This window comes from Gottfriedia sp. OAE603, from assembly GCF_040543965.1.
GTDB classification, from domain to species: Bacteria; Bacillota; Bacilli; order Bacillales; family Bacillaceae_G; genus Gottfriedia; species Gottfriedia solisilvae.
Genome location: NZ_JBEUNN010000001.1, coordinates 1,449,152 through 1,506,822 on the forward strand (window position 1 = coordinate 1,449,152; position 57,671 = coordinate 1,506,822).

Below are 57,671 nucleotides of genomic sequence, written 5' to 3' on the forward strand. Positions count from 1 at the left end.
GCTGAAGAAACCGTAGAACTGTTAAATTCAATTGTTAGTAAGGGTGATCAATAATGGCTATTCCATTTCGATTTGAAAAAATATTAACAATTAAACAAAAAGAAAAAGAACATGTTCAAATGAGCTATGAAGTTGCTGTTAAATCGTTTGAGAAAGAAGCCACTAAATTATATGAGTTACTAAGAAAAAAAGAAATGTTTGATGAACACACAGAACAAGAATTAAATTCAGGGCTTTCAATCATCGGAATAAAACAACAACAACTTTTTAGAAACGCATTAGAAAGAGACATATCAAAAGCTCAAATTGATGTAATGCAAACTAGAAATATTATGCTTACAAAACAAGAAGAATTACTCGATCAAAATGTAGAAGTGAAGAAATTTGAAAAGATGAAGGAAAAAGCATTTAAACTTCAATATGCAAATTTACTTAATTTAGAGTCTAAACTGATGGATGACCTATCTCTTCAACAATTTGTAAATCGAAACTTATAGGTGATGAATATGCAGATTGAGACGAATGAAAAAGAATACAGCGCTTTTCAATATTTTATTTTTGTCTTTTTGATTCCAATACTTTTTACTGTCACAATTGCAGCGATTATATTACATGTTGCTGGTGTAAATGTATCTAAAGAGGCAAGGAAGATTGCTTCACATATCCCTATTATTGAATCATATGTAAAAAGTGTGTCTCCCTTATCAGAAGATGAGAAAATCAAAAATAATCTTGCAAAGCTTATAGAAACAAATAAAAAAGCTGAAGAAGAGTTAAAAACATTGAAAAGTCAGTCGAAAGAAAAAGATCAACATATTAACAGTTTACGAATTGAAGCTGAAAAGTTAAGACAACAGATCAAAGATTTAGAAGAAAGAAATACAGCATCCATCGATTCAGAGGAAGAGAAAAAGGCATTATCCAAAAAACTATTTACAAGTTATGAGGAAATGTCTGAAAAACAAGCCGCCCAAATTTTACAGTCAGTAACAGATGATGAAGCATTTTATATTCTTTCAAACCTTAAAAACGAAGCTGTAACAGAAATTTTAGCAAACATGGATGTAAAAAAAGCTGCTAAGTTTACGTCCATGATGACAGCTAGTTCCAGATAAAAAACAGAAGGTGGGGGGAGGTGAACAGTATGAATGGGATTGAAAAAAATCAATTATTCAATAGGGTGCAGCCGTTGAAATCAAAATCTTCATATTTTCAGAAGAATAATAAATCTTTTGATAAAGTTATGAAGGATTCACAATCTCTTCAAACGGTTCAACCGAATGAAAATAATCGTAAACTAGTAAAAGATATCGAAGAAAATTCTGATATAAAAAAACTAGAAAAGCTTATTGAAGATACACTTGAAAAAATAGAAGATAGTAGTGATTCTGATAAAGAAACTTTGAATGGTATGGTTGATTTATTAACACTATTACAGTCAATGATTCAAAAACATCTTGAATCATCTATACAAGATCCATCAAATAGTAATAATTCTAATGATACGACTTTTAATTTATCAGACGGGATTTTGTTAACAGACTCAAAAAGTTTTATGAATGCCATTCTATCTACTACGGACAGTAAAAAATCAACAGAATTAAACGATTTAAATGGTATTTCAACGATTTTATCTAGTATTCTTTCAAAGTTAATTGAAACGATTCATTCAGAAGCTAAACTAAGTGATCATCTTCAAAATTCAAACATTGAGGTTTCTCAAAGTGAATTAAAGAAATTGATGGCGGGGTTAGGAGCTTTTTTAGAAGATAATGGCTTGGATACTGATCAAATCAAGATTTTTTCTGATAGCATCGTGAAAATGATATCGAATTCAAAAGTAGTGGATTCAAGAGCTAATTTAGAAAAACAAGCAATTTCTCATACAGCAGAAGTTGAAATAGATTCTGTCTCAGTGACAAAAATAAGTACTTCCGAGACCGATAATCAAAATTTCTCATCTTCAAATCAATCATTTTTTGGTGAAAATGTTAAACAGTTTGCTTTATTCATAGGAAAAACAACAAATAAAGCTGAGGCCAATCAATTTGTAAGAGATTTTCAAAATATCATTCAGAAAAGTAATTTTACAAATGAAAATGGTCAACAAAAAATATTTATAAAACTGTTCCCAGAACAGCTTGGTCGTATTTCGATTGAATTAGTTAAAAACGAACATGGAATGACTGCAACAATTATTGCATCAACTGCGAAAGCGAAAGAATTATTACAGTCAAACATGGATGGTTTAAAGCAAGCGCTTCAGATGAACAATTTGCAAGTAGAAAAGATTGACCTTTATCAATCATTGCAAACTGATAATGCATCTTACTTGAATCGTGAACGCGATCAAAAGCAACAAAATCAACAACAAAAACAATCAAACCAACCTGAGAAAGAAGAAGAAGTTGGTTCTTCATTCTTAGACGAGTTCTTGAAAGTGAGTCTATAGCCCATGAGCACAATTTTAGATGCATTAAATGCTATTAATTCAACGGATTCGAAAACAAGCAAAAAGTCTGGCAGTGAACTAGGAAAAGATGATTTTCTTAAATTATTAATGGCACAGATGAAAAACCAGGATCCATTAAATCCAATGCAAGATAAAGACTACATTGCGCAACTAGCAACTTTTTCTTCACTAGAACAAATGACGAACATGAATACATCCTTGAATAACTTTTTATCAAATATGTCAACAAACTTACTTCAGTTCAGTGAATTAATCGGTAAGAAAGTATCCTATATTGTAATTTCGGAGGATGGAAAAACAACGAAAGTAGAAGAAGGTATCGTTAAATCCGTAGAACGAAATAAAGATGGTTTCTTAGTCCAATTAACAAATGGCAAATCAACTTATACAGAATATATTTCGAAAATTAGTTAAAATACTGTAAGTGAACCAACGAAATAAATGAAACATTTCATAGTATGAAAGTTACTTAGTTTAGGGGGAAAAATTAATGCTTCGTTCAATGTACTCAGGAATTGGTGGAATGAAAAACTTCCAAACAAAATTAGATGTAATTGGTAATAACATCGCGAACGTAAATACTTATGGATTTAAAAAAGGACGAGTAACATTTAAGGATATTGCGAGTCAAACAATGTCTGGTGCAAGTAGCGCACAAAATAATCGCGGTGGTACAAATGCGAAACAAATCGGACTAGGTGCTGCTGTAGCATCTATTGATACGATTATGACAAATTCAAGTCTTCAAACGACTGGTAGATTACTAGACTTAGGTGTAGATGGTGACGGTTTCTTCGTTGTTAAGAATGGAAACCAACAATATTATTCACGTGCTGGTAACTTTGATATAGATAGTGTTGGGAATCTAGTAAATTCAGATGGTTTGAAAGTACAGGGATATGCAATGAATCCAACGACAGGATTACCTAATACAAGTAAATTAGTTGATTTATCTATTGATAAAAATGCAACTATTTTACCACAAGCTACTACATTTGCAAAATATGCTGGTAATCTTGATAGTAATGCCGCAAACGGAACATCGTATTCAATGGATATGACAGTTAGAAATTCACTAGGTAATGAAATTCCAGTTACAGTAGTATTTACGAAACAAAATGCTACAGATTGGAATGTAGATTTAAATACCACTGCAGCAGGATATGCAGTTACTGACGCAGCACCTTTATTTACTGTAAGATTTGATGCGACAGGTAAAGCTGTTCCAGTTGGAAATGCAGGTAACTATACAATTACATCTCCTGCACCTGCAAGTCCTATTACATTAAATAATGCAGCACTTGATTTTTCTGGATTAACTCAAACTGCAGCAGCATCTTCTGTATCAGTAAAAGAAAAAGATGGATCAGCTGGTGGGTCATTAACAAGTTTTACATTTGGTCAGTCAGGTGAAATTACGGGTGTTTTCTCTAATGGACAAGTAAAAACGCTTGGTCAAATTGCTTTGGCAACTTTCTCGAATCCAGGTGGATTACTTAAAGCAGGTGGAAATACATTCCAAGAAAGTAATAACTCCGGTATTCCAAATGTTTCAACTCCAGGTAATTCACGTGGGGTAGTACAAGCAGGTACATTAGAAATGTCTAATGTTGATTTATCAGAAGAATTCACTGATATGATTGTTGCACAACGTGGATTCCAAGCGAACTCTAGAATTATTACGACTTCAGACCAAATCTTAGAAGAGCTTGTAAACTTAAAACGTTAAGGTAGGTGAAAGAGGATTATGCTAAAACCTAATCCTCTACTAAAAATGATTAGCTTAACAAAATTAAACGGAAATAAATTTACATTAAATGCAATTTATATCGAGGAAATACAATCCTTCCCTGATACGACAATTACTTTAACGAATGGTCATAAATTCTTTGTAAAAGAACCAGAAGCTGAAGTAATCAAATTAGTAACTGCATTTTACCAAACAATTAATTTATTAGGTACTGATAAAAAAATGGAGGCGTAGTCCATTGTTTAAAAATAAGTTAGTAAATATTATGATCGTGCTTCTGTTAGCGATTACGCTTATTGGAACAGTTACTGTCATTATTATTAATAAAGTAAATGTAAAACCTGCTAGTGGAGAACCAACAATTGATGAAATTATTAAAACTTCAGTTGATGTTCCAGAAATCACAACGAACTTAAAAAATGGTGATTATATAAAAATCTCTTATAAAATTCAAACTTCAAGTGATGATGCAAAAGCTGAACTTGAAAAAAGAGATTTTCAAGTAAAAAACTTAATTATTCAACAACTGGCACAAATGCAAAGTGACCAATTGAAGGAAAAAGATAGTATTTCAAAGTTAGAAAATACGTTAAAAGAAAAATTAAACGGTATAATGCAGGATGGAAAAGTTGAAAAAGTATACACCACCTCATTCATCCTACAATAGTCGATCTTACATGTAAGAGGAGGTGAATTGCTTGTCAGGAGAGGTTTTATCACAAAATGAAATAGATGCGCTTCTTTCAGCTATTTCAACAGGTGAAATGGACGCCGAAGAACTGAAAAAGGAAGAAAGTGAACGAAAAGTTAAAGTGTATGATTTTAAACGTGCACTTCGATTTTCGAAAGATCATATCCGTAGTTTAACAAGAATTCACGAAAATTTTGCCAGGTTGTTAACAACTTATTTCTCAGCCCAATTAAGGACTTATGTACAAATAAGTGTTGCATCAACTGATCAAATTCCATACGAGGAATTTATTCGCTCGATTCCTAAAATGACGATTTTAAATGTGTTTGAAGTACCTCCTTTAGATGGAAGAATTATTTTTGAAATCAATCCTCATATTGCGTATGCAATGCTTGATCGAGTTCTAGGTGGTCAGGGCAATAGTATTAATAAAGTTGAGAACTTAACTGAAATTGAAACAAAAATCATGACTCAATTATTTGAAAGAGCTGTTGAAAATCTGCGTGATGCTTGGAGTACGATTGCAGATATTGACACAGTATTAACAGATTTTGAAGTAAATCCTCAGTTTTTACAAACTGTTTCACCAAATGAAACAGTAGTTGTAATCTCATTTAATACTGTAATTGGTGATACGACCGGGATGATTAATATTTGTATTCCTCATGTAGTGCTTGAACCAATGATTCCAAAGTTATCTGTAAGATATTGGATGCAACCAAATACAAAGCCTAAAAATGTTGAGGAATCAGAGTTTATTAACAAACGAATTAATAAAACGAAATTGGAAATTACGGCAGAACTAGGCAAAACAACAATTTCCATTAATGACTTATTGAATATGGATATAGGTGATGTAATCGTATTAGATAAAGATACGAATAAAGCCTTAAATATAAAAATAGGTGAAAGTTATAAATTTACTGCCCAACCTGGTGTCGTAGGTAAAAAAGTTGCAGTTCAAATATTAGATGAGTTGAAAGGGGGAGGAAATGATGAGTGATAAAATCCTATCTCAAGAAGAAATCGAACTACTATTAAATGGTGGTTCTTTAGGAGAAGAGCCAACCGAAACAAATAATCAAGATGAAGTACCCCCTTTAGAGGATTTACTGTCCTCAATTGAAATGGATACATTGGGAGAAATAGGAAATATTTCATTCGGTAGTTCTGCTACGGCTCTATCAACATTATTAAATCAAAAAGTAGAAATTACGACTCCTAGTTTATCTGTTTTACATCGTCAGCATTTAGAAAAAGAGTTTCAATCTCCGTACGTTGCAGTTCAAGTAGGTTACACAATTGGGTTTGTTGGGGCAAACTTATTTGTAATTGATACGAGAGATGCTGCAATTATAGCTAACCTAATGCTTGGTGGAGATGGAATCGTAGAAGAAGTTGAATTAGATGATATTCATTTAAGTGCAGTACAAGAAGCTATGAATCAAATGATGGGATCAGCAGCTACATCAATGAGTACGATTTTCAAGAAAAAGGTAGATATCTCACCACCAACAATTGGATTAATCGATTTCCAAGTTGGAGAAGGAACAAATAGAGTTCCTCAAGATGAGTACTTAATTAAAGTTTCATTTAGATTAAAGGTAGGAGAATTAATTGATTCAACGATTATGCAGCTTTTACCATATGATTTCGGAAAAGAGCTAGTTGATGAACTGTTTAAGCTGAATTCACCTGCTGAAACTCCTGCGGAAGTGCCAACACAGCTGCAAGCTCAACAGCAACAACAAGCATCACAACAGCAACAACAAGTGCAACAAACGTCGCATGCATATCAAGAGCCAATAAACAATGGAATGGCTCAACAAGTGTCATATAATAACCCTATAAATTCAAATTCTTTTGGAAATCAGATGATTGGAGCATCACACCCTGTAAGTAACCAATCTGTTCAACCAGCTGCTTTTTCACAATTACAACCAGTTTCAATTACTGAAAATGAAGCTAGAAATTTAAATATGTTATTCGATATTCCATTGAATGTAACTGTTGAATTAGGAAGAACAAAGCGTTCAGTTAAAGAAATTCTAGAATTAACAACTGGTTCAATTTTAGAGTTGGACAAGCTTGCAGGCGAACCTGTTGAAATTCTAATTAACAGTAAGTTAATTGCAAAAGGTGAAGTAGTTGTTATTGATGAGAATTTTGGGGTTCGTGTTACCGATATTGTAAGTAAGAGTGATCGATTAAATAATTTAAAATAATTTAAATATATTTTGGAGGAATTTGAAATGGCAAATAATATTCTTATAGTTGATGACGCAGCATTTATGCGAATGATGATTAAAGACATCTTAGTAAAAAATGGTTTTAATGTAGTAGCTGAAGCTGCTGACGGAGCTCAAGCTGTTGAAAAATATAAAGAGCATCAACCTGACCTTGTAACAATGGATATTACTATGCCAGAAATGGATGGAATTGCAGCTTTAAAAGAAATTAAGAAAATTAATCCTAATGCAAAAGTAATTATGTGTTCTGCAATGGGACAACAAGCTATGGTAATTGACGCAATTCAAGCTGGAGCAAGAGACTTTATTGTTAAGCCATTCCAAGCTGATCGTGTAATTGAAGCTATTTCTAAAACTTTAGCTTAAAATCTAGCAATGAATTTGAAAAGAAGGTGACAACGAATGAAGAAGCTACTTTTTTTAACGTTGTTGTCATTGATGGTGATTGTTGCGCCGTTTAAGTCCACAGTTGGCTTTGCGGCGCAATCTAACCCTTCTATACAAGATTGTATAGATAACCCAAAGTTATGTGATGACAATACAAAAAAGCAGACTAGTCAAGACATCTCAGAAGTAAAGTCTACCAAACTAACATTTTTTGACTATGTGAAAATGATCATTTCTTTTGGAATTGTCATTGGACTATTATATTTAGTACTTTACTGGATAAAACGAAATGGAAATTCTTTCTCAAAAAATAATGTAATCAATTCTCTTGGTGGAACATCGGTTGGATCTAATAAATCCGTTCAAATATTAAAAATTGGAAACTCATTATATGTAGTTGGTGTAGGTGAGGATATTACTTTACTAAAAGAGATCAGTGATGAAGAAGAAATACAATCGATTGAAGAATTAAGAGAGCAAAAAACGCAAGCTGAGGTAAAGGTAACAAAGTGGTTTGAAAATGTAATCAAACAAGATTATCGAAAAATAGATTCAACAAAGATAGATTCAACAAAAGAATCGTTTAAAAATTTATTCAATCAACAAATGCAGTCTTTAAAAGGTAAGAAAAATTCAATCCTTACTAGAATTGATGAGAAAGGGATCGACAACAATGAATGATGTAGTTCAATACTTTAATTCTAGTAATCCAGAAACGGTTACAACATCTGTGAAACTATTATTATTATTAACGGTATTATCTATTGCACCGGGAATAATCATTCTTACTACATGCTTTACAAGAATCATCATTGTTCTATCATTTGTTAGAACATCAATTGGTACGCAAGGTGTACCACCAAACCAAGTTTTACTAGGATTAGCAATGTTTTTAACATTTTTTATTATGGCTCCAACATTTCAAGAAGTAAATAAACAAGCTTTAACACCACTTTTTGATAATAAAATAACGTTGGAACAAGCATATGATCGCGCTTCAGTTCCGGTAAAAGAATACATGAGTAAGCATACGCGACAAAAGGATCTAGAGTTATTTATGGGTTATACAGGCATGAAAAAGCCTAAAAGTATTAAAGACATTCCGTTAACTACATTAGTACCAGCATATGCAATTAGTGAATTAAAATCTGCTTTTCAAATGGGATTTATGATTTTTATTCCGTTTTTAGTGATAGATATGGTTGTAGCAAGTGTATTAATGTCAATGGGGATGATGATGTTACCACCTATTATGATTTCACTACCGTTCAAAATCTTATTATTTATTATGGTAGATGGATGGTATTTAATTGTTAAATCATTGCTCGAAAGCTTCTAGAGGTGAACTGAAAAATGAGTCAAGAATTCGTTATAACAATTGCTCAAAAGGCAATTTATACATTATTTATTGTAAGTGGTCCATTACTAATTATTGCTTTAGTAATTGGTTTGATTGTCAGTATTTTTCAAGCAACAACCCAAATTCAAGAGCAAACACTAGCATTTATTCCAAAAATAGTTGCTATATTAGTCGCGCTGATTTTCTTTGGACCTTGGATGTTGACTAAATTAGTAGAATTTACATTTCAAATTTTTAGTAATTTGAATAACTTCGTAGGTTAATAAAAATGGAGACTTTATATCAAAGCATACCTGCATTTCTATTAATTTTTGTTAGGATCTCAAGTTTTTTTGTCTCAGTTCCGATTTTTTCGAACAGATCTATACCGACAAGTCATAAAGTAGGGTTTTCCTTTTTTACAAGCTATATTGCATTTTTTCTTGTCGACCAACAACCACTACTTAATATTGATAATTATCTATTTTTATTGATGAAAGAAGCAGTAATCGGTTTAGCGCTCGGATTGATTGCATTTATTGTTATGTCAGCAATACAAATCGCTGGAGGATTAATCGATTTTCAAGTCGGATTTTCGATGGCTAGTGTATTTGATCCTCAAACGGGTATGCAAAATCCAATTACAGCTCAATTTTTAAATGCAATTACGATCCTATTTTTATTATCGGTAAACGCACACCATCTTTTACTACAAGGGATCATAAACAGCTTCAAAATTATTCCTGTAAATTCGACAGGATTACCCATTGGTCATGAGGAATTTGTGCTTGAAGTTGTAAAAATCTTTATTTCAATGTTTGTGATTGCATTTCAAATGGCACTACCAATTGTCACATCATTATTTTTAGTAGATATTGCATTAGGTATATTAACGAGAATTGTTCCACAATTGAATATTTTTGTTGTTGGCCTTCCACTTAAAGTGATTATTGCTTTTATCTTATTAATCATCGGATTACCAACAATGATGATATTAGTTCAGCATTTATTTGAATTAGTTGTACAATCAACAAATTCCCTCATCCAGCTAATTGGAGGAATTTAAAATGGCGCAAATTAAACTTAATTTACAACTTTTTTCTGGGGAAAAAACTGAGAAAGCAACCCCCAAAAAGAGGGAAGAAACGAAGAAAAAAGGGCAGGTAGCTAAAAGCGTAGAGATTAATACAGCTGTGATTTTACTTTCCATGTTTCTCTTTTTACTATTTGGTCGACAGTTTCTTTTTGACCAATTTGAGCATGTGATGAAGGACTATCTGGAACATAATTTATTAAAAGATATTTCTAATCAAAATGCTAGTTCAGTGCTATCTAAAATTTACATGCAAATTTTAATTTTAATTGGTCCTTTTTTAGGAGTTGCTTTTATTGCTGCTATCGTAGCTAATATATCTCAAGTTGGTTTTATGTTTTCGACTGAGTCAATTGCTGTAAAGTTTGATCGCTTGAATCCAATACAAGGATTTAAAAAAATATATTCATTAAGAGCAATCGTCGAATTAGTAAAATCATTATTAAAAATTTCAATTGTTGGCGCAGCAACATTTTATATCATCTGGCAAAGTAAACAGGAGTTATTAAATTTACCCTTTATTAGTATTAGGGAAGTTGCAGAAACGATTTACAATTTAGTCGTCAAAAGTGGAATATTTGCTTCTGCTTCCTTATTTATTTTGGGTGTACTTGATTTATTTTATCAACGTTTTGATTTCGAGAAAAATATTAGAATGTCAAAGCAAGATATTAAAGATGAGTATAAAAAATCCGAAGGGGATCCACTGATTAAATCAAAAATTAAACAAAAGCAAAGGGAAATAGCGATGCGTCGAATGATGCAGGAAATTCCAAATGCAGATGTAATCATTACAAATCCTACGCATTATGCAGTTGCGCTTAAATACGATGAGGAAAAAAGAGATGCTCCATTTGTCATAGCAAAAGGAGTCGATTTCCTAGCATTAAAAATTAGAGAGATTGCAAAAGCACATGATATTGTAACGATTGAAAATCGTCCCCTTGCTCGAGCGTTATATGCACAAACGGACATTGGAGATGAAGTACCAGAAGAGTTTTTTAAAGCAGTTGCCGAAATATTGGCATATGTTTATAAGTTGAAAAGAAAGATTTAAGGGGAGAAACTAATGTCAGCAAAGAACTTAACAGTGCTTATCAGTGTAATATTTATCGTTGTCATGTTAGTTATTCCTTTACCAACATGGTTAATTAGTTTGCTAATCATGCTAAATATGTCAATAGCACTTGTTGTTTTATTACTTTCAATGAATGTAAAAGAATCACTTGAATTTTCTGTGTTTCCATCACTGTTATTAATCTTAACTTTGTTTAGAATTGGCTTGAACGTATCTACAACAAGGGCAATCCTGACAACAGGACATGGTGGTAATGTTGTAGAAACGTTCGGGAATTTCGTTACAAGTGGAAATGCGATTGTCGGTTTTGTCGTGTTCTTAATCTTAATTATTATTCAGTTTATCGTTATCACGAAAGGTTCTGAACGTGTATCTGAGGTAGCAGCAAGATTTACACTTGATGCGATGCCAGGTAAACAGATGAGTATTGATGCTGATTTAAATGCAGGCATGATAACTGAAGTACAAGCAAGAGAGAGAAGAACAAAAGTATCTAGAGAAGCAGACTTTTATGGATCGATGGATGGAGCAAGTAAATTCGTAAAAGGTGATGCGATTGCAACAATTATCATTGTTATCATAAATATTGCCGTAGGGATGATTATAGGTGTCATTCAATTGGACTTAAGCTTTGCTGAAGCAGCAAAACAATTCACGACATTAACTGTTGGTGATGGGATTGTAAGTCAGATTCCTGCGCTATTAATTTCAACTGCAACAGGTATTATGGTTACACGTTCTGGGTCTGAAGACAATTTATCTACTGACCTTACAAGTCAATTATTAGCATATCCAACATTATTATATATTTCAGCAGGTTCTATTACATTATTAGGTTTAGTAACACCGTTAAATGATATCGTTACACTTCCAATTGGTGCACTACTAGCGTTTGGTGCTTATATATTATCTAGAAAACCAGTTGTCGATGAAACTGTAATAGAAGAACAACAAGAAGAAATTGTCACGAATGATCTAAAAGCACCTGAAAGTGTTGTTAAATTACTACAGGTTGATCCAATAGAGTTTGAATTCGGTTATGGATTAATTCCATTAGCTGATACGAATCAAGGAGGAGACCTTTTAGATCGAATTGTAATGATTAGAAGACAATTAGCAATCGAACTAGGATTAGTCATCCCAGTCGTTCGTATAAGGGATAATATACAACTTCAACCAAATGAATACGTCTTAAAGATTAAAGGGAATGAAGTTGCACATGGTGAGTTATTACTAGATCATTATCTAGCACTAAACCCTGGATATGACGAACCTTCAATTGTAGGTATTGATACATTTGAACCATCGTTTGGATTACCAGCAAAATGGATTTCAGAAGAAATGAGAGAAAGAGCGGAAATGTTTAACTATACAGTTGTAGATCCGCCTTCAGTTGTATCAACTCATATTACAGAAATCATTAAGAGTTACGCGCATGAATTATTAGGTAGACAAGAAACGAAAAATTTAATAGATCATTTAAAAGAAAACTATTCTATTTTAGTAGATGAAGTAACACCAAATCCACTAGCAATTGGAGATATTCAAAAAGTTTTAGGCAAACTATTAAAAGAAAAAGTTTCCATTAGAAATCTACCAGTAATTTTTGAGGCTTTAGCTGATTATGGTAGATACACAACTGATCCCGAAGTGTTAACAGAGTATGTGAGACAAGCACTAGCTAGACAAATTACAAGTCAATTCAGTCAATCTAATGAGTCTTTAAAAGTAATTACTTTATCGGGTAAGGTTGAAAAAATTATTGCCGATTCTATTACTCAATCAGAGCATGGCTCATATTTATCAATTGATCCAGATACTTCAGGGGAATTCATCAAGGCCGTAAATAAAGAAGTTGAAGAAATGTCAATTGCACAGCAACAACCAATTTTATTATGTTCTCCTGCAATAAGAATGTATGTAAAACAGTTGGTGGAAAGATATATGCCGACACTTCCAGTCCTTTCATATAATGAATTGGATGCAGATCTTGAAGTTCAAAGCGTAGGAGTTGTGAGAGTAGGATGAGAGTAAAAAAAATTATTGCACCCACTATGGCAGAAGCAATGAAAAAGGTAACTGAAGAACTTGGTCATGATGCTGTTATTCTAAATTCAAGAGTCATTCAAGAAGGTGGCGTATTTGGTTTCTTTGCTAAAAAGAAAATAGAGTTAATAGCTGCTTTGGATCAAAATCAAGCAGTTCGGGAAACGACAACTCAAAAAGAGCAAGCAAAAACAGTTTCATTTCAAAGTCAAATAGATGATCTTGTTCCATTAATAAAAGAAGACGAAATCGTTATACCAAAAAAGCAAAAAACAAAAGAAGATTTGGAGCATGAAAATCTTCTGAATGAAATGAAACAACTGAAATCAATGATCACAAAAATGAGCAATGAACAATCTGGGGAAGAGTCGCTCCATCCATTAGTAGAGGAACTAAAAAACAAATTATTGGATCAAGACATTCTAGAAGAACTGACTGAAGAATTCATTTTAGAAATCAAACCTAGAATGGCGCTTTTATCAAATCAAGTTTCAAAAGAGCAAATTAATGAATGGTTAAAGTCATCGATCATGACGAAAATGCAGCATATAGAATTTGGTCATAAACATGATGATATTAGATATGTGAATGTAGTAGGACCCACTGGAGTTGGTAAAACAACGACACTTGCTAAAATCGCAGCTGAAGCAGTATTAAAATATCGAAAAAAAAGTTGCTTTTATTACGACTGACACATATAGAATTGCTGCCATAGATCAATTAAAAACATATGCAACAATCCTTGGTGTGCCAATTGAGGTTTGTTATAACTTAGAAGATTTTAAGAATGCAAAAGACAAATTTGAACAATATGATCTGGTGTTAATCGATACTTCAGGACGAAATTTCCGTGATGAGAAATACGTTACGGAATTGAAGGAAATAATCGATTTTAATGAATTAGAAACGTATCTAGTACTTGCATTAACATCAAAGTACAAAGATATGAAAAAGATTTATGAACAATTTCACTCGGTTCCGATTAATAAAGTAATTTTTTCCAAAGTTGACGAAACAGAATCATACGGTTCGATGTTAAACTTTATGGTCGAAAAACAAGTTGGGGTGGCTTACTTAACAAATGGTCAAAATGTTCCAGACGATATTATGGAAGGAAGCCCTAATAAAATTTATTCGATTCTTGCAAAGGAAATTCAGTTATGAGTGACCAAGCGACTATTTTAAGGGAAAAATTACAATTTGCAAATCAACCAAAAAGTAAAGTAATTGGTATTGTTAGTGGAAAAGGCGGGGTTGGAAAATCAAATTTCAGCTTAAATTTTGCCATTTCATTATGTCAAAAAAGTAAAAAGGTATTATTACTAGATTTTGATGTTGGAATGGGTAATATTGATGTCCTATTAGGAACCGTGACTAATTTATCAATTATTGACATTTTTAATAAAAATTTGACGATTCGTGATATTATGAATATAGGGCCAGATGGGTTGAAATATATATCTGGAGGTTCGGGATTATCAAACATTTTTTCATTAAGTGAAAGTAAACTTACACATCTATTTAATGAGTTAGATACTGCAATTGAAGAGTTTGATTATATCATTTTTGATATGGGTGCAGGAGTGAGTGAACAAACAATAAAGTTACTTTCTGCAATGCATGAAATCTTTGTCATTACAACACCTGAACCTACTGCGATTATGGACGCTTACGCAATGATTAAACATCTAGTATTAAATCAAGTGCGAGCTAAATTATCCATTGTGGTTAATAGAATAAGTTCTCAGAAAGAAGGAGAATCTGTTCATTTTAGATTAGAACAAGCAATCAAACATTTTATGAATGTTGAGGTAAATCTATTAGGGATGATTTTTGATGATCCAAGTGTAAGAAAAGCGGTTATTTCACAAAAACCATTTATTCTACATTCACCATCAAGTCAACCATCAAAAAATATAGAATTTATTAGCAAAAAATACGTAAACGAGGATTTTAATGAACAACCGTCACATTCCTTTATACATCGTATGAAGTCTCTATTTTTAAAAAGGTAGTGGTTTAATTGAAGAAAATCAATGTTCTTGTCGTCGATGATTCGGCTTTCATGAGAAAGATGATCGGAAATATATTATCATCTGATGAAGGCATTCATGTAATTGGTACAGCAAAAACTGGGAAAGAAGCAATCGAAAAAGTCATTCAATTAAAGCCTGATGTAGTAACACTTGATATTGAGATGCCTGTCATGAATGGTTTAGATGCATTAAAAGTCATCATGAAAGAATGTCCAGTGCCAGTCATTATGTTATCAAGCTTAACGCAAGAAGGTGCAACAAGTTCATTTATCGCTTTAGATAACGGAGCAATTGACTTTGTTCCAAAGCCATCTGGTGCCATATCATTAGATATTGAGACGGTTTCGGAACAAATTATTAAAAAGGTGAAAATGGCTGTAACGGTTAACTTGAAAAAATTACAGTTACCGAAACAAACACCAAAACTACCTATTCGAAAAAATAGTAAAATTCCAGCTGTAGTTAAAGAGACAAAAATACCAGTCAACAATGAAAATAAGGTAGAAATTGCCAAACCAACAAATGCAAATGTGATCACCAATCTAAGTAATAGAGTTGTATGCATTGGTACGTCTACAGGGGGGCCACGAGCACTCCAGGAAGTTTTAACAAAGATACCTAACGAATTCCAACCACCGATTTTTATCGTGCAGCATATGCCAGGGGGTTTTACAAACTCCTTGGCAATTCGATTGGACAAGCTCTCTGCTATTCATGTGAAAGAAGCTGAAAATGGTGAAAGAGTAGCAAATGGAACAGCTTATATTGCCCCTGGTGGGTTTCATATGAAAGTGCTCCAAAAAAATAATGAATTATTAATAGAACTATCTGAGGAACCACCTAAAAATGGTCATCGGCCTTCAGTTGACGTATTGTTTGAATCAATTAGTAGTTTAAAAAACTATGAAATTACTTCAGCAATCTTAACCGGTATGGGAGCAGATGGTGCTAAAGGTATGAAGTTAATAAAACAGCAATGTAAAGGCACAACAATCGCAGAATCAGAAGAAACATCGGTTGTTTTTGGGATGCCAAAAGCAGCAGCAATATTAAATGTAGTAGATGAAGTAGTACCTATTCAACTAGTAGCTGACACCATAATTAAACATTCCAAATAATAAGGGAGTAAGACTATGGAACTGAATCAATATTTAGATTTATTTATAGATGAAAGCAGAGAACATTTACAGAATATTAATGAGAATTTATTAGAACTTGAAAAAGAACCTACTAATTTAGCAATTGTAAATGAAATCTTTAGAAGTGCACATACTTTAAAGGGTATGTCCGCAACGATGGGATATGAAGATTTAGCAAATTTAACTCATCAAATGGAAAATGTTTTAGATGCCATTCGAAATAATAAAATCTCTGTAAGTTCATCTATATTAGATGTGGTATTTCAATCAATTGATGATTTAGAAGCAATGGTTGAATCGATTAGTACAGGTGGAGACGGTAAAAGAGATGTAAAAGAAATCGTGCTTAAGTTAGCAGCAATCGAAAAAGGCACAGAATTTGTAGAAGAAACAAATGAAGTGAAAAATGAATCTGATGAATTGACTCTTAGGTACGATGAATATGACTATACAGTTATAGAGCAATCAATGGATCAAGGATTTAATGTATTTGAAATAAAAATAGAATTAACAGCATCATGTATTTTAAAAGCAGCTCGATCATTTATGGTTTTCGAATCATTAGAACAAAATGGAGAAATTCTAAAAAGTAATCCCTCAGTTGATAAATTAGAAACTGAGCAATTTGATGCCGTTTTTTATGTTACATTTATTACAAAAATCGATAAATCAGAAGTAAAAAACGTAATAATGAAAATTTCTGAGATTCATAATGTTGAGATTACTAGCTTTGATCTTAGCCGTATTAAACAAGAAAATGAACAAAAAGAAGTAATGAACGAAATTGCTGCGGCTGAAAAAGAAGTTGCTGTAACTGTTGCTCCAGAAAATGAGCAAAAAAATAAAGCAATGGCTCAAAGTAATAGTAAAACAATTCGTGTAAATATCGAACGCTTAGATATTCTAATGAATTTATTTGAAGAACTTGTCATTGACCGTGGAAGACTCGAGCAAATCTCTAGAGATTTAAGTCATGGTGAGCTACAAGAAACAGTAGAAAGAATGACACGTGTATCTAGTGATTTACAGAGCATTATCTTAAATATGCGAATGGTACCAATCGATACAGTATTTAACCGATTCCCACGAATGGTTAGACAATTATCAAAAGATTTAAATAAGAAAATCGATTTACAAATTATCGGTGCTGAAACAGAGCTTGATCGCACGGTAATTGATGAAATTGGCGACCCATTAGTTCATTTAATTAGAAATGCGCTTGATCATGGAATTGAAAAACCTGAGGTTCGTGTTTCAAAAGGTAAACCTGAAACTGGTACTGTTGTGCTGAAGGCTTTCCATAGTGGAAACCATGTCTTTATCGAAGTTAAAGAAGATGGAGCTGGAATTAGCCGCGAGAAAGTACTAGAGAAGGCAATTAAAAATAAAATTGTTACTGAACAACAAGCTTCTACATTAACAGATAAACAAGTTTTCGAATTGATCTTTGCATCAGGTTTCTCTACTGCTGAAGTATTATCTGATATTTCAGGTCGCGGAGTAGGCTTAGATGTAGTAAAAAGTAAAATTGAATCATTAGGTGGCACAGTATCAGTTGATTCTATTTTAGGACACGGCACTACATTCTCAGTTCAATTACCTTTAACACTTTCAATTATTTCAGTTATGTTAGTTGAGCTTCAAAAAGAGAAGTACGCAATCCCATTATCTTCAATCATTGAAACAGCGTTTATTAAAAAGACAGATATCATGAGTGCACACAATCAAAAAGTAATCGATTTCCGTGGGAAAGTCGTACCACTGTTGTTTTTAAATGATTTATTTAATGTACCATTTGAATCTGAAAATAACACAGATGGAATTTCAGTTGTCATTGTAAGAAAAGGTGACAAACTTGCTGGTTTAGTAGTTGATTCATTTATCGGACAACAAGAAATTGTTCTAAAATCTTTAGGAAATTATTTAACAAATGTTTTCGCAATTTCAGGAGCAACTATATTAGGTGACGGTCAAGTAGCATTAATTTTAGATTGTAATGCATTAATTAAATAACTGTTAGGAGATAAACGTATGATGTCTCAAGTAGAAAAAGTAATCGTGTTTGATTTAAATAATGAGGAATACGGTATACCGGTTAAAAACGTAAAATCGATTGAAAAAATTCAATTCATTACGCGTGTTCCAAAAGTTAACAATTTTGTTAAAGGTGTTATCAACTTACGAGGAGTAGTTACACCGATCATTGATTTACGTCTTCGATTTAATTTAGAAGAAAAAGAATATAATGAGCGCACGCGTATCATTATTGTAACCTTTGAAGATAAAGAAGTAGGATTTATCGTAGATTCTGCTAATGATGTAATTGATATTCCAAATGATTGTGTTGAAAGTGCACCTGAAGTAGTTGGTGAGCAAGAACATGATTATATTGAAGGAATTGCAAAATTAGATAAAAGACTTCTTATTATTCTAGATTTAGAAAAGGTTTTAGATGTAAATGATGATGCAGAAATGAACGTTGTTGAGGTTAAATAATGTCCTTTCAAGAACAGATTAAATCCCTGCAACTAGACATTTTAAAAGAAATAGGAAATATCGGAGCAGGGCACGCTGCTACTGCTCTGTCAAGCCTATTAAATACGAAGATTGATATGAGTGTACCAAATGTTAAGATTATGCCGTTTAACGATATGATGGAACTTGTTGGTGGAGCTGAAAATGTAGTTGCTTCTGTCTACTTCCGCATAGAAGGTGAAGCACCTGGAAGTATGTACTTTGTAACAAGCCTTGAACAAGCTTCAAATATCATTAAACAATTAACGCACGACCCTGAATTTCAAATAGAAGATCTTGAACAAAACCCAATAGCGGCATCTGTATTACAAGAAGTTGGAAATATATTAATAGGTTCATATTTATCCTCTTTTTCAGATTTTACTAAATTAAATATTTATCCTACTGTACCTGCACTTGCAATCGATATGTTTGGAGCAATTATTTCATACGGTTTAATTGAAATAGGACAGGTTAGTGACGATGCAATCGTCATCGATACGATTTTCTTTTCCGATGAAGATAAGGAAAATGAGGAATTAAATGGACATTTCTTCTTACTTCCTGATCCTGATAGTTTTGAAATAATTTTCAATTCGCTAGGTTTAGGTTCCAATGAGTAATCTTGTTCAAATTACCAAAATTGGTATCGCAGAAATGGGAATTGTTAAGGGATCTCAAGTGATCAGAACATCTGGGTTAGGTTCGTGTGTAGGTGTAGTCATATATGATGAGGAAAGACAGATAGGTGGTATGGTGCATGTCATGCTACCTGATTCAAGCCTAGCAAAGGAAGGTCAACTGAATAAGGCCAAGTTTGCTGATACGGCAATTAAAGAATTAGTAGATCACATAGTTTTTAATGGTGGTAGAAGAGCTAATTTAAAAGCTAAACTAGCTGGTGGATCACAAATGTTTCAATTCAGTTCATCCAATGAAATGATGAGGATAGGTCCCAGAAACGTAGAAGCAGTATTACAACAATTAGAAAAACTTCAAATTCGAGTGCTGGGTTCAGATGTAGGAGGCAATAAAGGCCGAACGATTGAATTTTCACCAGAAAACTCACTATTGAACATAAGAATTGTAAATCAAGGTGTTATCATAATTTAGTAAGTAGCTGAGGTGAAAGACTGTGTCGCAAATCCTGAAAAATGATTCACATAGTTATTGGAAAAAGTGGATAGAAGATCGCGATATTCATGCTGGTGATGCTCTAATTCGGATCTATATGCCATTAGTTCATTTTCAAGTAAATAGAATATCTCAAAGTTTGCCTTCGAATGTTAATAGAGATGACTTACGAAGCTTTGCAATGATGGGATTATATGACGCTTTAGAAAAGTTTGACCCAAATAGGGATTTAAAGTTTGAAACATATGCTTCTATTAGAATTAGAGGTAATATTATGGACGGTCTTCGAAAAGAAGATTGGCTACCTCGTACTACTAGAGATAAAGCAAAGAAAATTGATTATGCAATTGAAACATTGGAGCAGTCTCTACAACGTAAGGCAACTCCTGAAGAAATTGCTGAATACACAGGTTACTCTTCGAACGAAGTTGTAAATGTCGTTAACGATGTGTTTTTCTCGAATATGTTATCTGTTGATGAGCAGATTAAAGATGATGGAGATGGACAAGTTAATTTCATCCAAACTTTAAGAGATAATGGCACCTTAAATCCAGAAGAAGAATTACTAAAAGCTGAGCAAATTAAACAGTTGGCTGCTACGATTGTAACTGAATTAAATGAAAAAGAACAATTAGTGATCAGTTTATTTTATCATGATGAATTAACATTTACTGAAATCGGTACAGTGTTAAAATTGTCTACATCTAGAGTCTCACAAATACATGCAAAAGCAATTTTTAAACTTAGAGATTTTTTAAGTAAAAACTAGTTCAAACATTTGTCTTATATTTAGGCTGTTTTCCGATCAATTGTTGATATGTAAGAATACGTTAGTTGATTACAACACAAGGATGCCCCATTTTTTCGTGGGGAGTGAGCTGAGCCTTCTTGCGGGCGTGCGGGGTTCTTTAACCTTCTTCGCATTTCCTGCAGGAGATTAGCACCTTCCGTTGTAATCAACTTTTGTCTTTGCCGTATCAGATTCTAATCGCAACAAGCTGTTAGAAAAAAGCTAAAATTTAACGATCTTGGGAAGTGAATTGATTGACTGTACTAATTATCTTTTGTTTTATATTATTTTTATTATTATGTGTTTGGAATGTGTATTTAACAATGCAATTATCTAAATACAAAGAAATTGAAACTTCTTTATTTCATATTAAACAGGAAACAGAAGATGTACTCTATTCATTTATTGAAGAATGGAAAGAGGAAAATGAACAATTTTTGAATAAATTAAGCGATAATTCCAATAATAATAAGCAGGTCGAAAAAGCTCCACCAATTAATAGAAACGAATCTTTCGTTTCTAAAAAACCAAATCTAGTTAAGAGATTTGATTTTGTAGAAAAACAAACAGAAATAGATTATAAAGATCTACTATTAAATGATAGTGATCAAAACAATATTTCTGAGCGAATACAAAATCGTGAAAAACCAGTAGCAGAAAGCGTTAAACCTACTGAAAAACTAGCAATAGAAAGGCCTTCAAATAGCTTGTTAGATGAAATCATTTCTATGAAAAATGATGGACTAACTACGGATGAAATTGCGAAAAAGCTGGATAAAGGTAAAACAGAAATAGAATTAATGTTGAAACTTCGACAATAATTTTTCTATATCACTTGATAAAACAATCTAGCTATGCTATAGTAGTCCATGGTGTTATTACACACGCTTGCCGATTTTCTTATTGGTGCTACCCAGTTTGGGAGTGATAGGAGAAGACGACGTGAGCGGAGGAAAAAGAACCATTAGGAGGAAATAAAATGTCAGTAATTTCTATGAAGCAATTATTAGAAGCTGGTGTTCACTTCGGTCACCAAACTCGCCGTTGGAACCCAAAAATGAAACGTTACATCTTCACTGAGCGTAACGGTATCTACATCATCGACCTACAAAAAACAGTTAAAAAGGTTGAAGAGTGTTACAACGTAATGAAAGGTATCGCTGCTGAAGGTGGAAACATCCTTTTCGTTGGTACTAAAAAACAAGCTCAAGAAGCTATCAAAGATGAGGCAATCCGTTCTGGAATGTACTTCATTAACCAACGTTGGTTAGGTGGAACTTTAACAAACTTCCAAACAATCCAAAAACGTGTTAAGCGTTTAAAAGATATCGAAAGAATGCAAGAAGATGGTACTTTCGAAGTATTACCTAAAAAAGAAGTTATCCAACTTAAAAAAGAATTAGAACGTCTTGAAAAGTTCTTAGGCGGAATCAAAGACATGAAGCAACTTCCAGATGCATTATTCGTTGTTGATCCTCGTAAAGAGCGTATCGCAGTTGCTGAAGCACGTAAGTTAAACATTCCAATCATCGGTATTGTTGATACTAACTGTGATCCAGATGAAATCGATCACGTTATCCCAGCAAACGACGATGCTATTAGAGCTGTAAAACTTCTTACATCAAAAATGGCAGATGCGATTCTTGAAGCGAAACAAGGCGAAGAAACAACTGCTTAATGAAGTTAAAGGTGATAAGAGGGTTTAGCCTTTTATCACCTTTTTTTAAGGTTTAATTCTAAAAAAGAATGTTTACCTTTTTAAACTATTGAATAAAATAAGCTTACATATAGGAGATGAATAATATGGCAATCACTGCACAAATGGTAAAAGAATTACGTGAAAAAACTGGCGCTGGTATGATGGATTGTAAAAAAGCGTTAACTGAAACAGACGGAAATATGGATCAAGCGATTGACTACCTTCGCGAAAAAGGTATCGCAAAAGCTGCTAAGAAAAACGATCGTATCGCTGCTGAAGGTTTAACTTTCGTTGAAGTTTCTGGAAATGATGCTGTTCTTTTAGAAGTAAACTCTGAAACAGATTTCGTTGCTAAAAACGAAGGTTTCAAAGAATTAGGTGCTGCTTTAGCAAAACACATCGTTACAAATAAACCTGCAACTGTTGAAGAAGCTTTAGCTCAAACAATGGCTGATGGTGAAACAGTAGAAACTTTCATCAACCACTCAATCGCTAAAATCGGAGAAAAAATCTCTTTACGTCGTTTTGCATTAGTTTCAAAAACAGATGCAGATGCATTCGGTGCTTACTTACACAGTGGCGGACGTATTGGTGTTCTTACATTAGTTGAAGGAACTACTAAAGAAGAAGTAGCAAAAGACGTTTCAATGCACGTTGCTGCAATCAACCCAAAATACATCTCTCGTGATGCTGTATCTCAAGAAGAAGTTGAGCATGAGCGCAACATCTTAACTCAACAAGCATTAAACGAAGGAAAACCTGAAAATATTGTTGCTAAAATGGTTGAAGGCCGTATTGGTAAATATTTTGAAGAGATCTGCTTATTAGATCAATCATTCGTTAAAAACCCAGACGTAAAAGTAGGCCAATTCGTTAAAGCTGCTGGCGGAACTGTTAAATCATTCGTTCGCTTTGAAGTTGGAGAAGGCTTAGAAAAACGTGAAGATAACTTTGCTGAAGAAGTAATGAATCAAGTAAAAGGTAACTAATAAGTTACTTTGAATGAAAATAGGGGACACTTAGTGTTCCCTATTTTTTAAAGCAAGAGAATACATAGGTATGTACGTAAATGGAGGGAATTATGAGTAGAGCAAAGTATAATCGCGTTGTATTAAAACTTAGTGGTGAAGCATTAGCTGGTGGACAAGGATTTGGTATAAATCCTGCAGTAATTAAATCGATTGCAGAACAAGTAAAAGAAATAGCTGAACTTGATGTAGAAGTAGCAGTTGTAGTTGGTGCAGGAAATATTTGGCGTGGTAAAACAGGTAGTGAGATGGGAATGGACAGAGCGACAGCAGATTATATGGGTATGTTAGGTACTGTAATGAACTCATTAGCACTTCAAGATAGCCTTGAAACATTAGGTGTACAGTCTCGTGTACAATCATCAATTGAAATGCGTCAAGTTGCAGAACCATACATCCGTCGTAAAGCAATTCGTCATTTAGAAAAGAAACGTGTAGTGATTTTCGCTGCTGGTACAGGAAATCCTTACTTCTCTACTGATACAACAGCTGCATTACGTGCTGCTGAAATCGAAGCGGACGTTATTTTAATGGCTAAAAATAATGTAGATGGTGTATACACTGCTGATCCTTCAATTGATAAAACTGCAGTTAAATATGAAACACTTACATACTTAGATGTATTAAAAGAAGGTTTAGGCGTAATGGACTCAACAGCTTCTTCATTATGCATGGACAATGATATTCCACTAATTGTCTTCTCAATTATGGAAGAAGGTAATATTAAACGTGCCGTACTAGGCGAAAATATTGGAACAATTGTAAAGGGGAAATAACTATGTCAAATCAAATCATTTCTTTAGCAAAAGAAAAAATGACAAAAGCAGTTTCTGCGTTTTCAAGAGAATTAGCTACAGTTCGCGCAGGACGTGCAAATCCAGCTATATTAGATCGTGTAACAGTTGAATATTACGGTGCACCGACACCACTTAACCAAATGGCTAACATTTCAGTACCAGAGGCAAGATTACTATTAATTACGCCTTACGATAAAACAGTAATCAACGATATGGATAAAGCAATCCAAAAAGCTGATTTAGGTTTAAATCCATCAAATGATGGTACAGTTATTCGTATTACTTTCCCACCATTAACTGAAGAACGTCGTCGTGATTTAGTTAAGGTAGTAAAAAAATCAGCAGAAGATGCAAAAGTTGCAGTTCGTAACGTTCGTCGTGATGCAAATGATGATCTGAAAAAAGCTGAAAAGAATGGCGATATTACTGAGGATGAATTACGTGGCCTTGTAGAAGATATTCAAAAGCAAACTGATTCTCATATCGAAAAAATTGATGCAATTACGAAAGATAAAGAAAAAGAGATTATGGAAGTTTAATACTTCTGTATTGAAGGTATATCAAACTTTAGCGCTTAGAATTGTTACAAAAATTTTCGAATATTAGTATTTAAAATTTTCGTTTATATCATATAATTAATTAACTAAGCGCTTTTGAGTAAAAAGACCCTCTGTTTAAGGGGGTTTTTTTACTCAATAATGTAATTTGATGTACTTAAACGGAGGATTAAAAATGTTTAAATTATTTTCTTTCTTGAAAAGAAATAAGCAAGAGATAAATGTCCCTCCAAATTCGCAATTAATTGGGGAAGATGGAGTCATACCGGAGCATGTTGCCATCATTATGGATGGTAATGGAAGATGGGCACAAAAAAGGAATTTACCTAGAATTAAAGGCCATTATGAAGGCATGAAAGTCGTTCGAACAATTGCAAGAACTGCTAGCAAACTAGGCGTGAAAACACTAACGCTTTACGCATTTTCAACAGAAAATTGGAAAAGACCAAAAACAGAAGTTGAATTTCTAATGAAATTACCACAAGAGTTTTTAGGTACATTTTTACCTGAACTAATTGAAGAGAATGTTCAAGTTAGATTAACAGGGAATAGAGAACAACTTCCGAGTTACACTTTAGATGCAGTATTAAAAGCTGTAGATGATACGAAGAATAATACTGGAATGATTTTAAATTTTGCATTGAACTATGGATCAAGAGATGAAATTATTACAGCGGTTAAAAAGATTTCTTCAGATGTTTTGGATAATAAAATAAATAAAGAAGAAATTAATGATGAGTTATTCGGTAAGTATTTAATGACGAATGATTTAAAAGATCCAGATTTATTAATTCGTACAAGTGGTGAATTAAGAATAAGTAACTTTATGTTATGGCAAATTGCTTATTCGGAATTATACTTTACGAATGTATTATGGCCAGATTTTACAGAAGAAAGCTTTATTGATGCGATAAAGGAATATCAAAATAGAGCACGAAGATATGGTGGTATTTAAGAAAGCGGTGAACGAAATTGAAGCAGCGTATACTTACAGGAGTTATAGCTGGAGCACTTTTTTTAGGATTAGTAATACTTGGTGATTGGCCTTTTGGACTATTAGTATTTGCGCTAGGTACGATTGGATACTATGAACTAATTAGAATGAAAAAGTTAAATCTATTTAGTGCACAATCTGTACTTGGGTTACTTTTAACATGGGTAGCAATTACACCGAAACAAGTGTCAGATTCGATTTTACCAGTTCAAATAGGGAAAACCGAAGTGGCAATTGTACTAATCCTATTACTTTTATCATATACGGTGATTACAAAGAATACATTTACTTTTGAAGATGCTTCTTTCATCGTACTAAGTAGTTTTTACGTAGGGTTTGGATTTCACTTTATGTATGAATTAAGAAACATGGGTATTGAAGACTTCTTTTTCCCATTATTTGTAATCTGGGCAACAGACTCAGGTGCATATTTTATTGGGAAATCAATGGGGAAATCTAAGTTATGGCCAGATATTAGTCCAAACAAAACAATTGAAGGATCTATAGGCGGGATATTATGTGCCGTTGTAGTTGCGATAATTTTGTCGAATGTGTTAACTTTAGATTATTCAATGCTATATTTAATTTTAGTTTCAATTTTAGTATCAATTTTTGGACAATTAGGTGACCTTGTACAATCTGCATATAAAAGATATTACGGGGTAAAAGATTCAGGGAAACTACTTCCTGGCCACGGTGGAATTTTAGATAGATTCGACAGCATTATCTTTACATTACCTATTGTCTATTTACTATTTGTAATTTAGCATTAGTTTTTTGTGTATAAGGAGACGTACCATATGAAGAAAATCAGCTTACTTGGAGCCACTGGTTCGATCGGCATACAAACTCTTGATATTATTCGAAACCAATCAGAAGATTTTGAGTTAGTAGCATGTTCTGCTGGCAAAAATATCGAAGAATTATACAAAATTATTTTAGAATTCGAACCAAAACTAGTTTCAGTTGCAGGTAAAGAAGAAGCTGACAAGTTGATGAATTTAAAAATTCCTGCGCATACAAAAGTTCTTTATGGTGAAGAAGGATTGATTGAGGTTGCTGTTCACCACGAAAGTACGATATTAGTCAACGCTGTAGTTGGAAGTGTAGGATTAGTTCCTACAATGAAGGCAATCCAAAACAGAAAAACAATTGCTTTAGCAAATAAAGAAACATTAGTGACTGCAGGACATATAGTTATGGCAGAAGCAGAAAAGTACGGTGTCTCTATATTACCAGTTGATAGTGAACACTCAGCGATTTTTCAATGTTTAAATGGAGAAAATCAAAAAGAAATACATAAGTTAATCATCACAGCTTCAGGCGGTAGTTTTCGAGATCAAACAAGAGACAAATTAAAAAATGTAACTGTTGAAGATGCCCTAAACCATCCAAATTGGTCAATGGGTGCAAAAATTACGATTGATTCTGCAACCATGATGAACAAAGGATTAGAAGTAATTGAAGCACATTGGTTATTTGATATGCCGTATGAAAAAATTGAAGTGATTCAACATCGAGAGAGTGTTATTCACTCAATGGTAGAGTTTGATGATGGTAGTGTTATGGCACAGTTAGGAACTCCTGATATGAGAGTACCAATTGCATATGCACTGAATTATCCATCTAGAAAACCGATTCACCAACACAAACCACTTAATTTGATTCAGTTTGGAAAGCTTCATTTTCAAGAAATGGATTTTAACAGATTTAAATGCTTAGCATACTCATATCATGCGGGAAAAGTAGGTGGAAGTCTTCCAACAGTACTAAATGCTGCGAATGAAGAAGCAGTCAGTGCTTTCCTACAGAAAAAAATATCATTCTTACAGATTGAAAATTTAATTGAAAATGCTCTTGAAAAACACGAGTGTATTAGCAAACCTTCGTTAGAAGATATTCGTATAATTGATGAGCAAACTAGACAATTCGTTTCATCACAAATAAAGTAAGGGTGGTCATATCATGAATACAGTAATTGCGTTTATTGTGATCTTTGGGGTACTAGTATTCTTTCACGAATTAGGTCATTTATATTTTGCAAAACGAGCAGGGATATTATGTAGAGAATTTGCAATTGGATTTGGTCCAAAGGTATTTTCATTTTATCGCAATGAAACAACTTATACGATCAGACTACTTCCACTAGGCGGTTATGTAAGATATGCAGGAGAAGACCCTGAAATGGTACAAGTAAAACCTGGGTCTCATATCGGTTTACAATATAATGACCATGGTGAAGTTTCTAAAATTGTCGTGGATCAATTTGATCGTTTTGCTGATCTTCGATTTATTGAAGTAGATACAATTGATTTAGAGCACAAATTAGAAATTATCGGTATTGAAGAAGGAAACGAAGAGCTATCAACAATACGCGTAAATGAAAAAGCTTTTATTTATAGCGAGGGACAAGGTCATCAAATTGCACCTTATAATCGACAATTTAATAGTAAATCAGTCGGGAAAAGAGCAATTGCAATTTTTGCTGGACCGATGATGAACTTTATTTTAGCTCTATTTATTTTTATCCTATTAGGATTGCTTCAAGGTACACCAATTGATGATGCAAAAATTGGTGAATTACTACCAAAAGGTGCAGCTTCAACAGCTGGCTTAAAATCAGGAGATAAAGTGTTATCAATTGATAATAAAGAAGTAAGTAAATGGGCTGAAGTGGTTAAGATTGTAAGAGAAAGTCCTGAAAAAGAATTATTATTTGAAGTGAAACGAAACGATGAAGTTATTTCAATCCCAGTTACACCTAAAGCAGAAAAAATAGATAACAAAGTAAATGGTTTAATCGGCGTATATGCACCAGTTGAAAAGAATGTTTTATCATCTATTAAATATGGTGTAACAGAAACAATTGGATGGACGAAGGAAATCGTATTTGCAGTGGGTCAATTAGTGACTGGTAAATTCTCGATTGATAGTCTATCGGGTCCAGTTGGTATTTATCAAGTGACAGATCAAGCAGCACAATCTGGTATTTTCTATTTGATGAAATGGGCGGCATTCTTAAGTATTAACTTAGGGATTATGAATCTACTACCTTTACCAGCTCTTGATGGAGGAAGATTAACATTTTTCGCAATTGAAGCATTACGCGGTAGACCAATTGATCGTCAAAAAGAAGGCGTTGTTCATTTTATTGGATTTGCATTATTAATGTTATTAATGATTATTGTTACATGGAATGATATAAAAAGATTATTTATGTAGAAAGAAATTTGAGGTGAATTTTTTTGAAACAAAGTATAGTGTTTAGCCCAACTCTTAGAGAAGTACCATCAGATGCAGATATTAAAAGTCATCAACTTTTACTAAGAGCGGGATTTATTAGACAAAACGCTTCTGGTATTTATAGCTTTCTTCCTTTAGGGAATAAAGTTCTTCAAAAAGTAGCAAATATTGTGCGTGAAGAAATGAATAATGCAGGTGCGATGGAAATGTTAATGCCTGCTTTACAAGCGCAAGAATTATGGGAAGAATCGGGAAGATGGGATAATTTCGGACCTGAATTGATGCGTCTACGTGATCGTCACGGACGTGGATTTGCCTTAGGGGCAACACATGAAGAAGTTGTTACTTCAGTCGTACGTGATGAATTAAAATCATATAAGAAATTACCGATTACACTATACCAAATTCAATCTAAATTCCGTGATGAAAAGCGCCCTCGTTTTGGTTTATTACGTGGCCGTGAATTTCTGATGAAAGATGCATATTCATTCCATTCATCACAAGAAAGTTTGGATGAAGTTTATGATCGTTTATTTACTGCATATAGCAATGTATTTAGACGTTGCGGCTTAAATTTCAGAGCAGTTGTTGCCGATTCTGGTGCAATGGGTGGAAAAGATACACATGAGTTTATGGTGTTATCTGAAATCGGTGAGGATACAATTGCATTTTCAACAGAATCAGATTACGCTGCGAATATTGAAATGGCACCAGTTGTTACAGTTTATGAACAAACTGAAGAAAAAATGGACGAGGTACAAAAAGTATCTACACCAAATCAAAAAACAATTGATGAAGTGATTGATTATTTAAACTTACCAATTGAAAAAAGCATTAAATCAATCATCTTTAAAGCAGACGAAGAATTTGTTCTTGTACTTGCTAGAGGTGATCATGAAATAAATGATATTAAATTAAAAAATTACTTAGGTGCACATTCTGTTGAATTAGCAACTAAGGAAGAAGTAAAAGAATTAATGAATTGTGAAGTTGGTTCATTAGGTCCAATTGGTGTAAAACCAGATTTAATGATTTTAGCTGATAATGCAGTTCAAGGGATTGTAAATGGTTGCTGTGGCGCAAATGAAGAAGGGTACCACTATATCAATGTCACTGTAAATCGCGATTATACTGTAAAAGAGTTTGTTGATTTACGATTTATCCAAGAAGGTGACCCATCACCAGACGGAAATGGTGTCATCCAATTTGCTAAAGGTATTGAAGTTGGACATGTTTTCAAGCTTGGTACAAAATATTCAGAATCGATGAATGCAACATTCTTAGATGAGAATGGTAAATCAAATCCAATTATTATGGGATGCTATGGTATCGGCGTATCACGTACATTAGCTGCAATCGTGGAACAATATAATGATGAAAAAGGAATTGTTTGGCCAAAAAATCTAGCTCCATTTGATGTACATGTTATCACAGTTAATACAAAAAATGATGAGCAAGTACAATTGTCTGAAGACATTTATAAAATGCTAAAAGAAAATGGTCAAGATGTTCTAGTTGATGATCGAAATGAACGTGTAGGTGTTAAATTCGCTGACGCTGATTTATTTGGTATTCCTGTACGTATTGTAGTAGGAAAACGTGCGCCTGAAGGAATTGTAGAATTAAAAACAAGAGATGGACAATATAGTAAAGAAGTAGAAATTTCTAACCTTATGAATGAATTAAATATGTTAAAATAGAATAGCTAAGTTTATACGCTTAAAAAGGCGTTCAAACAAAACAAATAAAGTACCTCTTTTTAGAGGTACTTTCTGTTATGTATCCACATTTGTAATTTTCGAAGGTTGGTGAAAAAATGGGACAAACTCGACAGGAACGTTTTCAGCTCTTATTAGATCAGCTTCAATTTCCCCAAGAATTTCGTGAAACGTATTTTAACAACGGGGAAATCGTAAATCTTGAGGTTAATAAAAGCGAAAGAAAATGGCAATTTACATTTAAAATTGAAAATGTTTTACCTTTTGCTACGTTCCAAATATTCGTTACGAATTTATTAAGAACTTTTAAACATATAGCAGATATCTCTGTCGTTATTAAAACTGATAATACAATTGTTGAGGAACAGAAAGTAATCGATTATTGGTCTTATATGATTCAATCGGTTGATTCAAAATCACCGATCCTCCATCATATTGAAAGTGCAATCCCTTCGGTTGAAAAAAATAAAGTTTGCATTAATTTAAATAGCGTCATTGAAGAAAATGCATTTACAAATAGATACGCACCACAGCTTCAAGAACTTTATCAAAATGTCGGCTTTCCAAAGTTGTTTTTCGAAAATAAGATAAACGATAATATTGAAGAAAAAAATGTATTCCTTGAGAAAAAAGCAGAGGAAGATCGAAAGCGAGCAATGGAAGTACTTGTTGAATTAGATAAACGTGAAGCTGAGGAAGCTAACGGGGAAGAGCCACAAGGTCCATTAGTTGTCGGTTATTATATTAAAGAAAATGAGATTAATACAATTTCTTCTATAATTGAAGAAGAAAAACGAGTGATCATACAGGGCTATGTTTTTGATTCTGATGTACGTGAATTAAAAAGCGGCCGTGTATTAATTACATTCAAAATAACTGATTATACGAGCTCAATACTTGTTAAGATGTTCTCACGAGATAAAGAAGACATACCGATGCTTAATAAAATTAAAAAGGGTATGTGGCTAAAAGTTAGAGGGTCTGTCCAAAATGATACATTCGTACGTGATTTAGTCATGATTGCGAATGATATTAATGAAATAACTCCAGATGAACGTAAAGACGAAGCACCAGAGGGAGAACGTCGAATCGAATTACATGCTCACACTCATATGAGTCAAATGGATTCAGTCGTATCTGCGGGTGATTTAGTGAAACAAGCAAGTAAATTTGGCCACGAAGCGATTGCGATTACTGATCACGCTGTAGTCCAATCTTTTCCAGAAGCATTTGGAGCAGGGAAAAAGCACGGGATCAAAATTTTATATGGTGTAGAAATCAATTTAGTGAATGATGGTGTCCCAACAGCATATAATCCTTCTCATGTTTCTTTAGATGATGCAACTTATGTTGTATTTGACGTTGAAACAACAGGACTTTCTGCTGTATATGACACGATTATCGAATTAGCAGCTGTAAAAATCCATAATGGTGAAATAATAGACCGCTTTGAACGATTTGCAAATCCGCATCATCCTCTTTCTGCTACAACGATTGAATTAACTGGTATAACGGATGAAATGGTGAAAAATGCACCTAATGTTGATGTAGTTTTACGTGAATTCAAAGAATGGATGGAAGATTGTATATTGGTTGCACATAATGCATCCTTTGATATGGGCTTTATCCAAATGGGATTCAAAAAATATGAGATTGGCATTACTGAAAATGGCGTAATCGATACACTAGAACTTGCGCGAAATTTATATCCTGATTTCAAAAATTTCCGTTTGAATACACTTTGTAAAAAATTCGATATTAATTTAACACAACATCACCGTGCAATTTATGATGCCGAAGCAACGGGCTTCTTAATGATTAAAATGTTAAAAGATGCAGCGGAACAAGGTATGAATTACCATGATGAATTAAATAACAATATGGGTAAAGGTGATGCATATAAACGTGCTCGTCCATCACATGCAACGTTATTAGCTACAAACGAAGTTGGTCTTAAAAACTTATTTAAGCTTGTTTCTTATTCTCATATTCATTATCATCATCGCGTAGCGAGAGTTCCAAAATCTTTATTAGTTAAACATCGAGAAGGTTTATTAGTAGGGTCGGCTTGTGATAAAGGTGAAGTATTTGAAGCAAGTGTACAAAAGTCACCTGAAGAAGCAGAAAAGTTAATGGAATTCTATGATTATATAGAAGTCATGCCACCTGAGGTCTTATTACACTTAGTTGAGTTAGAAATTGTTCGAAATGAACAGCACTTAAGAGAAGTCATTACGAAATTAGTGAAAATGGCCGAAAAAACGGAAAAGATTGTCGTTGGTACTGGGAATGTTCATTACCTACAAAAAGAAGATCAAATTTACCGTAAAATTCTAATTGGTTCGCAAGGTGGAGCGAATCCTTTAAACAGACATCGTTTACCAGATGTTCATTTTAGAACGACGGATGAAATGTTAAAGGCTTTTGCATTTCTAGGGGAAGAAAAAGCAAAAGAAATAGTAGTAACAAATACTCAGGAGATATCTAGTTTAATAGAAGATATCAAACCAATTAAGGACGATCTTTATACTCCTAAAATTGAAGGAGCGGAAGATGAAGTCCGTAATATGAGTTACAGTATGGCTCGTTCAATCTATGGCGAAGTTTTACCTGAAATTGTGGAAGCTAGGCTTGAAAAGGAATTAAAAAGTATTATAGGACATGGTTTTGCGGTTATTTATTTAATTTCACATAAGCTTGTTAAAAAATCATTAGATGATGGTTATCTAGTAGGGTCACGTGGTTCTGTAGGCTCGTCACTGGTCGCAACAATGACAGAAATTACTGAAGTAAATCCATTACCACCACATTATGTATGTCCGAATTGTAAACACTCTGAGTTTTTCAATGATGGTTCTGTAGGTTCAGGTTTTGATTTACCAAATCAAGATTGCCCTGAATGTGGTACTGCTTATAAGAAGGATGGTCATGATATTCCGTTCGAAACATTCCTTGGATTTAAAGGGGATAAAGTACCCGATATTGATTTGAACTTTAGTGGTGAATATCAACCAACCGCTCATAACTATACAAAAGTACTTTTCGGTGAGGACTATGTATATAGAGCTGGTACAATCGGAACTGTTGCAGATAAAACTGCCTATGGATATGTAAGGGGCTATGCGAATGATCACAACTTAATGTTAAGAGGTGCTGAGTTTGATCGATTAGCAATGGGATGTACTGGCGTAAAAAGAACATCGGGACAGCATCCAGGAGGTATTATCGTAGTTCCAGATTATATGGATATTTATGATTTTTCTCCAATCCAATTTCCAGCAGATGATGTAAAATCTGAATGGAAAACAACACATTTTGATTTCCATTCTATACATGATAACTTATTAAAACTTGATATACTTGGACACGATGATCCAACTGTTATCCGTATGCTTCAAGACTTAAGTGGAATTGATCCGAAAACTATCCCAACAGATGACCCAGAAGTGATGAAAATCTTTGCTGGCCCAGAACCACTAGGTGTAACTGAGGCTCAAATTGGTTGTAAAACAGGTACGTATGGAATACCTGAATTTGGTACGAAATTCGTTCGACAAATGTTAGAAGAAACAAAACCATCTACGTTTTCTGAGCTAGTTCAAATTTCAGGTCTATCACATGGTACTGACGTTTGGCTAGGAAATGCATCTGAATTAATAAATAGTGGCACTTGTACACTATCAGAAGTAATTGGTTGTCGTGATGATATTATGGTTTATTTAATTTATCAAGGACTGGAACCATCACTAGCATTTAAAATAATGGAATCTGTTCGTAAAGGTAAAGGTGTACCACCAGAGTGGGAAGAAGAAATGAGAAATAATAAAGTGCCAGCATGGTATATTGATTCATGTAAAAAAATCAAGTACATGTTCCCTAAAGCCCACGCAGCTGCCTATGTATTAATGGCTGTTCGAATTGCTTATTTCAAAGTACATCACCCAATTCTGTATTATGCTGCTTATTTTACAGTTCGAGCTGAAGATTTTGACATCGAAGCAATGGTAGCCGGACCAAGTACGATTAAAGCGAAAATAGAAGAAATCGCCATTAAAGGTTTAGATGCTTCTGTTAAAGAAAGAAGTTTAATGACAGTTCTTGAATTAGCATTAGAAATGTGTGAACGAGGGTATTCATTTGAACGAATGGATTTATATAAATCAAGTGCAGATGAATTTTTAGTGAATGGAAATAAATTAATCCCTCCATTTAATGCAATTCCTGGTTTAGGAACAAATGCGGCAAAAAATATTGTTTTAGCTAGAGAAAATGGCGAATTTTTATCGAAGGAAGACTTGCAACAAAGAAGTAAGATTTCAAAAACAGTTCTTGAATATTTAGATAAACAAGGCTGTTTACAAGATTTACCTGATCAAAATCAACTATCCTTATTTGACGGGTTTTAACAGTTTGCAAAACTTGGGAATTATGGTATAGTTAGTACAGATGTAATTTTAGCGCGGGAATTTCTTTAAGAGCAGGGGCAACCTGCTCTTTCTTATTACCCTAAAGACCCGATTCATCTTTTTCGTATTAATTGTCAAAGTTTTTACTAACGATTTTTACGTAAATTGGAAATACTAAAGATAATTTCCCTGCTAAATAGCAGGGAATTTTCATCTTGTAATGTTTGGAAGGAGGATTCTTCTTGAGTAAGAAGGTCACAGAGGTTGTTACTGAATTAGCACAACCAATTATAGAACAACTAGGATTAGAATTAGTTGATGTCGAATACGTAAAAGAAGGAAAAGACTGGTTCCTTCGAGTATTTATAGATAATGAGTCTGGAATTGATTTGGAGCAATGTGCTGCGGTGAGTGAAAGACTTAGTGAAATTTTAGATGAAAAAGATCCAATTGAAAATCTATACTTTTTAGATGTATCTTCGCCAGGTGCCGAACGTCCATTAAAGAAAGAACAAGATTTTTTAAAGGCAATTGGAAAGCAAGTTAATATCAAGACTTATGAACCTATTCAAGATGAGAAGAAATTTGAAGGCAAATTAATTTCTTATTCTTCTGAGGAAGTTCAACTTGAATTAACGATTAAAACAAGAAAAAAAATGATTACAATACCAACGCAAAAAATCGCAAGTGCAAGGCTTGCTGTGACGTTTTTCTAAGTAGGGGGTACTTTTAATGAGTTCGGAGTTAATAACAGCACTGGAAATAATTGAAAAAGAAAAAGGAATAAGTAAGGACGTAGTAATTGAAGCGATAGAAGCTGCTTTAATTTCTGCTTACAAACGTAATTTTAATCAAGCACAAAACGTTCGAGTTGACTTTAACTTACATAATGGCTCAATTCGTGTTTTTGCTAGAAAAGAAATAGTTAGCAATGTGTTTGATACACGTTTAGAAATTACTGTTGAAGAAGCACGTCAACACAATCCAAACTTTATCGTTGGAGACATTATTGAATTAGAAGTAACGCCTAAAGATTTTGGTCGAGTTGCTGCTACAACTGCGAAACAAGTCGTAACTCAAAGAGTACGTGAAGCAGAACGTGGTGTCATTTACTCAGAATATATTGATCGTCAAGAAGATATGATGACAGGTACAGTTCAACGTATCGATTCTCGTGCAATATATGTAAACTTAGGTAAAATTGAAGCAGTACTTCCTGTGACAGAGCAAATACCTACAGAAAAATATAAAATCCATGATAGAATTAAAGTATTTGTAACAAAAGTTGAGAAAACTTCAAAGGGTCCTCAAATTTTTGTTTCACGTACTCATCCTGGTCTTCTAAAACGCTTATTTGAAACAGAGGTACCAGAAATTTATGATGGTATTGTAGAAATTCGATCTGTTGCTCGTGAAGCAGGAGACCGTTCTAAAATCTCTGTATATACAAGCAATTCAGATTTAGATCCTGTAGGTGCTTGTGTTGGACAAAAAGGTCAACGTGTACAGTCGATCGTAAACGAATTAAAAGGCGAGAAAATCGACATTGTTCGTTGGTCAAGTGATCCAGTTGAATTCGTTGCAAATGCATTAAGCCCTTCTCAAGTTATTCAAGTACTTGTTAATGAAGAGGAAAAAGCAACAACTGTAGTAGTACCTGATCATCAACTTTCACTTGCAATTGGAAAAAGAGGTCAAAATGCACGTTTAGCTGCACGTTTAACTGGTTGGAAAATTGATATAAAATCACAATCTGATGCAGATAAACTGGGTATTGATTATCAAACATCGACTCCAGTACATGCTTCAAAAGATGAGTATGATGCTTACGCTGAAGACTTTAATGAGGAGTGAGTCAACTCATGAATCGAAAAATTCCATTACGTAAGTGTGTAGTTACACAAGAAATGAAACCTAAAAAAGAATTAATTCGTGTTGTTCGTTCTAAAGAAGGGGAAGTTTCAATTGACCCATCAGGTAAAAAATCTGGGCGTGGTGCTTATCTTACTAGGTCAGCTGAAGTTGTAAAACTTGCCCAGCAAAAAAATACATTGGAACAACAATTAAATGCAAAGATTGATTCAAATTTATATGAAGAACTTTTGGCTTTTGTTGAACAGGACAAAGTATGAGTAATAAAGGATTGTCCTTATTAGGACTTGCAGCTAGAGCTCGAAAAGTGGTTTCAGGTGAAGAATTAGTTGTTAAAGAAGTTCAACAAAAAAGAGCCAAACTTGTTATCTTATCAAAAGATGCTTCTGAGTTAACAGCAAAAAAAATCAGAGATAAGACAACTTTTTATAAGACACCACTTGTGTTTGTTGAAAATCGTTATGATTTAGGGCACGCTATTGGGAAAGACGCTCGCGTGGTCGTTGCAATTACTGATCCAGGATTTGCGACAAAACTTCAGACATTATTAAATTAATGGACTAATCTGGGGGTGAACGTATGACGAAAATTAGAATTTATGAGTATGCTAAAAAGCAAAATGTTTCAAGTAAAGAAATTATTGAAAGACTCAAGGATTTAAAAATAGAAGTAAAAAATCATATGGCCACAATTGCTGAGGATATTGTTGAAAAATTAAATAGTAGTTTTCAACCAAAGTCTGTAGAGGTAAAACAACCCCAAAAAACAGCATCAAAACCTTCTATTAAGGGTATACCTGCGTTAAATTTTGAAACAAGTAATGAACTTGATCTTGAAGTAGACTACCAACTAGAAGACACAAAAGTGAAATCAAAAAAGAACAGTAATAAAAAGAAAAAGACTGATAGCCAAAAGCAAAGCAGTCAAAATGAAGATCGACAAACGAATGGGAATAAGAAAGGCAACCAAAATATGAATCATAAAAACAACTCAACTGAGAACAATTCAAATAAAATCGTTTTCTCAGGTTCTTTAAAAGTATCTGAGCTTGCAAAAAAATTAGGTAAAGAACCATCTGAATTAATTAAAAAATTATTTTTACTTGGAATTATGGCAACAATTAACCAAGACCTTGATAAAGACACGATTGAGTTACTAGCTAGCGATTATGGTGTTGAAGTAGAGGAAGAAGTTATTGTTGACGATTCTGATTTCGAAAACTTTATTGATGAGGAAGATGATGAGTCTCAATTATCAGAACGTCCTCCTGTCGTTACAATTATGGGTCACGTTGACCATGGTAAAACGACATTACTTGACTATATCCGTAAATCAAAAGTAACTGCTGGTGAAGCAGGTGGTATCACTCAACATATTGGTGCATACCAAGTTGACATTGAAGGTAAGAAAATTACTTTCTTAGATACACCAGGTCACGCTGCATTTACAACGATGCGTGCTCGTGGAGCTCAAGTAACTGATATCACTATTATTGTTGTAGCTGCTGATGACGGTGTTATGCCTCAAACAGTGGAAGCAATTAACCACGCAAAAGCTGCAGAAGTACCAATTATTATTGCAGTTAATAAAATGGATAAAGAAGCAGCAAATCCTGATCGCGTAATGCAAGAACTTACTGAATATGGTTTAGTTTCTGAAGCATGGGGTGGAGACACTATCTTTGTTCCAATCTCTGCATTAAACGGTGAAGGTGTAGATCAATTATTAGAAATGATTCTTCTAGTAAGTGAAGTAGAAGAATATAAAGCAAATGATACTCGTAAAGCAGTTGGTACTGTAATCGAGGCTGAGTTAGATAAAGGTAAAGGTTCTGTAGCTACACTTTTAGTTCAAAACGGAACATTAAAAGTTGGTGACCCAATCGTAGTAGGTACATCATTTGGACGTGTACGTGCGATGGTAAATGATTTAGGTCGCCGTATTAAAGAAGCTGGTCCTTCTACTCCTGTTGAAATTACAGGATTAAATGAAGTACCTCAAGCAGGTGACCGCTTTATGGTATTTGCTGATGAAAAACGCGCTCGTCAAGTTGGTGAAGCTCGTGCATCTAAAGCAGTTCTTGAACAAAGAAGTGAAAGCTCAAAATTATCACTTGAAGATTTATTTGCACAAATTCAAGAAGGTAATGTAAAAGAGATTAATTTAATTGTTAAAGCTGACGTTCAAGGTTCTGTCGAAGCAATGGCTGCATCTCTACAAAAAATTGAAGTTGAAGGCGTTAAAGTTAAAATCATTCACACTGGCGCTGGTGCAATCACTGAATCTGATGTTATTTTAGCATCTGCATCAAATGCTATTATCATTGGATTTAACGTACGTCCAGATGTAAATGCAAAACGTACTGCGGACTTAGAAAATGTAGATATTCGTCTACACCGCATCATTTACAAAGCAATTGAAGAAATCGAAGCCGCTATGAAAGGTATGTTGGACCCTGAGTTTGAAGAGAAAGTTATTGGTCAAGCTGAAGTTCGACAAGTATTCAAAGTATCTAAAGTTGGAACAATTGCTGGTTGTTATGTAATCGATGGTAAAATTACTCGCGATAGTGGAGTACGTCTAATCCGTAACGGTATTGTTGTATTTGAAGGTCAATTAGACACGCTTAAACGTTTCAAAGATGACGTGAAAGAAGTTGCAACAAACTACGAATGTGGTATTACAATCGAAAAATACAATGACATTAAAGAAGGCGACATCATCGAAGCCTACGTAATGGAAGAAATTAAACGATAAAAACGAAAAGCGGAGGCGACTGTTCAGCTCCGACAAGCATAAGGCGAAGAACAATGAAAGTTGCTTTTTCAATGGGCTTTGACTTATGACCTCGAGGAGCTAGGAGCCGGAACTAGACAATACGAAAAGCGGAGCAAGCTCGTTCAGCTCCGACAAGTATATTACAAAAACCAACCATTCTGTAAAAAGATGGATTGGTTGAGTTCAATAAATAATATCGAATACATTTAGTTAAACTAATGTATGTAAGCCAGAAATGTTTTGCTTTGTAAGATAGAGGTGAAAGTATGAAAGTTAGAGCACATCGTGTTGGGGAACAAATGAAGAAAGAACTTGGTGAAATTATCGGTAGAAAGATAAAAGATCCAAGAATTGGTTTCGTAACAGTTACTGATGTTCAAGTAACAGGAGATCTTCAACAAGCTAAAGTCTATATTTCAGTATTAGGTGACGATGAACAACGTCAAAATACATTAATTGGATTAGCAAAAGCAAAAGGATTTATTCGTTCTGAAATTGGTCAGCGTATTCGTTTACGTAAGACGCCTGAATTAATTTTTGAATTTGATGAATCAGTGGATTATGGTAACCGAATTGAATCATTGTTAACTCAAATTAACAAAGAAAATCAATAATAGTACTAGATGAAATGGATAGGCGATACTTCGTCTATCCATTTTTCTGCAATACATAAAATGATTAATAAGGTGATAAACATGAATGGTGTCATTGCACTTAACAAACCTACTGGACTAACGTCTCATGATTGTGTGTTTAAAATAAGAAAAATATTAAAGACAAAAAAAGTTGGACATACTGGTACACTTGATCCAGAAGTTACTGGCGTTTTACCAATTTGTGTCGGTGAAGCCACAAAATTAATACCGTATTTAACGGATGATCGCAAAAAATATATCGGTGAAATTACTTTAGGATTTTCTACGGCTACAGAAGATGCACATGGTGAAGTAATTGAAGAGAAGAAAGTGGATCGAACCATCACTCGTAAAGAAATATTAGATGTTTTTAACAAGCTAACTGGCGAAATTCAGCAAACACCACCAATGTACTCGGCGGTTAAAGTAAATGGTAAAAAACTTTATGAATACGCCAGGGCGGGTATTGAAGTAGAGCGTCCAACTAGAACGATTACAATTTATGAATTATCTTTACTTGATGATCGAGAGTTATTTGAGGGCGAAACAATTTCTTTTAAATTTGAAGTGTTTTGTAGTAAAGGCACATATATTCGAACATTAGCAGTGCAAATGGGAGAAATGTTAGGGTATCCAGCACATATGTCATATCTAACTAGAACAAAAGCTGGCGCATTTACTATTAATGATTGTGTTACGTTTGAAGAGCTTGAAGAAAAAGCGGTAGAAGGTACATTAGAGCAGGTTATGCTTTCAATGGAACAAGCTTTAAGTGATTACCCACGACTAAACGTAAATAAAGAAGATGAAGCAAAAGTATTTAATGGAAGTCAATTTAAAAATGAAATGAATGTAAAGGAAGAAGAATTTATCGCTGTATACAATGAAAATGAACGTGTGATTGCGATGTATAGTCCGAATCCGAAAAATCCAAAAATGATCAAACCTACAAGAGTATTTCATAATCAATAGAAAAAACTATATAATTTTTAGCCATTGTTCTATAATGGGGAAAGAGACTTGAATATAGAAGGTGATAAAAATGACGAAATTAATAAAAATCACCCATCCTCATTCGATAAAAAAAGTAGATTGCAAAGAAACGGTCTTAGCACTTGGCTTTTTTGATGGTGTACATAAAGGGCATCAACAAGTCATTAAAACTGCCAAAGAAATTGCGGATGATAAAGGATTATTATTATCAGTTATGACATTTGATCCACATCCTTCAGCGATTCTTGGAAATCGAGATGAGTCGATTTCTTATTTGACGCCTTTGGAACTAAAAGTGAAGTGGATGGAAAAACTTGGTGTTGACCAATTATTTATTGTTCAATTTACAGAGGAATTTGCAAATCTCTTACCCCAGGAATTTGTTGATCAATATATTATTGCATTAAATGCGAAACATGTTGTCGCTGGATTCGATTTTTCATTCGGAAAATATGGAAAAGGTACGATGGAATCACTACCATTTCATTCTCGCAATGAGTTCTTACAAACAACAGTTTCAAAATTTGATATAGATGATGAGAAAGTAAGTTCATCAAGAATTCGTCAAGCGATAAAAGATGGAGAGATGGATGAAGCTGCTCGATTACTTGGAAGACAGTATCAAATCATTGGAACTGTCGTTGATGGTGATAAGAGGGGAAGAACAATTGGATTCCCAACAGCAAATATTTCCGTTTCAGTACCATATGCATTGCCATCAGTTGGCGTTTACGCAGTAAAATGTATCGTAAACGGCGAATTATATGAAGGCATGTGTAATATTGGTTACAAACCGACATTTTATCATGAATTCCAAAAACAAACGATTGAAGTCAATATTTTTAATTTTAATGAAGATATTTATGGAAAAGAAGTTGAGATTTTTTGGTTTACAAGAATTCGTGATGAGAAGAAGTTTAATGGAATAAATGAACTTATTGAACAACTTCATAAAGATCGAGAAACAGTTATTAGTTATTTTAATGAGATTAACTAGAATACTTGCTTTTAGGATGAAAACATAGTACACTTAACAACGTATTTGAAAAACCGTTGCTTGGCTAATCGATATTCACCGACGACTGCTAGGTGATAGGTGTTCAACAATAATTTTATGAGGTGAAAAAACATGGCATTAACTCAAGAACGTAAAAACGAAATTATCAGCACTTACAAAACTCATGCAAACGATACTGGTTCTCCAGAAGTTCAAATTGCAGTTTTAACAGAAAACATCAACTCTTTAAATGGGCACTTACGTACTCACAAAAAAGATCACCACTCTCGTCGTGGTTTATTAAAAATGGTTGGTAAGCGTCGTAACTTACTTAACTACTTACGTAATAAAGATATTACTCGTTACCGTGAATTAATTACTAAATTAGGTTTACGTCGTTAATTTCGAGTACTAAACAGATACTTCTAGGAAAAGCGGGATTTCTTCCCGCTTTTTCTTATACATATCGTTAATTTTATTAAGAAATATTTTAATCTCTTTATCGTTAGTTGATTTCTTTGCTAAACATAGGAGATAATAGGTAATATGAAGATTTTTACATAATTCAAGGTAAGTACAATGAATTGTCATTTAGAGAGGGGTATTTATACCATATGGAACAACAAAAGCACGTTTTTTCCACAGAGCTTGCTGGTAAACCACTTACAGTAGAAGTAGGCCAACTAGCAAAACAAGCGAATGGAGCAGTATTAGTTAGATACGGTGATACAGTCGTTCTTTCAACTGTAACTGCCTCAAAAGAACCAAAAAATCTTAGCTTTTTCCCATTAACTGTAAACTATGAAGAGCGTTTATATGCAGTAGGTAAAATTCCTGGTGGATTTATCAAACGTGAAGGTAGACCAAGTGAAAAAGCAATCTTAGCAAGTCGATTAATTGACCGTCCAATTCGACCACTATTTGCAGATGGTTTCCGTAACGAGGTTCAAGTAATCAGCATGGTAATGAGTGTTGATCAAAACTGTTCTTCAGAAATGGCTGCAATGTTCGGTAGTTCATTAGCTTTATCAGTTTCAGATATTCCATTTAATGGCCCAATTGCAGGTGCTGTCGTTGGTCGTATTAATGGAGAATTTGTGATTAACCCATCTGTTGAACAAGCTGAAGAAAGTGATATTAACTTGACAGTAGCTGGAACAAAAGATGCAATTAACATGGTTGAAGCTAGTGCTAATGAAGTGCCAGAAGATGTAATGTTAGAAGCTATTATGTTTGGACATGAAGAAATTAAGAAATTAATTGCTTTCCAAGAAGATATTGCAGCTCAAGTAGGTAAAGAAAAATCTGAAGTAAAACTTCATCAATTAGATGCTGAAATAGAAAAGCAAGTTCGTGACCTTTGTGAAGCAGAATTAAATTCTGCAATTCAAGTACATGAAAAACATGCACGTGAAGAAGCAATTACAGAAGTGAAAAATCGAGTAATTGCAGAGTTTGAAGAAAAAGAGGCAGATGAAGAAACGATCGGACAAGTTAAAGAAATTCTTTCTAAACTTGTTAAAGAAGAAGTTCGTCGCTTAATAACTGTTGAAAAAGTACGTCCGGATGGAAGAAAGTTAGACGAAATTCGTCCATTATCTTCACAAGTAGGACTTCTACCTCGTACACATGGTTCTGGTCTATTTACACGTGGACAAACTCAAGCCCTAAGTATTTGTACTTTAGGAGCGCTTGGTGATGTTCAAATTCTTGATGGATTAGGAATTGAAGAATCTAAACGTTTTATGCATCATTATAACTTCCCATTATTTAGTGTTGGTGAAACTGGTCCAATCCGTGGTCCTGGTCGTCGTGAAATTGGGCATGGTGCATTAGGCGAAAAAGCTCTTGAGCCAAGTCTACCTGATCAGAAAGATTTCCCTTATACAATTCGACTTGTTTCTGAAGTACTTGAATCAAATGGTTCTACTTCACAAGCAAGTATTTGTGCAAGTACTTTAGCAATGATGGACGCTGGTGTACCAATTAAAGCACCTGTAGCTGGTATTGCGATGGGATTAATTAAATCTGGTGAATATTATTCAGTTTTAACTGATATTCAAGGAATGGAAGATCATTTAGGAGATATGGACTTTAAAGTAGCCGGTACTTCTAATGGTGTAACTGCTCTTCAAATGGATATTAAAATTGAAGGTTTATCTAGACAAATTCTAAAAGAAGCATTAGATCAAGCAAAAATTGGTCGTATGCAAATTCTAGATTCAATGATTGCTACAATCAGTGAACCAAGAAAAGATTTATCAGAATTCGCACCTAAAATTTTAATGATGTCAATTAAACCAGATAAAATTAAAGATGTCATTGGACCTGGTGGTAAGCAAATCAATAAAATTATTGAAGAAACTGGTGTAAAAATTGACATCGAACAAGATGGAACAGTCTTTATCTCATCTGTTGATCAACCAATGAACGAACGTGCTAAACAAATTATTGAAGACCTTGTTCGTGAAGTTGAAGTTGGACAACTTTACATGGGTAAAGTAAAACGAATTGAAAAGTTCGGAGCTTTCGTTGAAATCTTTGCTGGTAAAGATGGTCTTGTTCACATTTCTGAACTTGCTGAAGAGCGTGTAGGTAAAGTTGAAGATGTTATTGCACTTGGCGATGAATTCCTTGTTAAGGTTACTGAAATCGATAAGCAAGGACGAGTAAACTTATCTCGCAAGGCAGTATTAAAAGAACAAAAAGAAAAAGCTGAACAACAATAAGTTTGTTTCTCCTTGATCATAGGTTCAATTTACCTTTTGAGGTTATTGACTGATGACTTTGAGAAGTTTAGCACTGAACGAAATGAAAAATATAAAAAAAGTCAGGTATAAATAGGAAAATTCCTATGAGTGCCTGACTTTTTTTTGGTTACACTAAAGTATAAAGTGAAACATCTTCATCCAATTAACGCTATCATGTTTAAGTTGAATGATCTTGTTACATAATTTAGTAGAAAGCTTGTTCTATTTTCTTTAAAAAAATCATATTCCTTCTAGTAGGAGGGTGTCCGGAAATGAGTAGAGGTAAGTTGAAAGTATTTGCATTGTCAATCGCTATGATTATTGCTTTTTTTGCTGTCAATAATCAATATACTAATCGTTATGTTTCAGTATTAACAAAGAATTCTTCTTATGTAGCAGGCCATTCTGATGCTTTATATGAAGAAATCAAAACAAAGGCACCTACATATGAAATCGCACCTAAAGACGCATATATCGATCGAGTATGGAAGGCTATTCCAGGTTATAATGGCTTATCAGTGGATATTGAAAGCTCTTATCAGAAAATGAAGAAAAAAGGTGAGTTTAACGAGAAGCAATTAGTATTTAAAGAGACTTCTCCGAAAGTTCATTTGCGAGATTTACCTCCATCACCTGTTTATAGAGGAAATCCTGAAAAACCTTTGGTTGCCTTTGCAATAAACGTAGCATGGGGGAATGAATATATTCCACGTATGCTTGAAGTTCTAAAAAAACATAACGCAGAAGCAACATTTTTCTTAGAAGGACGATGGGTAAAAGAAAATCCAACCGTAGCACAATTAATAACTGCTGCAAAACAAGAAATAGGAAATCATTCTTACACCCACCCTGATATGGCAAGATTAGGTACTAATGAGATATCAAATGAAATACAAAAAACCAATTCAGTCATTTTAGCAATTACAGATCAAAAAGTTGAATGGTTTGCTCCACCTAGTGGTAGCTATCGAGACGAGGTAGTAAATATAGCTTCAAAACTAGGTCTAGGTACAATCATGTGGACAGCTGATACAATCGATTGGCAGAAACCTCCTAAAGAAGTATTAATTAATCGAGTTATGAAAAAAGTAGACAATGGGACAATTGTCCTAATGCATCCAACTGCTCCAACTGCCGAATCACTTGATGAGTTATTAACAAAAATAGAGGCATCAGGTAGGAAAGTTGTCAATATTTCAACATTATTAGACGAAAAAAGATACGACACCATTAAAAATGTTGAAAAAAAATGACTTTTTATGTCAGCTTTGTTAAGATGATTGTAAAATATAGTAAATTTTTTCAATTTATTACAATTGTAAATGACGGTGCATACATAGGAGGCAATACATGATAGTACGACATACTTGTAAAAATGGTGTTAGAGTTGTTTTAGAAAATATTCCAACTGTTCGTTCAGTTGCAATTGGTATATGGATTAAAACTGGTTCTACAAATGAAGTCCCAGAATTAAATGGTGTATCACATTTTCTTGAGCATATGTTTTTTAAAGGTACAAAGACAAAAAGTGCAAAAGAAATTGCAGAAAGCTTTGATTCAATTGGTGGACAAGTAAATGCCTTTACATCTAAGGAATATACTTGTTATTACGCTAAGGTTTTAGATACTCACGCTGATTATGCTTTAGATGTATTAGGAGATATGTTTTTCAATTCAACTTTTGATGAAGGTGAATTAGAAAAGGAAAAAAATGTAGTATTAGAAGAAATAAAAATGTATGATGATACGCCAGATGATTTAGTACATGATCTATTAAGTAAAGTTATGTACGAGAAACATCCACTAGGATCTCCAATTCTTGGAACTGAAGAAACGTTAAAATCATTTAATGGTGATACGTTACGCCAATATATGAAGGATTTTTATACGCCAGATCAAGTTGTAGTTTCTATAGCTGGTAATATTGATGATTCTTTTGTTAGCCGAGTAGAAAATTTATTTGGAAATTACGAAGGTAAGAAGAAAGAAATCACTTTTGGTGTACCAACTTTACACTATGGTAAAATTGCACGTAAGAAGGAAACAGAGCAAGCACATCTATGTGTTGGTTACAGAGGGTTAGAAATTGGTCATGACGAATTATATCCATTAATTACATTAAATAATATTCTTGGTGGCAGTATGAGTAGTCGCCTATTCCAGGATGTACGTGAACAAAGAGGACTTGCGTATTCTGTATTCTCTTACCATTCTGCATATCAAGATAGTGGTATGGTTGCTATTTATGCCGGTACTGGCAAAAGTCAACTAAACCAGCTATTTGAAACAATTCAAGAAACATTAAAGATCTTAACAGTTGATGGCATTTCAGAAAAAGAGCTATTGAATTGTAAGGAACAATTAAAAGGGAATTTAATGTTAGGCTTAGAAAGTACAAATAGTAGAATGAGCCGAAATGGTAAAAATGAATTAATGCTGGGCGAACATCGCTCTTTAGATGAAATTATTCAATTAATAGACGGAGTAACAATTTCGAATGTTAATGATATCGCGCGATTTGTCTTTACAGATGACTATGCAGTTTCACTAGTAAGTCCTGATGGGATCATGCCAACTAGCATTAAATAACAAATTGATTAACAGAGGACCTTCAATTAATGAGGGTCCTCTTTTTTTTTTACAAAATATAAAAAATTGGGATTGAGACTAAATTGAAAACGCTTGTCTTTCGAGGAGTGAAGTTACCAAAAAATGGTAATGGGCTCCGCGAGCAAGGGAAGCAGTGAGGTAAGCGAGAGGGACCTTCAAAGAATGAAGGTCTTCTTTATATATTTCTTTTCACCAATGAGAAAGGAAATTCATAAGATATTTAGGAGAAAGATGTTAGGCGGTAGTCCTGCCTTAATTATATTCATTTCCATTTACCATAGTGAAGTAAAGAAGGTGAATGCTGCATGTTAACTGGCTTGCATATTGCTGTTTTAGGCGGAGATGCCAGACAGCTGGAAGTTATTCGGAAGTTAACAGAGTTAGACGCAAAAGTAACATTAATTGGTTTTGAACAATTAGATAGTGGTTTTACAAGCGCATCAAAAGAGTTAATTGCTGATGCAAGTTTTGAAGATTTAGATGCAATCTTATTACCTGTACCTGGTACAAATATTGAAGGAGTCGTCGATACAATTTTTTCAAGTGAAAAAGTTGTTTTGACCAAAGAGATTCTTGATAGTACACCAGAACATTGTACGATTTACTCTGGAATTAGTAATAGTTATTTAGACGGTATCATAGCAGCCTCTAATCGTAAATTAGTGAAATTATTCGAAAGAGATGATGTAGCTATTTATAACAGTATTCCGACTGTTGAAGGAACAATTATGATGGTTATTCAACATACCGAATATACGATTCATAATTCCAAAGTCGCTGTCTTAGGTTTAGGTCGTACTGGAATGAGTGTTGCTCGAACGTTTCATAGTTTAGGTGCAAAAGTAAAAGTTGGAGCTCGTAGATCTGAACATATTGCAAGAATTGTAGAGATGGGATTAGAGGCATTTGAATTTAAAAATATCGAAGAATCCCTGAAAGATGTTGATGTTGTTATTAATACAGTGCCAACTTTAATCGTAACAGCTAGTGTGATTTCAAAACTACAACCACATGCACTCATTATTGATCTAGCATCAAAGCCTGGAGGCACGGATTTTCGTTATGCAGAAAAAAGAGGAATTAAAGCATTATTAGCACCAGGCTTACCAGGAATCGTTGCTCCTAAAACAGCTGGTCAAATTATTGGAAATGTATTAACACAGCTTTTAAGAGATGATCTTGAAAAAAGAAAGGAGCAACCGTAATGTCACTTAAAGGTAAAAAGGTTGGTTTCGGAATTACTGGTTCACATTGTACGTATGAAGAGGTCGTTCCACAAATTCAAAAACTTGTTGATGATGGAGCTGACGTATATCCAGTCGTTACATTTACTGTAAAAAGTACAACAACAAGATTTGGTGTAGGAGAAGACTGGATTAAGAAAATTGAAGAAATCACTGGTCGTAAAACAGTGGATTCAATTGTTGGCGCAGAACCATTTGGACCTAAAGTTCAATTAGACTGTATGGTAATTGCGCCTTTAACTGGAAATTCTATGAGTAAATTCGCAAACGCTCAAACTGATTCTCCAGTGCTTATGGCAGCTAAAGCAACATTAAGAAATGGTAAGCCTGTTGTATTAGGTATTTCTACAAATGATGCTTTAGGTTTAAATGGAACGAATTTAATGCGTTTAATGAGTACGAAAAATATTTATTTTATCCCATTTGGGCAAGATGATCCGGTTAAAAAACCGAACTCATTAGTGGCAAGAATGGAATCTTTACTTGAAACAGTTAAAGCCTCGATTGAAGGAAAGCAGCTTCAACCTGTTTTAGTAGAAAAATATCGCGATTTGCAATAATAAATTTGGAAAAAATAACTCCGATTTATTTTTTCTATGTTAGAATGAAGAAAATTGAGTATGTGTCTTGGGATACATACTCGTTCCTATGAATAGAAATGTCCAAACTAAAAGCTTTGAAATATCACTAAAAATCGCGTAAACTATTTAATAAAAGTTAGAAATAGGGAAGGTGCAAATTGTGGGAAATAAAGAAAATTATGTTGTAGCTGTAGTCGGAGCTACTGGTGCAGTAGGTCAACAAATGATTGCTACTTTAGAAAAAAGAGACTTTCCGGTAAAAGAAATTAAATATTTATCTTCAAAACGTTCTGCTGGGACGACTTTATATTATAAAGGTCAAGAAGTTATTGTACAAGAAGCGACTCCAGACGCGTTTGAAGGTGTTGATATTGCATTATTTAGTGCGGGTGGTTCTGTGTCAAAAGAACTTGCTCATGAAGCTGTTAAAAGAGGCGCAGTAGTTGTAGATAACACGAGTGCATTTAGAATGGCCGAAGATGTTCCTTTAGTAGTACCTGAAGTGAATGATAAAGATTTATTTAACCATAAAGGAATTATTGCAAATCCAAATTGTTCTACAATTCAAATGGTAGTTGCTCTTGAACCTATTCGTCAAACAATCGGTTTAAATAAAGTTGTTGTTTCAACATACCAAGCAGTATCAGGTGCAGGTGTAACAGCTATTGAAGCATTAAAAGAGCAAGCACAAGCGTTTTTAAATGGCGAAGAAGCAACTCCTTCTGTATTACCAGTGAAAAGCGGAGAAAAGCATTATCAAATCGCATTTAATGCAATTCCTCAAATCGATGTTTTTACAGAGAATGGTTATACTTATGAAGAGATGAAAATGATAAATGAAACAAAAAAAATCATGCACTTACCTGAATTAAAAATAAGCGCAACTTGTGTAAGATTACCAGTTATTTCTGGGCATTCAGAGTCAGTATATATCGAAGTAGATAAAGAGGTTACAGTTGAAGAACTTAAAACAATTTTAAGCGATGCACCTGGAATCGTACTTCAAGATGATCCAGATCAACAACTTTATCCAATGCCATTTTATAGTATTGGAAGTAACGATGTATTTGTTGGACGTATTCGTAAAGATTTAGACAATCCATTAGGATTCCATTTATGGATCGTATCAGATAATTTATTAAAAGGTGCTGCTTGGAATTCAGTTCAAATTGCTGAAAAATTGATTGAATTAAGCATCATTTAGTGAGAAACAGCTAGAGAGGTGCAAGGATGAAAATTTTAGTCCAAAAATTTGGTGGGACTTCAGTACGTGATGAGAATGGTAGATCACACGCACTTAAACATATAAAAGAAGCTTTAGAAAAAGGTTATAAGTTAGTAGTAGTTGTGTCAGCCATGGGTCGAAAAGGTGAACCATACGCTACTGATACATTGTTAAACTTAGTAGGGGCAAAAAGAAGTAAGGTTTCTCAAAGAGAACTTGACTTATTAATGTCATGTGGAGAAACAATATCTTCTATTGTATTTTCTAATTTATTAAATGAAAATGGAATTCATGCTACTGCAATGACAGGTGCATCAGCGGGATTTCGTACAAATGATGAATTTGGAAATGCTAAAATATTAGATATGAAATGCGGCCGCCTACTCAAAGAGCTTGAAAACTACGATGTTGTAGTTGTGGCAGGTTTCCAAGGTGCTACAACTAAAGGTGATATCACAACATTGGGTAGAGGTGGAAGTGATACTTCAGCTTCAGCTCTTGGTGTTGCTGTTGGGGCAGAAACAATTGAAATTTTCACTGACGTTGAAGGTGTAATGACTGCTGACCCAAGAATTGTAAAAGAAGCACGTCCTTTATCTGTCGTAACATATGCAGAAATATGCAATATGGCATATCAAGGGGCAAAGGTAATTCATCCACGAGCGGTTGAAATAGCAATGCAAGGTAAAGTACCAATTCGAATTCGTTCAACATACTCAAATAGTCTAGGTACGCTTGTAACGTCAAATCCTTCTCAAAAATTAATTGGTGGAGATATTCAAGATCGATTAATTACAGGAATTGCACATGTGCCTAATGTTACTCAAATTCGTGTAACATCAAAAGAACATACTTTTGATTTGCATTCTCAAGTATTTAAAGCAATGGCAAATAAAGGTATTAGCGTTGATTTTATAAATATTTCACCAAATGGTGTTGTGTACACTGTTAGCGATGAGGTTGCTACAAAGGCAATCGATGTATTAAAAGGAATAGGCTATGAGCCTTCTTATACGACTGGATGTGCAAAAGTATCAATCGTTGGTGCAGCAATTGCAGGAGTGCCAGGTGTAACATCAAAAATTGTTACAGCTCTTGCCGAAAAAGGCATTCAAATACTTCAATCTGCTGATAGCCATACAACTATTTGGGTACTTGTAAAAAATGAAGATATGATTGAAGCGGTTACTGCCTTACATGAGGCGTTTGAACTTAGCTCGGTAAAAATGGATTAATTATTTGATCGGAGTGGGAAAATGAGTAGATTTGGTAAAATTTCAACTGCGATGGTAACACCTTTTGATTCAAAGGGTAATATTGATTTCGCAAAAACAACAAAACTTGTGAATTACTTAATTGAAAATGGCACGGATTCAATCGTGGTTTGTGGTACAACGGGAGAATCTCCAACATTAACATCAGAAGAAAAATTAGCATTAATTCGCCACGTTGTTACGGTTGTTGATGGCCGAATTCCAGTAATTGCTGGAACAGGAAGTAATGACACAAGAGCAACTGTTTCTTTAACCAAAAAAGTTACTGAGCTTGGTGTAGATGCAATTATGGTAGTCGTACCATATTACAATAAGCCAAATCAAGAAGGGTTATACCAACACTTTAAAGCAGCAGCAGAAAGTACTGAACTTCCTGTGATGTTATACAATGTGCCTGGTAGAACTGTTGCAAACCTAGCAATTGATACAGTTGTAAGACTTGCAGAAGTTCCAAATATTGTTGCAATTAAAGATGCTACAGGTAATTTAGGTGTTATGACTGAAATCATTGACCGCACACCTGAGGACTTTGAACTTTATTGTGGAGATGACGGATTAACACTACCAGCATTTGCAATCGGTTCAAAAGGAACTGTATCAGTGGCATCACATGTATTAGGAAATGAAATGCAACTATTAGCTGAAAGCTTCTTCACGGGAAATATGGAGCAAGCACAATTTTTACACCGTAAACTTTTACCGTTATTTGATGGTTTCTTTATGGCACCAAGCCCAAGTCCAATTAAAACAGCTTTACAAATGAAAGGCTTAGATGTTGGTGGCGTACGTTTACCACTAGTTCCATTAACAGAAGCTGAGCGCACAACATTAAGCTCACTTATGAACCAATTGGAAGAAGCATTACAAAATTAATAAAATGTCAAACCATTTTTGAGCATGCAACGCTGTTCAAAAATGGTTTTTTTTGTTGTCAAAAAATGAAAAAATTTTAATAAACCTATCTATTCTCTAGTCATCTATGCAATTCATTTTACACGACTATTTTCCTTTTTAAGGAAGAATGTATCTTGTTTTCATTGTTCCTACTAGGATATAATGTTTGTAAGATTTTGAACGGTCTGTAAATTTAATATGTAATAGGAGGAACATGTAGTGGCTAAAGAAATAAATGAACAAGTAAAAGTATTTGCCCTAGGTGGGGTTGGAGAAATCGGAAAAAATATGTATGTTGTTGAAGTAGGTGAAGCAATTTATGTACTTGATGCGGGTCTTAAATTTCCTGAACAAGAAATGTACGGAATTGATCATGTCATACCTGATGTGAGTTATTTGGAGAAAAACGCTCAAAGACTAGTGGGTGTTTTTATCACACACGGGCATGAAGATCATATTGGTGCTATTCCTTATATTATGAAAAGGCTTCCGAATGTAAAATTTTATACAAATAAACTAGCATATTTATATATACGAGAAAAGTTAAGTGAAAAAGGAATTAAAAATATGGATCAATTTGAACTTTATGATGAGCAAAGTTCATTTGAATTCGGTCTAAGTTCAATTCGCTTTTTCCGTACAACACATAGTATTCCAGATTCTTTTGGTATTTGTATTGATACACCACAAGGCTCTGTTGTATATACTGGAGATTTTAAATTTGATCAATCGAAAAGCCCGTACAAAGGCGCTGATATTGGGAAACTTGCATTAATCGGTAATAAAGGAGTTCTATGCTTGCTTTCTGATAGTACAAATGCAGAAAAACTAGGATTCTCTGGTTCTGAGAAAAAAGTTTCTGAAGAGATTAAAAAGGAAGTTATGAATGCAAAAGGAAGAGTAATCATCACATGTTTTTCTTCAAATATTTATCGCATTCAACAAGTTATTGACGCTTGTATAGCTGCAGACCGAAAATTGGCAGTTGTAGGTAGTAGTATGGTCAAATCAATAGAATTAGCGAAGGAATTAGATTACTTAACAATTCCTGAAGATTTATTTATATCAGTAGTTGATACAGATAACTTTAAACAAAGTGATGTCGTAATTTTAACAACTGGTACACAAGGTGAACCGATGTCAGCTCTTTCTAGAATCGCAAAAGGAACACATAAACAAGTATCTATTCGAAAAGGGGATACAGTATTAATGGCAGCAACGCCAATCCCAGGAAATGAAATGCTTGTCTCTTCATCAGTAAATCTACTATTTAGAGCTGGCGCGAATGTAATATACGGGTATAAGAAAGTTCATGTATCTGGTCATGGTTATGAGGAAGAATTAAAACTAATGCTAGAATTAATGAAACCACAATATTTCCTACCGGTTCATGGGGAATACCGTATGCAAAAAGCACATGGACATATTGCTGAAGAAGTTGGCATTCCGAAAGAAAATATATTTATTGTTGAAAAAGGCGATGTTGTATCATTTGAAAATGGACTTGCTAATCGCACTGAAAGAGTTGAAGTTGGCAATGTGCTAATCGATGGAATCGGTGTTGGAGATGTAGGTAATATCGTATTGAGAGATCGCAAGCTTCTTTCACAGGACGGAATTCTAGTAGTTGTTGTCACATTTAATAAGCAGAAACGATTAATTCTATCTGGTCCAGAAATTATCACACGAGGTTTTGTTTATGTAAGAGAATCGGAAAAGCTTATTACTAGATCAACTGAAATGGTTAAGGACATTACCGAAAGAATGTTACAAAATGATCAAATAGAATGGACACTGTTAAAAAATTCAATAAGAGATGGACTAAGTGCTTATTTATATGAAGGAAACTAAGCGTAGACCTATGATACTTCCAATTTTAATGGAAGTTTAAATTTAAAAAGAGAAGCTTATTAAAAGCTTCTCTTCTTTGCAAATGAAGGTATGTTTTCCTTTAAATTTTCACATACTAACATGTATGAAAAATGATAGGGGGAACAGTCTGTGTCAAATTCAAATAATGAAACACCAATCCCAAACGAAGAATCACCCTCAAAGCCAAATGATCAAAAAGAGATGAGTATTGTTGAAAAAATACAGCAGCTTGGTCAAACAAATGTACCGACTGCTAATGATTCAAAAATACATTGTTTAACTATTATTGGTCAAATTGAAGGTCATGTTGCACTTCCACCACAAAATAAAACAACGAAATACGAACATTTAATTCCACAATTGGTTGCAATTGAGCAAAATCCAAAAATTGAAGGATTATTAATTGTTTTAAATACAGTTGGAGGTGATGTTGAAGCTGGACTTGCTATTTCAGAAATGGTAGCTTCTTTAACTAAACCATCAGTTTCAATTGTTCTAGGTGGAGGTCATAGTATCGGGGTTCCAATTGCTGTTAGTACGGACTATTCATTTATTGCTGAGACAGCTACGATGACGATCCATCCTATTCGATTAACTGGACTTGTGATCGGAGTGCCTCAAACATTCGAGTATCTTGATAAGATGCAAGAAAGGGTTACTGGTTTTGTAACAAAGCATTCAAAGATTACTGATGAGCGTTTCAAAGAATTAATGTTTACAAAAGGAAATCTAACACGAGATATAGGTTCTAATGTAGTAGGTATTGACGCTGTGAAATATGGTTTAATTGACGATGTTGGTGGTATTGGGCAAGCAATACAAAAACTTCAAGAATTAATAGATGAAAGAAAAGAAAAATCGAATAAAGAGGAGAATGCATTTTGATTCTTTATACAATTATGCCACTTGAATCTATTTATCCTACTGATCAACAAGAATATACTCAGCAGCAATATATGGAGTACAACGGAGTACCAATGCTAGTAGATAGTGTTGGTGGCAGTTCTTTCGAAATTAGAAGAATTGTTAGTACAGATCCCGAGCATTATATGCAATATGAGCCAGGACAACGAATATTCATCCTACCAACTTAAGGTAAATGTTAACAATACATGGTAAACATATGTTCTGATATGTTATAATAAATTCAATTTAAGAAAGCAGCCATATGGCTGCTTTCTTTGGCGAATCTGCATTCTTAGATGGGGGTGAAATACATGGCAAAACAAAAACAACAAAAATCAAAAGCTCGAAAATCTACTAGTGGTTCGGGATCAATATGGTATGAGATTAGCGGTCTACTATTCATAGCACTATCAATCATTACAATTTTAAAACTAGGCATAGTAGGGAAATCATTTGTCCTATTCCTACGATTTTTCTTCGGTGAATGGTATATGTTAAGTTTTCTATTTATTATCGGCTTGTCTGCTTATAGTATTATCTACCGAAAAAGGCCACCTTTTATATCGAGTATAACGATGGGCGGCTTATTAATCTTCTTTAGTATACTGATGTTTAGTCATGTTACTCTATTTGATTTACTAGCAAAAGGTAACCAATTTAAGGATCAATCTGTTCTGAAGAGTACATTTGATTTATTTATGATTGAGGCAAAAGGTCAAATTAGTACAGTCGATCTTGGTGGCGGAATGATTGGTGCAATATTATTTGCTATTTTATATTTCCTATTTGATCGCACTGGAGCTATATTATTTGGTGTCATTGCAATTGTAGCTGGTATTTTATTTATTACTGGGAAACCACTTGGTGGGTATCTTTATCAATACATCGTGCCAAAGCTTAGAAATGTAATATCAGATATATTCAAAGATTTCCGTAATTTTTGGAAGCGCGAGCGTGAACCTAAAACGTCTGGTAGAAGAGCGGCTGCAAAACAAAAAAGGAAATCTAATCAAGAACAAAAAGAAGATGAAATGATTCAACCTTCGAATACGGTCAATAGAGATATAGAAATTGCCGGTATTTATGAGGAGGAAGTACTTGAGGAACCAAAGGAAATTCAAATTGAATACTCCCCTACATATCAACCTAATGTAAGTGTAAAAGAACAAGTAAGTGCAAATAGTGCAAATATCAATTCTTCTACTAATACCGAAGACGATGACAATTCTATCGATATTCCGGTTGCAGAAGTAGGCATGGATGAGAAAGTAGATTATGTATTACCATCAATGGATTTACTTGCATTTCCAAAAGGTGTTAAAAAGAGAGAAAATGAATCAAAGCTAAAAGAAAATGCGGACAAGCTAGAACGAACCTTCCAAAGTTTTGGTGTAAAAGCCAATGTAACGAAAGTTCATCATGGCCCAGCAGTTACAAAGTACGAAGTGTATCCTGAGGCTGGTGTAAAGGTAAGTAGGATTGTTAATTTAAGTGATGATTTGGCACTTGCCCTAGCAGCGAAAGATATTCGAATAGAAGCACCAATTCCTGGAAAGTCGGCTGTTGGAATAGAAGTTCCTAATGCAAACATAACAACAGTACTGCTTAGAGAAGTTCTTGAAACGAAAAATCCTAAACTACAAAATCCTTTGGCAGTATCACTTGGAAAAGATATTGCTGGTGAAGCGGTATTTGCAGAACTTAATAAAATGCCACATTTACTAGTAGCTGGTGCAACCGGTAGTGGAAAAAGTGTATGTATTAATGGGATTATTGTTAGTATATTAATGAATGCAAAACCTTCTGAAGTAAAATTGATGTTAATCGATCCTAAGATGGTAGAACTAAATGTATATAATGGTATACCACATTTATTAAC

General features: G+C 33.9%; 56 protein-coding genes and 2 pseudogenes (2 of these 58 running past the window's edge). All 58 read left to right on the forward strand.

The genetic code is table 11. From position 1 onward, the window contains the following. A protein-coding gene (gene fliI, locus ABID96_RS07200; protein WP_192601423.1) for a flagellar protein export ATPase FliI crosses the window boundary here: on the forward strand, window positions 1–54 show its 3' end. The gene continues 1,266 nt to the left of window position 1, outside the view; 54 of the gene's 1,320 nt are visible here — the last part of the coding sequence; the start codon falls outside the window, past its left edge; its stop codon occupies window positions 52–54. Continuing rightward, window positions 54–497 (forward strand): flagellar export protein FliJ, encoded by a 444-nt coding sequence (gene fliJ, locus ABID96_RS07205; protein WP_192601424.1) that lies wholly within the window; start codon window positions 54–56, stop codon window positions 495–497. The genes fliI and fliJ overlap by 1 nt, the downstream gene beginning before the upstream one ends. Window positions 498–506: 9 nt before the next feature. Further along, the gene (locus tag ABID96_RS07210; RefSeq protein WP_192601425.1) at window positions 507–1,115 is read left to right on the forward strand and encodes a MotE family protein; all 609 of its coding nucleotides are present in this window, start codon (window positions 507–509) and stop codon (window positions 1,113–1,115) included. Window positions 1,116–1,144: 29 nt separating this feature from the next. Then, window positions 1,145–2,452, forward strand: coding sequence for a flagellar hook-length control protein FliK (locus ABID96_RS07215; protein WP_192601426.1), 1,308 nt, complete (start codon window positions 1,145–1,147; stop codon window positions 2,450–2,452). A 3-nt stretch (window positions 2,453–2,455) separates the two neighbouring features. Further along, entirely contained in the window at window positions 2,456–2,887 is a 432-nt protein-coding gene (gene flgD / locus ABID96_RS07220) for a flagellar hook assembly protein FlgD (RefSeq protein ID WP_192601427.1), read from the forward strand. A 76-nt stretch (window positions 2,888–2,963) separates the two neighbouring features. Further along, window positions 2,964–4,202, forward strand: a complete 1,239-nt coding sequence (locus ABID96_RS07225) for a flagellar hook protein FlgE (RefSeq protein WP_192601428.1) — start codon at window positions 2,964–2,966, stop codon at window positions 4,200–4,202. Between the two features lie 45 nt (window positions 4,203–4,247). After that, window positions 4,248–4,457: a flagellar FlbD family protein gene (locus tag ABID96_RS07230; RefSeq protein ID WP_087998538.1), complete on the forward strand. Its 210-nt coding sequence runs from the start codon at window positions 4,248–4,250 to the stop codon at window positions 4,455–4,457. A gap of 4 nt (window positions 4,458–4,461) precedes the next feature. Next, on the forward strand, window positions 4,462–4,890 hold the full coding sequence (gene fliL, locus ABID96_RS07235) for a flagellar basal body-associated protein FliL (RefSeq protein ID WP_087998537.1): 429 nt from the start codon (window positions 4,462–4,464) through the stop codon (window positions 4,888–4,890). A gap of 31 nt (window positions 4,891–4,921) precedes the next feature. Further along, on the forward strand, window positions 4,922–5,917 hold the full coding sequence (gene fliM, locus ABID96_RS07240) for a flagellar motor switch protein FliM (RefSeq protein ID WP_192601429.1): 996 nt from the start codon (window positions 4,922–4,924) through the stop codon (window positions 5,915–5,917). Next, a complete protein-coding gene (fliY, locus tag ABID96_RS07245) occupies window positions 5,907–7,139 on the forward strand; it encodes a flagellar motor switch phosphatase FliY (RefSeq protein WP_192601430.1) in 1,233 nt (410 codons plus the stop codon). The genes fliM and fliY overlap by 11 nt, the downstream gene beginning before the upstream one ends. Window positions 7,140–7,166: 27 nt before the next feature. Next, entirely contained in the window at window positions 7,167–7,529 is a 363-nt protein-coding gene (locus ABID96_RS07250; RefSeq protein ID WP_087998534.1) for a chemotaxis protein CheY, read from the forward strand. Between the two features lie 36 nt (window positions 7,530–7,565). Further along, window positions 7,566–8,231, forward strand: a complete 666-nt coding sequence (locus ABID96_RS07255) for a flagellar biosynthetic protein FliO (RefSeq protein ID WP_192601431.1) — start codon at window positions 7,566–7,568, stop codon at window positions 8,229–8,231. Next, entirely contained in the window at window positions 8,224–8,889 is a 666-nt protein-coding gene (gene fliP / locus ABID96_RS07260; protein WP_192601432.1) for a flagellar type III secretion system pore protein FliP, read from the forward strand. Before ABID96_RS07255 ends, fliP begins: the two co-directional genes overlap by 8 nt. Window positions 8,890–8,903: 14 nt before the next feature. Continuing rightward, complete coding sequence (gene fliQ / locus ABID96_RS07265) at window positions 8,904–9,173, forward strand: flagellar biosynthesis protein FliQ (RefSeq protein WP_087998531.1); 270 nt, start codon at window positions 8,904–8,906, stop codon at window positions 9,171–9,173. A 5-nt stretch (window positions 9,174–9,178) separates the two neighbouring features. Beyond that, window positions 9,179–9,955, forward strand: coding sequence for a flagellar biosynthetic protein FliR (gene fliR / locus ABID96_RS07270; protein ID WP_192601433.1), 777 nt, complete (start codon window positions 9,179–9,181; stop codon window positions 9,953–9,955). Between the two features lies 1 nt (window position 9,956). Beyond that, window positions 9,957–11,039, forward strand: a complete 1,083-nt coding sequence (gene flhB, locus ABID96_RS07275; protein ID WP_192601434.1) for a flagellar biosynthesis protein FlhB — start codon at window positions 9,957–9,959, stop codon at window positions 11,037–11,039. Window positions 11,040–11,051: 12 nt separating this feature from the next. After that, window positions 11,052–13,088 carry a flagellar biosynthesis protein FlhA gene (flhA, locus tag ABID96_RS07280; protein WP_192601435.1) on the forward strand — a complete coding sequence of 679 codons (2,037 nt, stop codon included), beginning with the start codon at window positions 11,052–11,054 and terminating at the stop codon, window positions 13,086–13,088. Further along, window positions 13,085–13,798: a flagellar biosynthesis protein FlhF gene (locus ABID96_RS07285; protein ID WP_377896791.1), complete on the forward strand. Its 714-nt coding sequence runs from the start codon at window positions 13,085–13,087 to the stop codon at window positions 13,796–13,798. The genes flhA and ABID96_RS07285 overlap by 4 nt, the downstream gene beginning before the upstream one ends. A gap of 19 nt (window positions 13,799–13,817) precedes the next feature. Further along, a complete protein-coding gene (locus tag ABID96_RS07290) occupies window positions 13,818–14,270 on the forward strand; it encodes a flagellar biosynthesis protein FlhF (RefSeq protein ID WP_377897040.1) in 453 nt (150 codons plus the stop codon). Continuing rightward, complete coding sequence (locus ABID96_RS07295; RefSeq protein WP_192601437.1) at window positions 14,267–15,121, forward strand: MinD/ParA family protein; 855 nt, start codon at window positions 14,267–14,269, stop codon at window positions 15,119–15,121. Before ABID96_RS07290 ends, ABID96_RS07295 begins: the two co-directional genes overlap by 4 nt. Before the next feature lie 8 nt (window positions 15,122–15,129). Beyond that, window positions 15,130–16,260, forward strand: coding sequence for a protein-glutamate methylesterase/protein-glutamine glutaminase (locus ABID96_RS07300; RefSeq protein WP_192601438.1), 1,131 nt, complete (start codon window positions 15,130–15,132; stop codon window positions 16,258–16,260). Window positions 16,261–16,275: 15 nt separating this feature from the next. Then, window positions 16,276–18,294 carry a chemotaxis protein CheW gene (locus tag ABID96_RS07305; protein ID WP_192601439.1) on the forward strand — a complete coding sequence of 673 codons (2,019 nt, stop codon included), beginning with the start codon at window positions 16,276–16,278 and terminating at the stop codon, window positions 18,292–18,294. An 18-nt stretch (window positions 18,295–18,312) separates the two neighbouring features. Next, the gene (locus ABID96_RS07310; protein ID WP_483300685.1) at window positions 18,313–18,777 is read left to right on the forward strand and encodes a chemotaxis protein CheW; all 465 of its coding nucleotides are present in this window, start codon (window positions 18,313–18,315) and stop codon (window positions 18,775–18,777) included. Further along, window positions 18,777–19,418 (forward strand): chemotaxis protein CheC, encoded by a 642-nt coding sequence (locus ABID96_RS07315; protein WP_192601440.1) that lies wholly within the window; start codon window positions 18,777–18,779, stop codon window positions 19,416–19,418. The genes ABID96_RS07310 and ABID96_RS07315 overlap by 1 nt, the downstream gene beginning before the upstream one ends. After that, window positions 19,411–19,908, forward strand: a complete 498-nt coding sequence (locus ABID96_RS07320; protein ID WP_192601441.1) for a chemotaxis protein CheD — start codon at window positions 19,411–19,413, stop codon at window positions 19,906–19,908. The genes ABID96_RS07315 and ABID96_RS07320 overlap by 8 nt, the downstream gene beginning before the upstream one ends. Window positions 19,909–19,930: 22 nt before the next feature. Further along, a complete protein-coding gene (locus tag ABID96_RS07325) occupies window positions 19,931–20,698 on the forward strand; it encodes a FliA/WhiG family RNA polymerase sigma factor (RefSeq protein WP_192601442.1) in 768 nt (255 codons plus the stop codon). Window positions 20,699–20,973: 275 nt separating this feature from the next. Beyond that, window positions 20,974–21,540 carry a hypothetical protein gene (locus ABID96_RS07330; protein WP_192601443.1) on the forward strand — a complete coding sequence of 189 codons (567 nt, stop codon included), beginning with the start codon at window positions 20,974–20,976 and terminating at the stop codon, window positions 21,538–21,540. Window positions 21,541–21,698: 158 nt separating this feature from the next. Beyond that, complete coding sequence (gene rpsB, locus ABID96_RS07335) at window positions 21,699–22,397, forward strand: 30S ribosomal protein S2 (RefSeq protein ID WP_056470859.1); 699 nt, start codon at window positions 21,699–21,701, stop codon at window positions 22,395–22,397. A 125-nt stretch (window positions 22,398–22,522) separates the two neighbouring features. Further along, on the forward strand, window positions 22,523–23,407 hold the full coding sequence (gene tsf, locus ABID96_RS07340; protein WP_192601444.1) for a translation elongation factor Ts: 885 nt from the start codon (window positions 22,523–22,525) through the stop codon (window positions 23,405–23,407). A gap of 92 nt (window positions 23,408–23,499) precedes the next feature. Then, window positions 23,500–24,222, forward strand: coding sequence for a UMP kinase (pyrH, locus tag ABID96_RS07345; protein ID WP_087998518.1), 723 nt, complete (start codon window positions 23,500–23,502; stop codon window positions 24,220–24,222). Between the two features lie 2 nt (window positions 24,223–24,224). After that, a complete protein-coding gene (gene frr, locus ABID96_RS07350; RefSeq protein WP_192601445.1) occupies window positions 24,225–24,782 on the forward strand; it encodes a ribosome recycling factor in 558 nt (185 codons plus the stop codon). A 193-nt stretch (window positions 24,783–24,975) separates the two neighbouring features. Further along, a complete protein-coding gene (locus ABID96_RS07355) occupies window positions 24,976–25,755 on the forward strand; it encodes an undecaprenyl pyrophosphate synthase (RefSeq protein WP_087998617.1) in 780 nt (259 codons plus the stop codon). A 17-nt stretch (window positions 25,756–25,772) separates the two neighbouring features. After that, window positions 25,773–26,561 carry a phosphatidate cytidylyltransferase gene (locus ABID96_RS07360; RefSeq protein WP_192601446.1) on the forward strand — a complete coding sequence of 263 codons (789 nt, stop codon included), beginning with the start codon at window positions 25,773–25,775 and terminating at the stop codon, window positions 26,559–26,561. Window positions 26,562–26,594: 33 nt separating this feature from the next. Next, the gene (locus ABID96_RS07365; RefSeq protein WP_192601447.1) at window positions 26,595–27,746 is read left to right on the forward strand and encodes a 1-deoxy-D-xylulose-5-phosphate reductoisomerase; all 1,152 of its coding nucleotides are present in this window, start codon (window positions 26,595–26,597) and stop codon (window positions 27,744–27,746) included. Between the two features lie 13 nt (window positions 27,747–27,759). Next, window positions 27,760–29,016, forward strand: a complete 1,257-nt coding sequence (rseP, locus tag ABID96_RS07370; protein ID WP_192601448.1) for an RIP metalloprotease RseP — start codon at window positions 27,760–27,762, stop codon at window positions 29,014–29,016. A 23-nt stretch (window positions 29,017–29,039) separates the two neighbouring features. Then, on the forward strand, window positions 29,040–30,737 hold the full coding sequence (locus tag ABID96_RS07375; RefSeq protein ID WP_192601449.1) for a proline--tRNA ligase: 1,698 nt from the start codon (window positions 29,040–29,042) through the stop codon (window positions 30,735–30,737). Window positions 30,738–30,853: 116 nt separating this feature from the next. Beyond that, window positions 30,854–35,161: a PolC-type DNA polymerase III gene (locus tag ABID96_RS07380; protein ID WP_192601450.1), complete on the forward strand. Its 4,308-nt coding sequence runs from the start codon at window positions 30,854–30,856 to the stop codon at window positions 35,159–35,161. A gap of 242 nt (window positions 35,162–35,403) precedes the next feature. Next, a complete protein-coding gene (rimP, locus tag ABID96_RS07385) occupies window positions 35,404–35,877 on the forward strand; it encodes a ribosome maturation factor RimP (protein WP_087998511.1) in 474 nt (157 codons plus the stop codon). Window positions 35,878–35,893: 16 nt separating this feature from the next. After that, window positions 35,894–37,015: a transcription termination factor NusA gene (nusA, locus tag ABID96_RS07390; RefSeq protein ID WP_192601451.1), complete on the forward strand. Its 1,122-nt coding sequence runs from the start codon at window positions 35,894–35,896 to the stop codon at window positions 37,013–37,015. An 8-nt stretch (window positions 37,016–37,023) separates the two neighbouring features. Further along, a complete protein-coding gene (gene rnpM, locus ABID96_RS07395; protein WP_087998509.1) occupies window positions 37,024–37,293 on the forward strand; it encodes an RNase P modulator RnpM in 270 nt (89 codons plus the stop codon). Further along, complete coding sequence (locus ABID96_RS07400; RefSeq protein ID WP_087998508.1) at window positions 37,290–37,589, forward strand: YlxQ family RNA-binding protein; 300 nt, start codon at window positions 37,290–37,292, stop codon at window positions 37,587–37,589. The genes rnpM and ABID96_RS07400 overlap by 4 nt, the downstream gene beginning before the upstream one ends. A gap of 23 nt (window positions 37,590–37,612) precedes the next feature. After that, the gene (gene infB, locus ABID96_RS07405) at window positions 37,613–39,790 is read left to right on the forward strand and encodes a translation initiation factor IF-2 (protein WP_192601452.1); all 2,178 of its coding nucleotides are present in this window, start codon (window positions 37,613–37,615) and stop codon (window positions 39,788–39,790) included. A 287-nt stretch (window positions 39,791–40,077) separates the two neighbouring features. Beyond that, entirely contained in the window at window positions 40,078–40,425 is a 348-nt protein-coding gene (gene rbfA, locus ABID96_RS07410) for a 30S ribosome-binding factor RbfA (RefSeq protein ID WP_087998506.1), read from the forward strand. An 81-nt stretch (window positions 40,426–40,506) separates the two neighbouring features. After that, on the forward strand, window positions 40,507–41,418 hold the full coding sequence (gene truB, locus ABID96_RS07415; protein WP_192601453.1) for a tRNA pseudouridine(55) synthase TruB: 912 nt from the start codon (window positions 40,507–40,509) through the stop codon (window positions 41,416–41,418). 70 nt (window positions 41,419–41,488) lie between these two features. Beyond that, the gene (ribF, locus tag ABID96_RS07420) at window positions 41,489–42,436 is read left to right on the forward strand and encodes a bifunctional riboflavin kinase/FAD synthetase (RefSeq protein WP_192601454.1); all 948 of its coding nucleotides are present in this window, start codon (window positions 41,489–41,491) and stop codon (window positions 42,434–42,436) included. Between the two features lie 132 nt (window positions 42,437–42,568). Continuing rightward, a complete protein-coding gene (gene rpsO / locus ABID96_RS07425; RefSeq protein ID WP_087998503.1) occupies window positions 42,569–42,838 on the forward strand; it encodes a 30S ribosomal protein S15 in 270 nt (89 codons plus the stop codon). A 212-nt stretch (window positions 42,839–43,050) separates the two neighbouring features. Next, window positions 43,051–45,165 carry a polyribonucleotide nucleotidyltransferase gene (pnp, locus tag ABID96_RS07430; protein ID WP_192601455.1) on the forward strand — a complete coding sequence of 705 codons (2,115 nt, stop codon included), beginning with the start codon at window positions 43,051–43,053 and terminating at the stop codon, window positions 45,163–45,165. 335 nt (window positions 45,166–45,500) lie between these two features. Further along, window positions 45,501–46,439: a polysaccharide deacetylase family protein gene (locus tag ABID96_RS07435; RefSeq protein WP_483301335.1), complete on the forward strand. Its 939-nt coding sequence runs from the start codon at window positions 45,501–45,503 to the stop codon at window positions 46,437–46,439. A gap of 97 nt (window positions 46,440–46,536) precedes the next feature. Next, entirely contained in the window at window positions 46,537–47,775 is a 1,239-nt protein-coding gene (locus tag ABID96_RS07440; protein WP_192601457.1) for a M16 family metallopeptidase, read from the forward strand. 326 nt (window positions 47,776–48,101) lie between these two features. Continuing rightward, on the forward strand, window positions 48,102–49,001 hold the full coding sequence (gene dpaA / locus ABID96_RS07445; RefSeq protein WP_192601458.1) for a dipicolinic acid synthetase subunit A: 900 nt from the start codon (window positions 48,102–48,104) through the stop codon (window positions 48,999–49,001). Continuing rightward, window positions 49,001–49,600, forward strand: coding sequence for a dipicolinate synthase subunit B (gene dpaB / locus ABID96_RS07450; RefSeq protein WP_192601459.1), 600 nt, complete (start codon window positions 49,001–49,003; stop codon window positions 49,598–49,600). The genes dpaA and dpaB overlap by 1 nt, the downstream gene beginning before the upstream one ends. 181 nt (window positions 49,601–49,781) lie before the next feature. Beyond that, window positions 49,782–50,825 (forward strand): aspartate-semialdehyde dehydrogenase, encoded by a 1,044-nt coding sequence (gene asd, locus ABID96_RS07455; RefSeq protein WP_192601460.1) that lies wholly within the window; start codon window positions 49,782–49,784, stop codon window positions 50,823–50,825. A gap of 26 nt (window positions 50,826–50,851) precedes the next feature. Further along, on the forward strand, window positions 50,852–52,081 hold the full coding sequence (gene dapG, locus ABID96_RS07460) for an aspartate kinase (protein ID WP_192601461.1): 1,230 nt from the start codon (window positions 50,852–50,854) through the stop codon (window positions 52,079–52,081). A 21-nt stretch (window positions 52,082–52,102) separates the two neighbouring features. Continuing rightward, the gene (gene dapA / locus ABID96_RS07465; protein ID WP_192601462.1) at window positions 52,103–52,993 is read left to right on the forward strand and encodes a 4-hydroxy-tetrahydrodipicolinate synthase; all 891 of its coding nucleotides are present in this window, start codon (window positions 52,103–52,105) and stop codon (window positions 52,991–52,993) included. Window positions 52,994–53,233: 240 nt separating this feature from the next. Beyond that, a pseudogene (locus ABID96_RS07470) lies at window positions 53,234–54,905 on the forward strand (ribonuclease J). A 182-nt stretch (window positions 54,906–55,087) separates the two neighbouring features. Beyond that, the gene (locus ABID96_RS07475; RefSeq protein ID WP_192602042.1) at window positions 55,088–55,771 is read left to right on the forward strand and encodes an ATP-dependent Clp protease proteolytic subunit; all 684 of its coding nucleotides are present in this window, start codon (window positions 55,088–55,090) and stop codon (window positions 55,769–55,771) included. After that, window positions 55,768–55,980 carry a YlzJ-like family protein gene (locus ABID96_RS07480; protein ID WP_192601463.1) on the forward strand — a complete coding sequence of 71 codons (213 nt, stop codon included), beginning with the start codon at window positions 55,768–55,770 and terminating at the stop codon, window positions 55,978–55,980. The genes ABID96_RS07475 and ABID96_RS07480 overlap by 4 nt, the downstream gene beginning before the upstream one ends. Window positions 55,981–56,103: 123 nt before the next feature. Continuing rightward, window positions 56,104–57,671: pseudogene (locus ABID96_RS07485) on the forward strand (DNA translocase FtsK) (it continues 821 nt past the right edge of the window).

Bases quoted from the DNA above. Each gene is read 5' to 3' on its own strand.
- tsf (WP_192601444.1), top strand. From the start codon at position 22,523: ATGGCAATCACTGCACAAATGGTAAAAGAATTACGTGAAAAAACTGGC.
- rpsO (WP_087998503.1), top strand. From the start codon at position 42,569: ATGGCATTAACTCAAGAACGTAAAAACGAAATTATCAGCACTTACAAA.
- ABID96_RS07210 (WP_192601425.1), top strand. From the start codon at position 507: ATGCAGATTGAGACGAATGAAAAAGAATACAGCGCTTTTCAATATTTT.
- ABID96_RS07295 (WP_192601437.1), top strand. From the start codon at position 14,267: ATGAGTGACCAAGCGACTATTTTAAGGGAAAAATTACAATTTGCAAAT.
- ABID96_RS07255 (WP_192601431.1), top strand. From the start codon at position 7,566: ATGAAGAAGCTACTTTTTTTAACGTTGTTGTCATTGATGGTGATTGTT.
- ABID96_RS07435 (WP_483301335.1), top strand. From the start codon at position 45,501: ATGATTATTGCTTTTTTTGCTGTCAATAATCAATATACTAATCGTTAT.
- fliQ (WP_087998531.1), top strand. From the start codon at position 8,904: ATGAGTCAAGAATTCGTTATAACAATTGCTCAAAAGGCAATTTATACA.
- ABID96_RS07215 (WP_192601426.1), top strand. From the start codon at position 1,145: ATGAATGGGATTGAAAAAAATCAATTATTCAATAGGGTGCAGCCGTTG.
- ABID96_RS07400 (WP_087998508.1), top strand. From the start codon at position 37,290: ATGAGTAATAAAGGATTGTCCTTATTAGGACTTGCAGCTAGAGCTCGA.
- nusA (WP_192601451.1), top strand. From the start codon at position 35,894: ATGAGTTCGGAGTTAATAACAGCACTGGAAATAATTGAAAAAGAAAAA.
- fliR (WP_192601433.1), top strand. From the start codon at position 9,179: ATGGAGACTTTATATCAAAGCATACCTGCATTTCTATTAATTTTTGTT.
- dpaA (WP_192601458.1), top strand. From the start codon at position 48,102: ATGTTAACTGGCTTGCATATTGCTGTTTTAGGCGGAGATGCCAGACAG.
- ABID96_RS07320 (WP_192601441.1), top strand. From the start codon at position 19,411: ATGAGTAATCTTGTTCAAATTACCAAAATTGGTATCGCAGAAATGGGA.
- ribF (WP_192601454.1), top strand. From the start codon at position 41,489: ATGACGAAATTAATAAAAATCACCCATCCTCATTCGATAAAAAAAGTA.
- pnp (WP_192601455.1), top strand. From the start codon at position 43,051: ATGGAACAACAAAAGCACGTTTTTTCCACAGAGCTTGCTGGTAAACCA.
- ABID96_RS07440 (WP_192601457.1), top strand. From the start codon at position 46,537: ATGATAGTACGACATACTTGTAAAAATGGTGTTAGAGTTGTTTTAGAA.
- rbfA (WP_087998506.1), top strand. From the start codon at position 40,078: ATGAAAGTTAGAGCACATCGTGTTGGGGAACAAATGAAGAAAGAACTT.
- dpaB (WP_192601459.1), top strand. From the start codon at position 49,001: ATGTCACTTAAAGGTAAAAAGGTTGGTTTCGGAATTACTGGTTCACAT.
- ABID96_RS07225 (WP_192601428.1), top strand. From the start codon at position 2,964: ATGCTTCGTTCAATGTACTCAGGAATTGGTGGAATGAAAAACTTCCAA.
- rseP (WP_192601448.1), top strand. From the start codon at position 27,760: ATGAATACAGTAATTGCGTTTATTGTGATCTTTGGGGTACTAGTATTC.
- rnpM (WP_087998509.1), top strand. From the start codon at position 37,024: ATGAATCGAAAAATTCCATTACGTAAGTGTGTAGTTACACAAGAAATG.
- flhB (WP_192601434.1), top strand. From the start codon at position 9,957: ATGGCGCAAATTAAACTTAATTTACAACTTTTTTCTGGGGAAAAAACT.
- fliJ (WP_192601424.1), top strand. From the start codon at position 54: ATGGCTATTCCATTTCGATTTGAAAAAATATTAACAATTAAACAAAAA.
- fliP (WP_192601432.1), top strand. From the start codon at position 8,224: ATGAATGATGTAGTTCAATACTTTAATTCTAGTAATCCAGAAACGGTT.
- ABID96_RS07315 (WP_192601440.1), top strand. From the start codon at position 18,777: ATGTCCTTTCAAGAACAGATTAAATCCCTGCAACTAGACATTTTAAAA.
- ABID96_RS07355 (WP_087998617.1), top strand. From the start codon at position 24,976: ATGTTTAAATTATTTTCTTTCTTGAAAAGAAATAAGCAAGAGATAAAT.
- ABID96_RS07230 (WP_087998538.1), top strand. From the start codon at position 4,248: ATGATTAGCTTAACAAAATTAAACGGAAATAAATTTACATTAAATGCA.
- truB (WP_192601453.1), top strand. From the start codon at position 40,507: ATGAATGGTGTCATTGCACTTAACAAACCTACTGGACTAACGTCTCAT.
- dapG (WP_192601461.1), top strand. From the start codon at position 50,852: ATGAAAATTTTAGTCCAAAAATTTGGTGGGACTTCAGTACGTGATGAG.
- ABID96_RS07310 (WP_483300685.1), top strand. From the start codon at position 18,313: ATGATGTCTCAAGTAGAAAAAGTAATCGTGTTTGATTTAAATAATGAG.
- flhA (WP_192601435.1), top strand. From the start codon at position 11,052: ATGTCAGCAAAGAACTTAACAGTGCTTATCAGTGTAATATTTATCGTT.
- dapA (WP_192601462.1), top strand. From the start codon at position 52,103: ATGAGTAGATTTGGTAAAATTTCAACTGCGATGGTAACACCTTTTGAT.
- fliY (WP_192601430.1), top strand. From the start codon at position 5,907: ATGATGAGTGATAAAATCCTATCTCAAGAAGAAATCGAACTACTATTA.
- flgD (WP_192601427.1), top strand. From the start codon at position 2,456: ATGAGCACAATTTTAGATGCATTAAATGCTATTAATTCAACGGATTCG.
- pyrH (WP_087998518.1), top strand. From the start codon at position 23,500: ATGAGTAGAGCAAAGTATAATCGCGTTGTATTAAAACTTAGTGGTGAA.
- ABID96_RS07475 (WP_192602042.1), top strand. From the start codon at position 55,088: ATGAGTATTGTTGAAAAAATACAGCAGCTTGGTCAAACAAATGTACCG.
- ABID96_RS07305 (WP_192601439.1), top strand. From the start codon at position 16,276: ATGGAACTGAATCAATATTTAGATTTATTTATAGATGAAAGCAGAGAA.
- ABID96_RS07365 (WP_192601447.1), top strand. From the start codon at position 26,595: ATGAAGAAAATCAGCTTACTTGGAGCCACTGGTTCGATCGGCATACAA.
- frr (WP_192601445.1), top strand. From the start codon at position 24,225: ATGTCAAATCAAATCATTTCTTTAGCAAAAGAAAAAATGACAAAAGCA.
- infB (WP_192601452.1), top strand. From the start codon at position 37,613: ATGACGAAAATTAGAATTTATGAGTATGCTAAAAAGCAAAATGTTTCA.
- ABID96_RS07380 (WP_192601450.1), top strand. From the start codon at position 30,854: ATGGGACAAACTCGACAGGAACGTTTTCAGCTCTTATTAGATCAGCTT.
- rpsB (WP_056470859.1), top strand. From the start codon at position 21,699: ATGTCAGTAATTTCTATGAAGCAATTATTAGAAGCTGGTGTTCACTTC.
- ABID96_RS07250 (WP_087998534.1), top strand. From the start codon at position 7,167: ATGGCAAATAATATTCTTATAGTTGATGACGCAGCATTTATGCGAATG.
- ABID96_RS07285 (WP_377896791.1), top strand. From the start codon at position 13,085: ATGAGAGTAAAAAAAATTATTGCACCCACTATGGCAGAAGCAATGAAA.